Genomic DNA, 47,696 nt, shown 5'->3' with positions numbered 1-47,696 from the left:
AGAAGTGAAACGAAACAGCGTCGATGGTAGTGTGGGGTCTCCCCATGTGAGAGTAGAACATCGCCAGGCTTTAATACTTGTGTTTAGACCTAAGGTCTGAAGACAGAAACTCAATAAAGCAGCCAATCAGACTTTATCGAGTAACAAGACAATGTGGAGCGGTAGTTCAGTTGGTTAGAATACCGGCCTGTCACGCCGGGGGTCGCGGGTTCGAGTCCCGTCCGCTCCGCCACTGATAAGAGTCCCTAGCAGCAATGCTGGGGATTTTTTTGTTGTTCGTTATTAATACGAAAGAAAAGCAGACAGCGGATAAGTTTAATTGAATAGAATGCCAGCCTGTCACGCCGGGGGGCGCGCCTGTTTTTAATAGCAGGGAGTCCCGTCCGCTCCACTGATAGAGTCCCAAAATAAACCTTATTCTAAGTATTGTTTAATGCTGTTGGTTAGGTAAAATGCGGCTAGGTGATGATGTTCCACCTAGCAGTTATGCTAAACCGCTTTTCAAGCTGATGACGTCTGTACATGCAATGAGATAACAAGATAAGTTCTTGTTGTGTCTGTGTACAGCTCATTTGGCTCATCACAGAATCATTGCGTTTTATCCCTTTTGTTAAGAGTGAAGCAATGATGCACACCTCAAAGAACCAATTTTATCCTCACACCGTTTATTGCTTATTATTCAGTATTATAAAGTTAACGCTTTTTAAAGACGCTTAATCAGTGTTTCGCTACGTTATTTACATTAATCACGACTATTATTATGCCTGTTATCTATTTAGTTAGCGCTGAATCTCGTTATTGAATGATGATCGGTGGAAGTGAAGCAAATCATTATTAAATGATTTGTACATCATTGGGAGCATAAATTTTGTCTATCAAATCTCTGGATCATTTACCTCACGTTGTACTACAAACATTACGTTGGACATTGCTAGTTACCCCATTAGCAATTTTAGTCGGCTTGATGAATGCTTTTTTCTTATGGGCTTTGGAAGTTGCGACTCAGACTCGTGTCGATAACCCGCATTTAATTTATGGGCTTCCTATTGCTGGTTTAGGATTAGTATTTTTTTATCGCCAGTGGGGAGGTATTTCCGAGCGTGGTAATAATCTGATTATCGACCAAATTCATCAATCGAATGAGAAAATTCCTTTTCGGATGAGTGTTTTTGTACTCGTTGCGACGGTAGTTACTCATCTATTTGGTGGCTCTGCGGGACGGGAAGGTACGGCGGTGCAAATTGGCGGCGCGGTATCAGCTTGGTTTAGTCGCGTGTTTAAACTGGATGAATCTGATCAACGCTCTATATTGGTTGCAGGAATTGCCGCGGGGTTTGGTTCGGTGTTTGGCACCCCGATTGCGGGAGCTATTTTTGCCGTGGAAGTCCTGTCAGTCGGTAGGATTAAATATCAAGCATTACTACCGGCATTGATTGCTGCGGTTTTAGCGGATGTGGTATGCAGTGCGGTAGGGGCTCATCATACGCACTACAATATCGGCTTTGCCCAGTTCAATAGTTTGTTTGAGCATCCTATATCGATTGATTTTATTTTAACTGGCAAGATATTGATTGCTGGCGTGATATTTGGCTTAGTGGGTTTATTGTTTAGTGAACTAACATCAGGCTTGAAAGCTTGGTTTCTACGTAGGTTACGCAATCCTTATTTAATTGTATTTTGTGGTGGTTTGTTAGTGATTGCTATCGTTAAGTTAATTGGTAACTATGATTATATTGGTATTGGTGTTTATCCTATACGTGAAGGTGGAGTGAGCATCACTTCTGCATTTGAGGCCGGTGGCGCTGAATGGAATAGCTGGATATTAAAATTGATTTTAACGGCAATAACTTTAGCTGCTGGCTTTAAAGGTGGCGAAGTTACTCCCTTATTCTTTATTGGAGCCACACTAGGTAATTTCCTTGCATGGGTAATGGGGGCACCGGTTGAGCTGTTCGCTGCGCTAGGCTTTTTAGCGGTGTTTGCCGCCGCCGCCAATACTCCTCTAGCTTGCATTATTATGGGGGTTGAGTTGTTTGGGGCTGATCATCTGATCTACTTTGCTTTAGTTTGTTTTATTGCTTATTACGCCAGTGGTCATACTGGTATTTATGGTTCACAACGTATTGCGGTGGCTAAACGTATTTCTCCTTATCAACCACCTAAAATAGACCAAACCGTCGCTCAGGCGATGGCGAGTAAAAAGAATAAGCAATAACTGTTAACTATTTTGCTGTTATCACTAGATTGCTAAATTTATATAATCTTGTATGCTAGTTTTCACTTGTCGGAGTGCCATATGGCTGAGACCGTTTATTCGGGATCCGTTGAACCTGATCAGGCTAATACCTGCGAAGGGAACAAGAGAAGACAATTTGTGGTGTCTTATTGTTAACCCTATCTACACACCACTGATCTGTTGATCCCCTCTTGTTGCATCTTTCCGTCAAGCATTATCCCTAATGAATAACACAGGAAAATGCTATGTCGATTCGTAAACAAGCAAGACTGGAAGCAAAACAGTTTATTGATTCACTTTCAGTTCAACCTTACCCCAATTCTAATAAAGTTTATATTCAAGGCTCGAAACCAGATATTCGTGTACCGATGCGCGAAATTACTTTAGCTGACAGCTTGATTGGTGGCACTAAACAAGCACCGATCTATTCAGCAAATCAACCCATCCCTGTTTATGACACCTCAGGTGTCTATACCGATCCAAACTATACGATCAATTTAAAACATGGCTTGCCTAAGCTGCGTGATTCATGGATTGCAGAGCGTGGTGATACTGAAACGCTACCGGTGATGAGTTCAGAGTTTGCCCGTCAGCGCTTAGCCGATGAAACTCTCGATGAGCTGAGATATGGCCAGTTACCTGACATTCGACGAGCTAAAGCGGGTAGACGAGTCACTCAGTTACATTATGCCAAACAAGGCATCATTACTCCTGAGATGGAGTTTATCGCCTTACGTGAAAATATGGGACGGCGAGAGTATCAAGATCAGCAGCTTAATCATCAGCACCCAGGTGAAAACTTTGGTGCCCATTTACCTGCTGAGATTAGCGCTGAATTTGTCCGTCAAGAGGTCGCGGCTGGACGAGCGATCATTCCTTGTAATATCAATCATCCTGAATCTGAACCCATGATCATCGGCCGCAACTTTTTAGTCAAAGTGAACGCGAATATCGGTAATTCTTCAGTGAGCTCTTCTATTGAAGAAGAGGTGGAGAAGTTGGTTTGGGCCACCCGTTGGGGGGCAGATACGGTAATGGATTTATCCACTGGACGTAACATTCATGAAACTCGGGAGTGGATTTTACGTAATAGCCCAGTACCTATAGGCACTGTTCCTATGTATCAAGCGTTAGAAAAGGTTAACGGCGTTGCTGAAAATCTGACCTGGCAGGTGATGCGCGATACCTTGTTAGAGCAAGCGGAGCAGGGCGTTGACTATTTTACCATTCATGCAGGCGTGCTGTTGCGTTATGTACCGATGACCGCAAAACGTGTTACTGGGATTGTCTCCCGTGGCGGCTCTATCATTGCTAAATGGTGCCTTGCCCATCACCAAGAAAATTTCTTATACACCCATTTTCGTGAGATTTGCGAGATTTGTGCTCAATATGATATTTCCTTATCGCTTGGTGACGGTTTACGTCCTGGATCGATTGCTGATGCCAATGATGAGGCGCAGTTTGCCGAACTAAGGACCCTTGGTGAGTTGACTAAAATTGCTTGGGAGTATGATGTTCAGGTGATGATTGAAGGGCCTGGCCATGTACCCATGCATATGATTAAAGCCAATATGGACGAGCAACTTAAGCATTGTCATGAAGCGCCTTTTTATACCTTAGGCCCTTTAACCACGGATATTGCACCGGGTTATGATCATATCACGTCAGGGATTGGTGCAGCGATGATAGGTTGGTTTGGTTGCGCCATGCTGTGCTATGTGACACCCAAAGAGCATTTAGGCTTACCGAATAAAGAAGACGTAAAAACCGGCTTAATTACCTATAAGTTAGCAGCTCATGCGGCGGATTTAGCGAAAGGTCATCCCGGTGCTCAGGTAAGAGATAATGCGTTATCGAAGGCTCGTTTTGAATTTCGTTGGCAAGACCAGTTTAACTTATCACTTGATCCGATCACTGCTAAAGCTTTTCATGACGAAACTTTACCGCAAGAATCTGGCAAAGTTGCTCATTTCTGCTCAATGTGTGGTCCTAAATTTTGCTCGATGAAGATCTCTCAAGAAGTGAGAGAGTACGCTAACGATGCACAGCAAGTGGCGGCGGATCAGGCTATTTCGGTGACTATGCTGGAAAGTCCTTTACAAGGTATGCAGCAAAAATCGCAAGAATTTCGTGCCTCCGGTTCACAGTTGTATCATCCAGCGGTGACAGCGGAGGAGTAAAGCGTGAAACTATTAATCCCTGATCATTGTATTGAGTTAACGGGAGCCGTTCAGCAAGTCTTATTACTTGCTAAGCAGCAAGGTTTTGCGATCGAATCGATTGAGTTGGGTGTTAGTCCAACCCAATCGATGCAGCTGCTTGGCGAGCATCGTTACTCGTTGCAGACGGATCTCTTTCCTTCTTTCTCAGGCTCAGAGCCATCACGGCAAAACTTGGCATCTATTGCCATTGGCTATCAGTCGCGTAAGAGCGATAGTGATATTGATAACCTAGACTCAGCCACCGTGTTGATTGGCGCTTCCTATCAAGGTCAGCAAAGGGATATTTGTCGACACACCGATGGTGAATTAATGTTCCTGTCGGGGGCGATGTTATCTCCAGCCCAGGCTTGGCATCATTTAGCGTGGTTGGTCGCGGCACTATGTTTGGAGTTTGCCCTTGAAGATGCTTTATGCATCGCTAGGGCTGCGCTGAATGTTTCACGTGAAACATGGCCAAAGGATTATGCTTATTTCCCTGCTGTGCAATCTTGCCTGGTCGATGAAACTAGAGCGATCAGCTTTCCCTCACTGGCTAAACAGAGCTTAGGTCTTTATCCGGTGGTGGATAATATCGCTTGGGTAGAATCCTTGCTTAAGCTCGGCATAAACACACTTCAGCTACGGATAAAAAATCCTCAGCAAGTGGATTTAGAACAGCAAATTGTTCGTGCGATTGAATTGGGCCGCCAGTATCAAGCTCAGGTCTTTATTAATGATTATTGGCCATTGGCGCTTAAGCATGGTGCATTTGGTGTTCACTTGGGACAAGAAGATTTACAAACAGCGGATCTTGATGCTTTAGCTAAGGCTAACATCCACTTAGGGTTATCAACCCATGGTTACTTTGAATTACTGACCGCGTTAAAAATCAGGCCGAGTTATATCGCATTAGGGCATATCTTTCCTACCACAACCAAGCAAATGCCTTCACGTCCTCAGGGGTTGGTACGTTTGGCGCTATACCAGCAGTTAGTAGATAGCAGTACCGACTATCGATATTTAGCGCCCGCCTCAGCTCTCGATCAACAACTCACTATAGAACGAGACAGTACCATTAAGGGAGAGTTACCAACGGTAGCGATCGGGGGTATTGATTTAACCAATATTCAATCGGTAGTGGAATGTGGCGTTGCCAGTGTTGCCGTCGTGCGTGCCATTACTGAGGCCGATGATGTACACGCCGCAGTTAAGCATCTCCAAGCTCAACTAGCTAGTAAGCCGCAGGAGCAAAAGCTATCAACTCAGGAGGTGGCCGATGTTAACGGATAAGCAATTTTTACGTTATCAACGTCAGATTTGTTTGCCTGATATTGCTGAGCAAGGGCAAATCACATTGCTCGCAAGCAAGGTGTTGATTATTGGTTGTGGCGGTTTAGGCAATGCGGTAGGCCAATATCTTGCCGCTGCAGGGGTTGGCAAACTGATCCTAGCTGATGACGATACGGTAGAAGTCTCTAACTTATCTCGACAAATCGCTTTTCAAACTCAACAAGTAGGAATGTCGAAAGTCTCGGCTTTACAGCAATCTCTACAGCGCTTAAACCCTGAAGTACGCATCCGTTGCGTCAATCGGCGGATGGATGAGGCGCTATTAAATATAGAAGTACCGATGGCCGATGTTGTTGTCGACTGTAGTGATAATAGTGTCACGCGCTATGCGATAAACCAAGTCTGTCTCCAGCATGGCGCTGTACTTATTTCTGGCTCAGCGATTGGCTGGCAAGGTCAATGTATCGCGTTTAATTTTCGTCAGCCACATACCGCTTGCTATCGTTGTCTAGTGGCTGAGCATAACTCAGCGCGTAATTGCAGTGATAGTGGGGTAATTGGACCGATAGTAGGCATGATAGGTAATCTACAAGCCTTAATGACCTTACAAGTCTTGCTCGATATTGGCTCGGTTAAATATCAACAGCTGCACTATTTTGATGGACACAAGTTAAGTTGGCAGCAATGGCGACTAGCGGCTGATCCTCACTGTCCGGTGTGTCATTCAGCATCTTCAACAGCAACGTCATCTTTTGCTGATCATTTTCACCAAGAGGAGATTACCTAATGACCATCTCTGTGACTATTAATCAACAGCTGCAGCAATTAGCACAACCGATCACCATTGCTGAATTACAACAGCAATTACAGTTACCCAACGTGGGCAGTGTATTTGCGCTTAATGATGGCATTATTCCCCAAGGTTTATGGGAGCAAACCATAGTTAACGACGGTGACACGATTGCCATATTTCAAGCCATCGCAGGAGGTTAATGATGTTAACTATTGCAGGAACTCAGTTTCAATCACGGCTATTAACTGGCACTGGCAAGTTTGCCAATCGCCACACCATGGCAGCAGCGATAGCCGCTAGCCAATCGCAGTTGGTGACGATGGCTTTAAAGCGAGTCGATTTACAGCACCGTGAGGATGACATTCTCGCGCCCTTGATCGCTGCTGGTGTTCAGCTATTGCCCAATACTTCGGGAGCGAAAACCGCCCGTGAAGCGATTTATGCTGCCCATCTTGCTCGAGAGGCGCTGCAAACGAATTGGCTTAAACTGGAAATCCACCCAGACCCGAAATATTTAATGCCCGATCCGATCGAAACTTTACTGGCCGCTGAACAATTAGTGAAAGAGGGATTTATTGTTTTACCTTATTGCCACGCCGACCCTGTGTTATGTAAACGCTTGGAAGAGGTGGGCTGCACGGCGGTCATGCCATTAGGAGCGCCGATAGGCAGTAACCAGGGGTTAAGAACACAAGACTTTCTAAAGATCATCCTTGAACAAGCCAATGTGCCAGTAATTATTGATGCCGGCATTGGTGCCCCTTCTGATGCGATGTTAGCGATGGAAATGGGCGCCGATGCGGTATTAGTCAATACAGCGATTGCGACTGCCGCTGATCCCGTTTTGATGGGGCAGGCTTTTAAGCAAGCGGTCGAAACCGGACGCTTAGCTTATCAAGCAGGATTAGCCGCTCGAGGTCAACAAGCGGTGGCCTCAAGTCCGTTGACCGCTTTTTTGGATTGATACTATGAGTTTTCTAAATCGCTTTGCTGAACTTAATTGGGATGATATTAAGCTGTCCATATATAGCAAGACAACTACAGATGTCGAGCGGGCGTTAGCCAAGCCAATTAGGACATTAACCGATTTTCAGGCTTTGCTGTCACCAGCAGCTGAGCCATACCTTGAGCAGATGGCTCAGCTGTCTTATGCTGCTACTCGCCAACGCTTCGGCCATACGATGGGCTTGTATGTACCGCTGTATCTATCGAACTTGTGTGCCAATAGCTGTAGCTATTGCGGTTTTTCGATGGAAAATCGCATTAAGCGGAAAACTCTTGATGTTGATGAAGTGCAGCAAGAAATAGCCGCCATTAAAGCAATGAACTTTGATAGTGTGTTATTGGTAACTGGTGAGCATGAAACTAAAGTCGGCATGAATTATTTTCGGCAAATGTTACCGTTAATTAAGTCCGCTTTTCATCATGTGGCAATGGAGGTGCAGCCGTTAGCGCAAGCGGAATATGCGGAATTAAAAAGCTTAGGTTTAGATGCGGTGATGGTTTATCAGGAGACGTATCATCCTTCTACTTATGCTCAGCATCATTTACGTGGCAAGAAAACGGATTTTGAATTTAGGTTAGCGACTCCCGATCGCCTTGCCAAAGCTGGGATCGATAAAATCGGTTTAGGGGCTTTAATTGGTCTGGATGATTGGCGTACGGAAAGTTTTTATGTCGCAGCACATCTCGATTATTTAGAGAAGACCTATTGGCAAAGTCGCTATTCTATTTCATTTCCACGTTTACGGCCTTGTGCGGGAGGGGTGCCTCCCAAGTCACTGATGACAGATAAACAGTTGGTGCAGTTAATTTGTGCCTTTCGTTTATTTAATTCGCAGGTTGAGTTATCGCTCTCTACTCGTGAATCGGCTGAATTTCGCGATCATGCTATGTTGCTTGGTATCACCAGTATGTCGGCAGCTTCGAAAACCCAACCGGGAGGGTATGCGGATAATAAACCAGAATTGGAGCAATTTACGATCAGTGATCAGCGAAGCGCGGCAGAGGTGGCGACTATTATTGAAGCTCGTGGACTTGCTGCGGTATGGCAAGACTGGCACTCGGTGTATTCTGGAGGGTATGTTTCACGTGAAACATTAACCAGTAAGAGTTTGTCATCACTTTGACGGATGCTTTGACACTTGAAGCTTAGTTAACTTAAAACTTAGTTAATATGTGTCTTTTAAGCTAAAAGCAATTATCAAACGAAGCTTATTAAGTTGTTGAGATAAAGCACCAAGGTAATGAATAACTTTCTTGGTGCTTTTTTCATTTATTAGATAAGTAAGCCTGTTAACGGATAGCGATGAGTCACAAAGCGATTAAGCGGCTTGATGATATTTACCTAATAGCGCGTGATAAAAATCATCGTCATTTAGCGTACCAACAAGTTGCTGCTTATCGATGAGTAGGATAGGTAGACCGGTTTTGTAACGTATCTCTATCGCATCGCGCATACTGATTTCAGGGCTGGCCATCACTAAAGTGGTCGAGTTTAGTTCCGTGGTTGGCATTCCTGATTGCCAAGTCATCAGCTGTAATGAGGGTGGTTGATGATTAGCGCCAGTTAACTGCCAACCTTGTTCCTTATGTTCTAACCATAAATCACGTTGCGAGCAAACTTGCCAGCGTTGTTGATCTTGACTGAAAGAGGATGCGTCTTTCATTAACGAACGACCTTTCAGTACATTCAATGGATTGGTATGAGCGACGAAATCTTTGACGTATTGATTGGTAGGGGTTAATACAATCTCTTCCGGTGTGCCATGTTGGATCAGCTCTCCTGATTCCATAATCGCGATATGAGTGCCGATTTTTAACGCTTCATCGAGATCGTGGCTGACAAAGACAATGGTTTTATTGAGTTTCTTCTGCAAGCTTAATAGCTCATCTTGTAGCTGACTACGAATTAAAGGATCAAGAGCAGAGAAAGGCTCATCCATTAATAGTATGTCGCTGTCCATGGCAAAGGCTCGGGCGAGTCCAACCCTTTGCTGCATTCCGCCTGAGAGTTCATGTGGGTATTTATCTTCCCACTCTTGTAGATCAACCATTTGTAGCTTTTCTCTGGCTTGCTGGCGACGTTGTTTTTTACCAACGCCCTGCATTTCTAAACCAAAAGCGACGTTATCCAGCACGGTTAACCATGGCATTAAGGCGAACTTTTGAAATACCATCGAGACTTTATGCATTCTCAGTTGACGCAGTGTGGTTTGATTACAATCGGCTAGATTAATTGAATCCTGGCCATCTTGAACTTGTAGTGAACCGCGAGACACCAAATTTAAGCCATTAATAGCGCGTAGCAAGCTTGATTTACCGGAACCGGACAGCCCCATGAGTACGCAAATTTCACCTTGTTCAACATCAAGGCTCACGTTATTCACGCCAACCACAGTGCCGGTTGCAGCATTAATTTCTTGGCGGGACTTGCCTTGATCGAGTAAATCCAATGCAGGTTGGGGATTGTCGCCAAAGACGACATCAAGGTTACGTATCGTGATCGCATTCATTAGCTGTTTTCCTTACGTTGCGGCGTCTTACATAAACGGTCAAGAATGATGGCAACCAATACAATGGCGAGACCGGCTTCAAAGCCTTGGGAAATATTCACCGTATTGAGGGCGCGAATGACGGGTTTACCAAGACCATCGGCACCGACTAAGGCTGCGATGACCACCATTGACAGCGAAAGCATAATACATTGGGTGATACCGGCCATGATACTGGGTAAAGCGGCGGGAAGTTCGACTTTAAACAACAGCTTCATTTTGCTAGCGCCAAAAGCTTTACCTGCTTCAAGCAGCTCTTCTGGAACTCGGGTTACCCCTAAATAGGTCAGACGAATCGGGGCGGCAATGGCAAAAATAATCGTTGAGATCAGCCCCGGCACAATGCCAAGACCGAATAAAACTAGGGTCGGGATCAGGTAGACAAACGTTGGTACGGTTTGCATCAAATCAAGAATCGGTCTCAATAGGGTGTATAGCCAAGCTCGATGAGCAGCCATAATACCAATTGGTACGCCAATTAATACGGAAATCGTTGTTGCGGCAAACACCAAAACAAAGGTTTCCAGCATTTCTTGCCAGTAGCCAAGGTTAAGAATCAGTAGTAATGAAGCAATGATGAAAATGACCAGAGAGAAGCTGCGATGTAGCCACCAAGCCAAAGCGGCCGTGATCAAAATGGGAGCGGCTGGTGGCATGGCTTTAAATAGATCAATTAACAATAAAATACTACTTTCTAATACAAAAGCGATCACATCAAAAAATCGTTCTCCATGAATAGTCAGCCAGTCAACAAACGACTCCATCCATTGTCCGAGAGGAATTTTGTGTTCAGTAATCATAAGCATAGTTCCTTATTCACTTGGCGATGGCGGTGAAGCTATCGCCACGCGAGGGGTAAAAATTAGCGAGATAAATATAGGTTTACAGCGGCAAGAGCTGGTTGGCCGTCAATGGTGGTTACATTGTCGAGCCAGCGGCTTAGCGTTTCAGGATTCGCTTGTAGCCATTGCTGAGCCGCTTGTTCAGGGGATTGATTTTGGTTGAGGATAGCATCCATTAACTCATTCTCACTTTCTAAGCTAAAGACGAGGTTAGTTAAGAAATTACCAACGTTTTCACATTCATTAAGGTAGTTTTGACGCACGTTAGTGTGAACACTAGCTCCACCGTAATTAGGACCAAAGTAATCATCACCACCACTTAAATAAACCATATCAACCATAGTATTCATTGGATGTGGTTCCCAGCCAAGAAAAGCCACCCATTGTTGACGACGTACAGAGCGTTGAATTTGTGAGAGCATGCCCGCTTCGCTCGATTCAACAATCGAAAACTCACCGAGGCCATAGGCGTCATCTTCAATCATAGACAGCAAGGTGCGATTGCCGTCATTGCCAGGCTCTAAGCCAAGGATTCGATTACGGAATTTATCACTGTGTTTGGCGAGATCGGCAAAAGAGGTAATACCTGCATCATAGACATACTGAGGGACGGCTAGGGTATACTTTGCGCCTTCTAGGTTAGCACGTACGGTTTCAACGGTCCCTGCTTCACGGTAACGGGCGATGTCGGCTTCCATGGTTGGCATCCAGTTGCCAAGGAATACGTCAATATCTCCATTAGCCATCGAAGAGTAGGTCACGGGTACGGAGAGTAATTGAGTGCGAGTCTGATAACCGAGTCCTTGCAGGATTTCACTTGCTACGGCGGTGGTGGCGGTAATATCTGTCCAGCCGACATCGGCAAAGCGAACCGTTTGACATTGGTTAGCATAAGCATTGAATGATAATGCAGCGACGGAGAGATAGGTGGTCATTTTAAGCATAATGTTTCCTTGTCATTGAACTATTTTCCTGAGAAGTTGAGCGTTCCATTGGTCGAATGGCTGCTCGGCTACGCTGTTTATTATGCCAACTGTCTGCAATCCACACAGGCGCGGATTCAGCAGGTAACAGCGATTTATTGAGGATCATATCAGCGGCACGTTCGGCAACCATGATTGTCGGAGCATTCAAATTACCGTTCGGTATGGTGGGGAAGATCGAGGAATCGACAACTCTTAGCCCTTGAATACCAAACACTCGGCACTGGTTATCCACTACAGCCATGGCATCGTCAGCTGAGCCCATTTTGCAGCTACAAGAGGGGTGATAGGCACTCTCAACATTTTGTTTAACCCAATTATCAATCGCTTCATCGCTGCTAATTGATAAACCGGGTTGAATCTCTTCACCACGATAGTCATCTAATGCGGGCTGCGCGAGTAACTCACGGGTTAAGCGAATGCAGTCTCGCCAATCTTGAATATCTTGTTGGTGTGATAAATAACGGAACAGAATCGCTGGCTTTTGCTTTGGATCGCTGGAGCGAATCCAAACCCGGCCGCGACTGTGTGGTTTATTGGGACCAACATGCACTTGAAAGCCATGACCATCAAACGCGGTTTGGCCATCGTAACGCATCGCGGCTGGTAAAAAGTGGTATTGAATATTTGGCCATTTGAGTCCGGCGCGTGAGCGAATAAAGCCACAAGATTCAAAATGGTTGGTTGCCCCTAGGCCTTGTTTGGTCAAGATCCACTGGGTGCCGATCATCCCTTTGCTGATTAAACCGAGTTTGCTGTTTAACGTGATCGGTTGTTGGCAGCGATACTGAAAATAAACTTCTAAGTGATCTTGCAGGTTTTCACCCACGCCGGGTAGTTGGTGTTGCACTTTAATGCCAGCACTCTCTAATACATCACGAGGGCCAATCCCCGATAATTGCAGTAATTGTACGGAACCAATTGAGCCAGCGCTGGAAATGACCTCTTGATTAGCAAACGCCACTTGGGTTTGGCCGCCTTTTTCAAATTCGACGCCAATCGCGCGTTTATCTTTGAGTAGTACTTTACGCGTCAGTACGCCTTTAAGCAGGGTTAAGTTAGGTCGAGCTAAAGCACGTTTTAAATAGGCATTGGCGGTTGAAGCGCGCACTCCGTTCTTAACCGTCATGTGCATTGGCCCAAAACCTTCTTGTTGGTAGCCATTGTAATCATCGGTTTTCGGGTAGCCGGCTTGTTCGCCAGCATCGATGAAGGCTTGGTAAAGTGGGTTGAGCGTCATCTCGTTACCGTTGCAGGTCGCCACTGGACCGTCACCGCCTCGATAGGTATCCGCTCCTTGACTCCATGATTCGGCACGTTTGAAGTAGGGTAAACATGAGGCGTAATCCCAGCCTTGTGCACCGTGCTGTTGCCACTCATCAAAGTCGCAAGCATGGCCTCTGACATAAACCATACCGTTGATGGAAGAGCTGCCCCCTAAGACCTTGCCGCGTGGACAATGCAGTTGTCGGCCATCAAGTCCAGGTTCGGCGAGAGATTCAAATTGCCAAGCGTATTTAGCGCTGTTCATCGGATAAGACAGGGCGGTTGGCATTTGAATAAAAATGCTTTTATCACTGCCGCCGGCTTCAAGTAATAACACCGAGTTATCTGGATGTTCACTTAATCGATCCGCTAACACACATCCTGCTGATCCGGCACCGATAATAATATAGTCATAATGCTGTTTCATGATCACTCCTTAAGCATAAGGGCCAACGAAGTCATCGAGTTCGATTAACACGCTTTTGGTTTGGGTATAGTGAGATAAGGTCTCGATACCATTCTCTCTTCCTACGCCCGATAGTTTGTAACCACCGACAGGCATTTGCGCTGGAGAGTCTCCCCATGTATTGATCCAGCAAATACCGGCTTGTAGCTGGTGGATAACACGATGAGCGCGAGAAAGGTTTTGGGTAAACACCCCAGCGGCTAAGCCGTAATCGGTGTTATTAGCCCGTTGAATAACTTCTTGTTCATCCACAAAGCTCAGTACCGCCATTACTGGGCCAAAGATCTCCTGTTGGACAAAGGCCATTTCATCGTCACAATCGATAAACACAGTAGGGGCAACAAAGTAACCCTTAGCGCATGAACCTTCTGTGACCGCTTTTCCACCGGTGAGCAGGGTGGCTCCACTTTGTTTGGCGCTGTCTATCGCTGACAGCACTTTGTCAAAATGTTGTTGAGAGATCAGCGAGCCTACTTGAGTATTTGGATCCATCGGATCGCCAACAACCAGAGCTTCCGTGCGCGCTTTGAGTTGTTCAATAAATGCTGGATAAATGGATTGATGAACAAATACCCGAGTACCGTGAGTACACACTTCGCCTTGGGTATAGAAATTAGCGGTCATCGCCGCAGATACGGCTTGGTCGAGCTTAGCATCATCAAAAATGATCAAGGGGGATTTACCGCCCAGCTCCATGGTCACTGATTTTAACGTTTTCGCGCTATCTGCCATCACCGCTTTACCGGTTCCACTTTCCCCAGTGAAAGACACTTTTGCTATCTCAGGGTGAGCGGTGAGCATTTGTCCTACTCGGGCATCTCCTTGCACTACGTTGAACACGCCATCCGGTAAACCGGCTTGTGTAAAAATTTCGGCCAGTTTGAGTACGCTGAGCGGCGTTTCTTCTGATGGCTTAAAAATCATGGCATTACCTGCTGCTAAAGCAGGCGCGGATTTCCACATCGCAATTTGGATTGGATAGTTCCAGGCGCCAATCCCTGCGCAAATGCCCAGCGGCTCTTTGCGGGTATAAAAGAATTGGCTGTTTGAGAGTGGTTGCTGCTCACCCTGCAGCGTTGGGGCTAGGCCGGCAAAGTACTCGATCACATCGGCGCCCGTGGTGATATCAACGGCAAGTGCTTCTTGAATCGGTTTGCCGGTTTCTTGGACTTCGAGTTTGGCTAACTCATCATTACGCTCACGGAGTATCGCGACCGCTTTTAACAAAATTCGGCTACGCTCGGTCGCGGTCATCGCTGACCAAATCGCAAAACCTCGTTGAGCGGAATCAATCGCCGCTTGCACATCGCTGGTGCTAGCCTGACCTAACACGGCCAGTGGCTCTCCGGTTGCGGGGTTGTAGCTGGTAAAAGTTTCTCCAGATGACGCGTAGCGCGGTGCGCCATCGATATAAAGCGAAGCGATTTCCATATGATAAAGACCTATTGAGTAAGTGCTGCATGTTGAGCGAGTTGTTGTTGTAAGTAATCATTAATTAAGTGCTGTGCTTGGTCGGCATTAATCCCGTTGGGATTAAGCGCACCACGTAGCCAGAAACCATCGATTAGGGCGGCGATACCCTGCGCAACTCGTTGGGCATGAGCTTTGGGAAGTAATGCTTTGAGTTCAATGTGTAAATGAGAAATTAGCCGTTTTTCATTCACCCGTTGTAAACGGTTGAGTTGTGGGTCATGCATCGAATATGACCAGAAGGCTAACCAAGTTTTGACGACGTGACTTTGGGTTTGAAAGCCGGCGAAATTGGCTTGCACGATGGCATTAATTCGCGCTTGATGAGCGTCCTTTTTGAGTTTGCTTAACGCATTCGTCACGGTGAGTGAGTGCTCACGAAGGATCACGCGCATGGTTTCTTCTAATAAACCGTGCTTACCACCAAAATAATGATTAATGATCCCGGTTGATACCCCAGCTTGGCGGCTGATCAAGGCAATGCTAGCAGCGTGTAATCCAACTTGTTCAATCACCGTCATGGTGGCCTGTACGAGTTGTGGCTTTCGTATGTCAGGCATTCCAATCTTAGGCATTAACACTCCCTGTTATCTTTAATTGAACGATTAGTTAACAATAACTCTACTTAAATAATCGTTAGATCTCAAACTATTATTTTGGATTTATATGGCAAGGAGGCAAAGGTTGGTTTTGTTTTTTCTTTTAAATTAATGGGTTATTTTGTTTTCTTGCTTGTTGGATTTTTATTAATAATTAGAGGTGTTTTGTGTTTATATCCATCCTACTTGAAGCTGCACTCCACGTTGTTTGGCGATAGATAAGAGATGAGTTGGGTATAAAAAATCCCTTAACCAAGAGGTTAAGGGATGCAAATGAAAGCTTAGCCGAGAGAATAGAACACGAAGCAAATTGGTGTAACCAGAGTGGTTGGTTTCAGCGTTCAGACTGGTTTACACTCGGATTTATCCGCTTATAGAGTGATTGGCTGAGTGGCTTTTTCTAACCAGAGTTTCACCTCGCCCTCGACCAGTGGGCTAATGTCGCGCCACACCTTCTGGTGGTAGTCATTAAGCCAAGCAATCTCATGCGCGGCTAACAGGCTAAAATCAATCACTCTGGTATCGATTGGGCAACGAGTCAGCGCTTCAAAGCCAAGCATGTTTTTATCCCCTTGGGTTGGGATCTCAACCACTAACTCAAGATTTTCAATCCGAATGCCAAACTCGTCAGCTCGGTAATAACCAGGCTCGTTAGACAGCACCATACCAGGACGTAAAGCGACGGGGTTATGGACTTTGCTGATCCGTTGTGGCCCTTCATGGACACTTAAAAAGTGTCCGACACCATGGCCTGTACCGTGATCGTAATCGTAGCCTTCGGCCCATAAATATTGGCGTGCAAGCGCATCCAGTTGATGGCCGCAAGTCCCTGCTGGAAAGCGAGCTTGAGCTAAGGCGATATGCCCTTTAAGCACGAGCGTAAACTGGTGTTTCATCTCTGCGCTTGGCTGACCAATCGCAATGGTACGCGTGATATCGGTAGTACCGTCGAGATATTGACCGCCTGAATCAACTAAGTACAAACTATTTAAACTAAGCTCACCGGGCTGCGGCTGATTGAGGTGATTATAGTGACACATTGCCGCATTACTGCCAGCGGCAGAAATCGTATCAAAGCTAAGATCGGCCAGTGTTGGGTCTTGAGCGCGGAAAGCGTAAAGTTGGTCGGCTAACTGGGCTTCATTGTAGAGACGACCAGCGGCGACCTCATTGTCTAGCCAAGAGAGAAATTTACTCATCGCCACGCCATCACGGATATGACAGGCTTTCATTCCTGCCACTTCCGTTGGGTTTTTGGCCGCTTTGGGCAGTAAGCATGGATCGCTATCATTGATCAGCTTGGCGCCAGCATTTTGTAATACCAGCGTAAACCACGCATTACTGGTGTTCGGGTCGAGCATCACTGTGCGGCCAGTAAGTTGTTCTAATCTGGATGGTAAGTGGTCCGGATGATGGACACGTACGCTTGAGCCGACGTGTTGATTAAAGCCGCTCGCTAAACGTGCTGGGTCGAAGAAAAAATCAACGCTCGCATCAGCATGAATGATCGCGTGTGAGAGCAAAACCGGCAAGCGAGCCACATCGAGTCCACGAATATTTAATAGCCAGCAAATAGAATCCAGCTCAGTAAGAATTGCGCAGTCGGCTTTTTTAGCCTGCACTAGATTAGCAATGGATTCGCGTTTTGTCTGACAATCTATCCCTACTTGATCCACGGACATCAAGCGCATGGCCGAGGTCACTGGCGCAGGGCGGTCTTGCCATAATAGGTCAATCGGGTTTTCGGTTATTGCCACTAGTGTATATTCACCAGCTAATAGCTGTTGCGCGCTGGTTAACCAGCTTGCTCGATGCATTCTTGGGTCATAACCGATTTTACTGCCTTTAGGGAGCTGTTCGGTGATCCATTGCAAATAAGGCTCTTCAATTAAATGGCGATATTGAAAAATGTCGCCAGGTACTTGCTTAGGTACCTGCACTGTATAGCGGCCATCGGCGAAGATAGCGGCATTATCGTGTGTGATCACGGCGGCACCGGCCGAGCCAGTAAAGCCAGTAACCCACTCTAAGCGTTCGTTTTGAATCGGTACGTATTCACCGAGATACTCATCTTCGTGAGGGACAATCAGGGCATCTAAGCCTTGTTGAATCAGCCAATGGCGCAGTTCAGTAATACGTTGAGCAATGGGGTGTGACATGAGGGTAATCCTTGTTAACGGTCCTTGATAAAGGCTCATGGCGAGTGAAAGCCAGAGATAATATAAGCTACCTCTTTTGCTGTAGGGGTGCAAATCTGTCTGATTTCGCTCATTAGGTAAGCCTTAATTGGTTCGCTTTCTGAACTTATCTCCGCTCGCTATTCAGCACCATAACCGTGTTGGCGAAGATGGGTGGTTTTGCTGTCGATAATTTGTCGTAACCAACTGAGCGCAGGGTCGTCTTCTCGATCACGGTGCCAAAAGAGTGTGTAAGCCATCGGTGGAAATTCTAATGGGATGGGGAGGACCACCAGATTCATCTGCCGAGCAATCATGTAAGTAAAGTGTCGCGGGGCGGTAAACACAAAGTCAGTATAAGTGCATAAGCTAGCAGCACTATTAAAATCGGGTACTGTGATAGCAATGTCTCGTTCTAAGCCGACATCAGCGAGTCGATAGTCGAGTAACCAACGATCGTTGCCATCACAACGCACTTGAACGTGGCGTAAAGAGAGGTAACTATCCAAATTCCATGTACGTTGCAATACGGGATGATCTTGGCGAACGGCACACATCTGGGTATCGCGAAAAACTTCCTGCTCACAAATGTCTTTCGGAGGCAGCATGGTTAGACGTGCATCATTAATATCAATGTCTTTGCCTGTGATCCCTAAATCTAATTCGCCGAGTTGTAATTTTTTGAAGGTTTGATCGCTCCACGCATGAGTACTGATATTCAGTTTCGGTCCCTGACTAAAAATAGCCGGTAAGACGTGGGGCAGAATTAGCGAGTACACACTTTCTACCGCCGCAATGTGAAAGCGATATTCACTCGATTGGGGATCAAACACTTCCGGCTGGTTAATTAACTCTAACTGATTGACCAAAATATCCAATTTAGGTTTAAGAAATAAGGCTTTAGGTGTGGGTTTTAATCCATATGAGTGACGAATAAACAGCGGATCATCAAATTGAATACGCAATTTGGCCAGTGATTTACTGACTGCCGATTGACTAAGACAGAGTCGACTTGCAGTACGGGTCACGCTGAGCTCTTCGATCAATACTTTTAAACAAACCAATAAATTGAGGTCGAGGCGCGCTAAGCTTTCAATCTTCATCTGTTTTTCCATTTTGGAATAATGGTGATGATTATACGCCATTTCTATTCATATCTGTTTACCGTTATGATAGGTACCTCTTAATTTATACCCTTATTGATGTGGAATACTTCCGTGAACGTGACTGCTTTACCGACACCAAGTCGCTTGCAAATGGTGCTACTGACCCTGTTAGTGCTGTTTAGCCCTTTGGCGATTGATATTTATTTACCTGCTTTACCGAAAATTGCCCAAACGTTTCACGTGGAACATGCATTAGCACAAGATACGATCACTTGGTTTTTATTTGCGATGGGCGTCGGACAACTGTTCGCTGGACCCCTCGCAGATAAATATGGACGTCGAACTGTTGCATTAGTTGGAATCAGCATTTATACCTTGAGCGCTTTATTGGCGTGGAGTGCACAAAGTATTGAATGGATGCTGATTGCTCGGTTGTTACAAGGCTTAGGTGCGTGCGCGACATCGGTAGCAGCCTTTGCAACAGTTCGCGATCTTTTTGGCCCAGAACGCAGTGGAAAAATGATCAGCTACTTAAATGGTGCGATCTGTTTTATCCCGGCACTGGCGCCTATTTTGGGCAGTTGGTTAACCCAGCAATTCGGCTGGCGCGCTAATTTTAGTTTTATGGCAGGTTTTGCGATGACGATTGGGTTGCTGATCCTGTTTAGTATGAAAGAAACCAACCCCACGACCGAAAAGCAAGCTTACTTTGCTTGGTCTCGTTACTGGTCAGTATTAAAAACCCCTTCGTTTTTGTTTCATGCGTCGTTATGTATGCTCGCGATGGCTGTGATCCTTGCTTACGTTGTTTCTGCGCCTTTAATACTGATGGATCGTTTAGGCCTGAGTATGAACCAGTTTACTTTTTGGTTTGGAATTAACGCGTTAGTGAATATTATCGCTTGCTTATCGGCTCCGAAAGTGATGGATCGGGTTGGTACGCATCGCACGTTAGTGTTGGGAATTATCGCCCTGCTGGTGGGTGGTAGCGTGATGGTGATGTTAGCTGAGGTTGCCACTGCATTAGCATTTATGTTGCCAATCTTTATTTCATCAATAGGCTTTGCATGGATTCTCGGTGCAGCAGCAGGCAAAGCGTTAGCTCCGTTTGGTGACCGAGCGGGTACCGCAGCCGCTTTATTAGGATTATTCCAAATGAGTGGTTCAGGTTTACTGGTTGGTACACTACAACGTTTAAGTTTTGAACCACAAATCTTGATAGCTTTGCATATGTGGTTGGTGGCTCCAGCACTGATCATTTTGTTTTCAAAAGTTGGTCGTCGTTGGCATCAATGGGCGCTCAATTCTTAATAGTTATCGGGTACGCTAAAAGATAGGCGCTCAGAACATGCCATGTTTGGCCTGAAAATAGACGGGTTAGCTATTTTCTAAAGGGTGGAAGATGTGTATATTGTTCACTCTTACTTTTGAACGATATTTTTGGAATACGATACGATGTCAATGACCACTTATGAAATGGCTCGCATTTGGGAACAGCTGGATGAATCACCGGAAAAAGTGATGTTTGGCAAGTTGCTCAATGAACTGGGTAACCAAAGTAGTGAACGTATTCGTAGTGCAGCTAAGCAAGTACCGGTTCCTGTATTGCGTGACTTGGTTTATCAATTTGAACAGGTCATTGAGGCTCGCAAGGGAGAGCAAGTGGAATTGCTGGCCAAGCAACTTTCTGAGCAAGGCATTTCTGCGCAAGATCTGTTGAACTACCTCAATAAATAAACATCAGCACCGTTTATCATCAATCACCCCAATCGTTCAGGTTGGGGTGATTGCGTTTTAGGGATTGACGTTGCGGTTAATCGGGTTTTGCAACGAGATTAAGGTTTCGGTCGATTGCACTTCATCAATTGCTTGTAGCTTATCGATCAATACATACTGTAGCTCTTCAATCGATTTACACATTAATTTGACAAAAATATTGTAAGCGCCCGTCGTGTAGTAAGCTTCAACCACTTCTTCTAACGCATTCAACTTAGCCAGCGCAGAGTGATAATCACGAGCAGCGTTAAGATTAATGCCAATGAAACAACACACGTCGTAACCGAGTTTTTTGGTATTGACTACTACTTCAGTGCCTTGGATAACCTCGGCCGCTTTCATTTTCTCGATTCGCACATGAATCGTGGCGGGACTGACCGAAAATTGTTTGGCCATCTCAGCGTAAGGGGTGCGTGCGTCATCCATTAAAATTTTTAAAATGGCGCGATCTAAATCATCTAATTTTGTTGAAGCGGTTTGCATATCCATTCCTAAATTCAGCGTTAGGCGATGGGCCATCTGCCGTTGATAGACCCTTTGGGTTGAAGCGGTAGCGCTATGATTATCCGACTTATTGTATGAGCTAAATAGGTTGGCCTACAGCATCAGCTCTGTTGGATATAGCATTATTTACCGTTGCTGCCAACTGTGGTTTGATTCAACGCCTTAAGCGGAACGAGCGGACTTGTGAAAATATCGCGGTTCCGTTGAAAATTCGCTACACTGAGCGCTGTTTTTTCTCTCTGGAGTGACCCTTTGCAGCTACAACTGATATGTGAAGCCCCACAGCGCTCGTCAGAGCTTGAGCAACTGGCGCAGCGCTGGCAACTGACCCATAGTAACGACAGTGTCTTTGCCTTGGTGTTGACCGAGCAGCGTTTAGAGCTACGTAAAACGGATGAGCCAAAGTTGGGCGCGATCTACGTCGATTGGGTAACCGGTGCTGTCGCTCATCGACGCAAATTTGGTGGCGGTAAAGGGCAGTCGATAGCTAAAGCGGTTGGCTTAAATAAAGGTATGGTCCCGACGGTATTAGATGCAACCGCTGGCTTAGGTCGAGATGCGTTCGTTCTCGCTTCATTAGGTTGTCGAGTACAAATGGTCGAGCGTCATCCTGTGGTGGCGGCTTTGCTTGACGATGGGTTAGCCCGCGCCAAACAAGACCATGAAATTGGTCCGTGGGTCAGTCAGCGGGTAACGCTGCTCCATGCATCGAGTCATGCGGCTTTGCAGCATTTAGCTCTCGACAGTCAGTTTGAGCAACCGGATGTGGTGTATCTCGATCCTATGTATCCACATCCAGAACATAAGAAAAAAACCGCACTCGTTAAAAAAGAGATGCGAGTTTTTCAATCTCTGGTTGGCGCTGATCATGATGCTGATGAGCTACTGGCTCCCGCATTGCAATTAGCCAGTCAGCGGGTAGTGGTCAAACGGCCGGATTACGCTCCTTGGTTAGCGGAACAAAAACCGAGTATGGCGATTGAAACCAAAAAAAATCGCTTTGATGTTTATGTACTTGCCGCCATGCAAGCAAATAATCGGTAGATTGGAGAAAAAATCGCCTTGCCTTCGTCAATGGTTCGCGGTATATCTAACTGCGAATTATTAGCATTATTAGTCGGAGTTGTGTTTCTTATGGTAAAGCGCTTATGTAAATTAAATCGTCATGATATTCGTGCTTCACTGGGAGACATTCATCGTTTAGTGGCGCAAACCAATTACGTTTGTGGTTCGTGCGCTCGTAGCTCTGCTGAAAAAGGGGCTTTGTGCAAGCCACAGCCATTACTAAAAACGGTTAAGCAGAGTCAAACCGTAGCGGCGTCGGTATCCGGTCAGGTTGAAAATACGGTTTTAACACCGAATAAAAAAACGCTGAAAAAGCAGAAGAAGTATCAGAAAAAATTAGCCAAAGTATTAAAAAAGCAGCGTAAATTACTCAAAAAACAACATGCCATAAACGCAAAATTTGCTCAGTTGCCGGTTCATCCTGCTAATCCGGTACTTCAGTTGGCTCAAGTTCATTAAATCTTCTATCGGGCAGGTTTCCCGCCGTATTGATTAGCGCAGACTGACTGGTTCGTTCTGCGCTTTTTGCGGTTTATTTGCTGAGAGTGGTCGCATATTGTGTCGCGGCTCGACGTTTCACCCAAGTTTCGTTTACCCATAATGACAGCAAAATAATCGCGCCGCCCACCGATAAGCGCAACAGATCCGCCTCTCGGTTCCAAATCACGATATTCACCACTAATCCTGCTGGTACTAACGCGTTATTCATGATCGCTAATGCCCCCGCATTCACCAGACAAGCGCCCTTGTTCCAAACAAAATAGCCAAGCCCTGAAGCGATAAGACCAAGATAAATTAGGACACTCCATTGCAATGTGTTGGTGGGGAGTTTCTCCGTATTTCCTAAGAGTAAGAAAGCCACGCTCGCTACCACTAACGCGCCGAGATAAAAATAACCAAATACCGTATGTTGTGATAACTGAACGGGCTCTTTTTCCATGACATATTTATAGCCAACTTGGCCCAGTGCAAAACAGAGGTTGGCCCCTTGCACGACTAAAAAGCCACTTAAAAAATGTTCATTGATCCCTGAGAATTGAATAAATGCTGTACCGAGCACGGCAATCGCGGCGGTTAATAAATACCAAGGAGAGAAGCGTCCTTTCAACCCGTCATAAATGAGCGTGACATAAATCGGCGTAAAGATGGTAAACAGCAGCACTTCAGGGACAGAAAGTAACAAAAAGGACTGGTAATAAAAGCAGTACATTAAACCTAACTGAATGCCACCAATCGCCATTAACTTAGCGATCAGAGGCCATGGTACCTGTTTGATTTTTAAGAAAGGTAAAAAAACAAGACTAGCAAGGGCCACTCGCATCCAAACGGAAAACCAAGCATCAACTTGACCGGCAAGATAAACGCCAATCAAGCTGAATGAGAAGGCCCAAAGTAGGGTCACCGCAGATAAGTAAAGCATAAGATGTAATCATGGATAAAACGTGTCTGCAGTGTAGCTGAGTTTTTAAGGCTCGTCAGTCGTTGAGTGGTACTACCAACATGTCCACAGGTGAGCAGTTGATCAGCTGACGAGTGGAGGAAAGGATCTTACTCCAGAAGTCTTGATGATGGCCACACACCACGAGATCAATATTGAACTCGCCAATGGTATCACACAGCTCATTACTCAAATCGCCACTGCCGACTAAGGTGTGCTTAATCGGGTAATTGGCGTAAGTGGCCAATTCTTGTAACTGTTTTTGCGCTGTTTCCATCGAGTGGTGCTGAGTTTCCGCTAAGTTAATATCAATCAATCCCGTATACAGTTCAGCATAATTGACATCGATATGAATAAAAGAGATCTCCGCATTCAGCGGCTTGGCCAGTGCGACGGCTTTATCGATCAAGAGTTTGCTGTCTTCCGACAGATCGACCGCAACCAAAATATGTTGATAACTCATTATGCTCTCTCCTTGCTGATGACATGATTAGGTTAGCACTTTGAGCAAGACATTTTTGCTAAAGTGATCTCATATCTATCGTCACTCGTAATGGTAAAAGCGCAATAAAGCGGGATCATGGTATAGTGATCAGAGTCATAGACCAAACCATTAGGAGTCATCGATGCTTTCACCTGCCATGATTGATCATTTGAATGAGCAAATTAATCTCGAATTTTTTTCATCCAATCTATACTTACAAATGAGTGCTTGGTGTGAAGACAAAGGATTTGAAGGTGCTGCTGAATTTTTACGGGTTCATGCCGTAGAAGAAATGCAGCACATGCAGCGTCTGTTCACTTACGTGAGTGAAACTGGCGCAATGCCAATCCTTGGTGCGATTGCTGCACCGAAACATGATTTTGCCAGCTTAGGGGAAGTGTTTCGTGAAACTTATGAACACGAACAGATGATTACCCAAAAGATCAACAAACTGGCTCATGTTGCGTTTACCGCACAAGATTACTCAACGTTTAACTTCCTTCAGTGGTATGTGGCGGAGCAACATGAAGAAGAGAAGTTGTTTAAAGGGATTTTAGACAAGCTAGAACTGGTCGGCGAAGATGGAAAAGCGTTGTTCTTTATCGATAAAGATCTAGCAGCATTAGCCAAAGCAAGCTCATCGTCGGTAATGGGTGCCCCTGCTGAGTAACCTCAGCAAAAAGAAAAACTGAAGCGCAAGTGGTCGTCTTTTTTTCTGGGCATGCTTACATGAGATGTAGGGAGGAAAGATGATCAGTGGAGATACTATTTTACTTGGGCTCATGATAGTGACGGGCATTAATATCGCTAGATACTTAACCGCGTTACGTTCGCTCATTTATATCATGCGTGAAGCTCATCCATTGTTGTACCAACAAGTGGATGGACGAGGATTCTTTAGCACTCAAGGTAACGTGACCAAGCAAGTACGTTTGTATCATTACCTGAAGAGCAAAGAGTATCACCACCATCATGATCCCGTCTTTACCGGAAAATGTTCCCGAGTAAGAGAGCTCTTTGTATTGTGCTGCGCTTTAGTTATGGTGACCTCATTGGCGGCTTTTGTTCTCTAAGGGGATGGATTGGCAAGCCAGACGTTTATCGTTAGAATAGTCACCCTAGTAAGGATGTGCTGGTCGCACATCCTTTTTTTATTCCCGTGAGAGTAGTGGATGAGTGAACAAGTAGACGTGATTGTCATTGGTGCTGGTGCCGCAGGGTTAATGTGCGCGGCGCAAGCGGCGCAGCGTGGTCGTCAAGTATTAGTGATGGATCACGCCAAAAAACCGGGCCGGAAAATTTTAATTTCCGGTGGCGGGCGATGTAATTTTACCAATTACGATGTCTCGGCAGCGAACTACTTGTGCCGTAATCCACATTTCGTAAAATCAGCGTTATCCCAGTACAGCAACTGGGATTTTATCTCACTGGTCAGTAAACACGGTATTGCGTTTGAAGAGCGTGAACATGGCCAGCTGTTTTGTGTCGATTCAGCGAAAGAGATTGTTAACCTATTACTGACCGAGTGCGATCAGCCAACGCTGAAGCAGCGCTATCAAGTTGATATCCAAACCATTAGTCAAACCGCGGACGGCTTTGTACTGCAAACCTCACAAGGTACTTGGCAGTGTCAATCGCTGGTGATTGCCACTGGAGGATTGTCAATGCCTAAATTAGGGGCAACGCCGTTTGGCTATAAAGTGGCGGAGCAATTTGCGATTCCTGTATTGCCAACCTGTGCGGGTTTGGTGCCATTTACTCTGCATGTTGCCGATAAAGAGGCCTTGGCTGAGCTGTCAGGAATTGCGCTGCCGGTTGAGATCCTCGCCCGCTGTGGCACCAGTTTTAAAGAAGCCTTGCTGTTTACTCATCGCGGCCTATCAGGGCCTGCGGTGCTGCAAATTTCCTCTTATTGGCAGCCAGGCCAAACCCTGAGCATTAACTTATTGCCCAATGTGGATGTGGATCATGCCTTAGCCGAGGCTCGTGAACAGCACCCTAATCAAACGTTAAAAACGACCTTGTCGCGCTTATTGCCTAAGCGTTTGGTTGAAGTGCTGATTGAGCGTGGTTTATTGGTCGATAAACCGATGAAACAGCTAACCCCTACTGTGCTGAAACAAACGGCGCAAGCCTTGCAAGAGTGGCAAATTGTCCCTAACGGAACGGAAGGGTATCGCACGGCGGAAGTGACCTTAGGTGGTGTGGATACCGACTGGCTGTCTTCTAAAACCATGGAATGCAAAACCGTACCCGGTTTGTTTTTTGTCGGTGAAGTGATGGACGTGACGGGCTGGCTCGGTGGGTATAATTTCCAATGGGCTTGGTCGAGCGGCTATGTTGCGGGTCAATGGGTGTAATACCTGACCCGCTGCGCTGGTGGGTTTTATGGCCGTGCTTTTCTTGGCTTAGTGCGGGCTGAGAATTTCATTTGCTGAATCACTAACCCGCTAATAATAAACACTAAACCGATAATGGTGGTGGGATGAATGCGCTCACCGATAATGGTCGCCAATAAAATCAAAGAGATAAATGGCGAGGCAAAAATAAGATTACTGATCCGCGCGGTATTTTGAGTACTTTTCAAAGCGCTCAGCCAGAGCACAAAGGTAATTCCCATCTCAAATAAGCCCACATAGCTCACCGCCAGCCAGCCTTGCCATGAAATAGTTAGCCATGAGGCTCCCTCATAAAGGCTTAAACCCATCGCGCAGGGAATAGCAACCAGAAAGCCGAGCAGTAGGCCAACCACCGGATCCGCTTGGTTCTTGGTATTTAAAATCCAATATCCTGCCCATAATAACGTTGAGCATAAAGCCAGAGTGACGCCAAGTGGGCTTTCAAATTGTAATTCCAGTAAGTTGCCTTGAGTGGCAATCACCAATACGCCAAAATAACTTGCTGCGCAGGCGAGCCAATCTTGCTTGCGGATCGTTTGGCCTAGAAATAGCGCCGCCATTAAGGTGAGTGTAATTGCCCAACTGTAGTTAATCGCTTGTGCTTGAGAGGCGGGCAGTAAAGCGTAGGCTTTAAAGAGCAATAAATAATAGGCGAGCGGATTAATCAAACCGAGCAAGCAATAGTAAAACGGATTGGCGATAAAGGTCGGGACAAGCTGTGCCAGTTTACCTTGTAGGCCACAAATGATGGCTAAGGTACAAGCCGAGACGATGCTTGCCATGGTCAGCATTTGAATTGGGGTCAGCTCGGTTAAGGTGAGTTTGAACGCGGTCGCGACCGTTGACCAAAGTAACACGGCGGATAACGCCAGTCCAAGCGCTCGGCGCTCATTCATGCTTCTACTCCTTGCTAATGGTTAGCGACCTTGATTGGCAGCCCGCACTGTGACACGTCATTGTGTGGCTAGTTTGTGCAAAGTGCTAATCTACGGTGGAAAAACCAGTCAGTAAACTGGACATTTATCCAGTATCACCATACCATTTTTAATTAAAGTGATAATTGATGAAGTGCTTGATATGCAATGGTTCATGGAACATGCGACGACTTGGCTGGCGGCGCTCTCTGCCGCTGGCGTTGCCGCGATTACCACTGGCTGGTGGGTAAAACAGAAAATGCAGTTCTCACTGCAACTATTAGAGCAGCAATTAGCGAGCGAAGCCCGTTGGCATCAACAACAAAAAACGCAGCTAGAGCAGTCGTTACAGCAAGCTCAGCAAGAGTTAGATGAGCTTGATCAGCAGCGTGATAAAGCGGAATTTGAGTTAAAACAAGCGCATGGCAAGATGATGGCGGTGATGGAAAAATTACGCCATTTTGAAGCGATCAAACAAGAGCGTTTGGCTTATGCTGAGCAATTGAACCAGATGCGCGATCTCAAAACTCAATTGGAAGTGCAACTCCATGAGCAGCAAGCCCGACATGAGCAGCAACTCGCAGCCAGTCAAGATAAGCTGCAATTGCTTGAGCGAGCTGAAGAGCGTTTAAAGCAGCAATTTGAGCAACTTGCTAATCAGGTATTTGAACACAAAACTGCAAAAGTTGATGCGCAAAACCAACAGAGTTTAGCTGGGCTGCTTAATCCACTGAAAGAGCAGCTCGAAGGGTTTAAAAAACAGGTCAATGACAGTTTTAACCAAGAAGCGAAAGAGCGGCATACCTTAGTACATGAGCTGCGTAACTTGCAGCAATTGAATGAGCAAATGGCCAAAGAAGCGCTCAACCTCACCCAAGCCTTAAAAGGGGATAATAAACAACAGGGCAATTGGGGCGAAGTGGTGCTTGCTCGGGTATTGGCAGAATCAGGTTTGCGCGAAGGGCATGAATATCACACCCAAGTCAGCCTACAAAATTCCGCTGGGAAACGTTATCAACCCGATGTGATCGTCCATTTACCACACAATAAGCAAGTGGTGATTGATTCAAAAATGGCACTGGTGGCTTACGAGCGCTACTTTAATGCCGAGACCGATAGTGAACGCGATCGTGCTCTGCACGACCATTTATCGGCGCTGCGTAATCACCTGAAAGGCTTGAGTCAAAAAGATTATCACCAGTTGAAAGGGCTACACAGTTTAGATTATGTGCTGATGTTTATTCCGGTCGAGCCGGCCTTTCAGGTGGCGATTCAAGCGGATCCAAGCCTAGTCAAAGATGCCCTTGAGCAAAATATTATTTTAGTCAGCCCAACCACTTTATTAGTAGCGCTACGTACCATTGATAACCTCTGGCGTTATGAACGTCAAAATCAAAATGCGCAAGAGATCGCAGAACGAGCCAGTAAATTGTACGATAAGCTGCGTTTGTTCGTAGAAGATATGCAAGGTTTAGGCGGTGCACTGGATCGCGCTAATCAGAGCTATCAATCGGCTATGAATAAACTGGCGACAGGGCGTGGTAATGCGATACGTCAGGCGGAAAGTTTTAAGCAGCTTGGGGTGGAGATTAAACGTTCGATAGCGAGTGAGTTGGTGGAACAAGCGCAGCGTGAATCGGATCCTGATTTTGCGCCTTTACTAGAAAGACATCCCACTGAGGATAAAGTAAACTAATCGTCCGCAGTTGCAGTTTAGGTGTAAGACTGCCCAAGAGGAATAACAATGACGGATATCAGCGTGCAAACCAATACAACAATAGACAATCAAGAAACCACCCATTTCGGTTTTACTACCGTCGCCAAAGACGAAAAAGTCACCAAAGTGGCGCAAGTATTTCATTCTGTCGCTGCCAAATACGACATCATGAATGACATGATGTCTGGTGGTATTCATCGCTTATGGAAGCGTTTTACGATTGATTGTGCGGGTGCGCGTCCTGGACAGAAAATTCTTGATCTCGGCGGTGGTACGGGGGATTTAACTGCCAAGTTTTCGCGTATTGTCGGTGAAAAAGGACATGTGATCTTAGCGGACATTAATAATTCAATGCTCAATGTGGGCCGTGATAAGCTGCGCGATCGAGGCATTGTCGGTAATGTGCACTATGTGCAAGCTAATGCCGAAGAATTGCCGTTTCCCGATAATTACTTTGACTGCATCACGATCAGTTTTTGTTTGCGTAATGTGACCGATAAAGATCAAGCGCTACGCTCGATGTATCGAGTATTAAAACCGGGTGGTCGTTTACTCGTGCTCGAATTCTCTAAACCTGTCCTTGAACCACTCTCCAAAATATACGATGCCTACTCGTTTCATCTGTTGCCGAAAATGGGCCAGTTGATTGCTAATGACGCAGAAAGTTATCGTTATCTGGCTGAATCGATTCGCATGCATCCTGATCAAGAGACGTTAAAAGGCATGATGGAGAGCGCAGGCTTTGAACAAACCACTTACTATAACCTCACTGGCGGTATTGTCGCTTTACACCGTGGTTACAAATTCTAAGGGGTCTTATGCCGTTTCAATCTTTGATCACTGCGGTGATGGAAACCACGCTCAATACCTTAATTGAGGATGATCCACAACTGCACCGTCGACTTACTCGTTTGAAAGGGCAAGTGATACAGCTGCATATTAAAGAGATCGATCAAACCTTTACTTTTGTATTCAGTCAGCAAATTGATGTGCTTGGTGCTTATGAAGCTCAGCCCGATTGCTACTTGTCGTTATCATTGACTATTTTGCCTGAGTTGCGTGAGCAGGCCAATATCACGCAACTGATTAAACAAGACAAACTGGTGTTACAAGGCGATATTCAGCTAGCACAAAAATTTGCTCAATTATTGACAGATTGTAAGCCCGATCTTGAAGAGTGGTTATCACGTATTACTGGCGATGTGGTCGCTCATACTGTAGTGCAAGGCATTAAGGATGTGCATCAGCAAGTGACCAGCCACTTTGTCAAACAGCAACATTATGTCGCCCAAGTCCTCACCGAAGAGTGGCGTATTGCTCCTCCGCCATTAGAAATCGCTGATTTTTGTGATCAAGTGGATGAAGTAAAAAGTCATGCCGCTCGTTTAGAAGCCAAATTGCATCAGTTACTGGGAAAAGTATGACTCCTGCAGAAGTTAAGCGTTTATATCGCATCATCAAAGTTCAGCTTGAATATGGTTTAGATGAGCTGATCCCACAACACCAATTAAGCAAAGCGCCATTACTGGCACGTAAAATGTTGTTTTGGATTCGTAATCAACATTCCGATAAGCCTCTGGGTGAACGGCTGCGCCTTGCGTTACAAGAACTTGGTCCAGTGTGGATTAAATTTGGTCAGATGATGTCAACTCGACGAGATTTATTCCCACCGCATATCGCTGATCAATTGGCGATGTTGCAAGACAAAGTTGCTCCGTTTGATGGTGCTTTAGCGCAGCAACATATGGAGCAAGCGCTCGGCGGGCCATTAGATACTTGGTTTGATGAGTTTGATATTGAGCCTTTAGCTTCGGCGTCCATTGCCCAAGTGCATACCGCGAAACTCAAATCTAATGGTCGCGACATTGTCTTGAAAGTGATCCGTCCCGATATTCGCCCCGTTATTGATGCGGATCTAAAACTGATGTACCGCTTAGCGCGTATTATTGCCAAAATGACGCCAGAAGCACGTCGTTTAAAACCGGTTGAAGTGGTACGTGAGTATGAAAAAACCTTACTCGATGAACTGGATCTACGACGAGAAGCCGCCAATGCAATCCAACTGCGTCGTAATTTTGAACACAGCGAAGAACTGTACGTACCAGAAATCATCACCGATTTTAGTAATAAAACGGTCATGGTCTCTGAACGCATTTATGGTATTCAAGTGTCAGATTTGGCGGGGTTAAAAGCCAACGGCACCAATATGAAACTGTTGGCTGAGCGTGGAGTGACGGTGTTTTTTACCCAAGTATTTCGCGATAGTTTTTTCCATGCAGATATGCATCCGGGTAACGTATTTGTTAATCCTGAACATCCAGAAAATCCGCAATGGATTGGTTTAGATTGCGGGATTGTCGGCACGTTAAATGCTGAAGATAAGCGTTATTTGGCAGAGAATTTTTTAGCATTTTTTAATCGTGATTACCGTAAAGTGGCGCAGTTGCATGTTGACTCAGGATGGGTGCCCTACGATACCAATATCGATGAGTTTGAAGTCGCGATTCGCATTGTTTGTGAGCCGATTTTTGCTAAGCCTTTGTGTGAAATATCGTTTGGTCACGTGTTATTGAATTTGTTTAATACCGCCAGACGGTTTGAAATGGAAGTGCAGCCCCAACTGGTATTACTGCAAAAAACGTTGTTGTATGTTGAGGGATTAGGTCGTCAGCTTTATCCGCAATTAGATTTGTGGCAAACCGCAAAACCCTTTTTAGAAAAATGGATGCGTAATCAGGTTGGTCCTCAGGCGGTGATTAACGCGGTCAAAGAGAAAGCGCCATTTTGGGCGGAGAAACTCCCAGAATTACCCGAGCTACTCTATGACAGCTTAAAACAGGGGAAAAACCTCAATCTGCGTATGGAGCAGTTTTATCAAGGCTACTGTACATCGAAGCGGCAGCAATCGACCGGGCAGTTTTTATTTGGTGTTGGCGCCACTTTAGTCGTATGCTCTGCTTTATTATTAACCGACTATCCTTCATTAGCGATGGGAGCGGTGATGGCGGGTGCAATTAGCTGGTGGTTAAGCTGGCGAGTGTATCGTCGATAACTTAGATTCACTGAAGAATTCATCATTAACACATAACCCGAGGTAGAGAAAATGGGTGGTATCAGTATTTGGCAACTGCTTATTATTGCGGTGATCGTTGTTTTATTATTTGGCACTAAGAAATTACGTGGCATAGGCAGTGACTTAGGCAGTGCGGTGAAAGGCTTCAAAAAGGCGATGGCTGAAGAAGAAGACCCGACGAAGAAAGATGCCGATTTTGAGCAGAAAAATCTACAGCAACAGAAAACGGAAAGCACGGCGGAAGCCAAAAAAGACCAAGAGAAGGTGTAAGCTGTGTTTGATATCGGTTTTTGGGAGCTGGTATTGATCTCGGTGGTTGCACTGGTTGTGCTGGGCCCAGAGCGTTTACCTCATGCAATACGCAGTGTGGCTAAGTTTGTTGCTACTGCCAAAGGGATGGCAAATAGCGTCAAAGAAGAGTTGGCCCAAGAGCTAAAGGTGCAGGAACTGCAAGAGCAATTACGTAAAGCGGAGCAAATGGGGATGAAAAATCTATCGCCAGAGCTACAAGAATCCGTCGATACGCTAAAAAAAGCAGCACAGGATGTGCAGCGTTCTTACGGTGCTAATGCTGAGAACATTGTCGAGCCAGACTCGGCTTCTGCGCTGAAACCAACAAATCCGACATCAGACTTAGCTGTGACAAAAAAACACCCAGCAAAGCGCCAGAGTAAGCCGAACGGTTCGGCTGTACAAAGGCGGTGATTGAGTTGGCGTGGTATCGCGCCACTACAGCGATAGTCTCTTTCAGTGATGAAACCGCCATCAGCTGATACTGATTACTTGTACTCCATATTAACCGAGGTTGTTATGTCATCCGCTGAACAAACCCAGCCGCTCATCGCCCATTTACTTGAATTACGTGACCGTTTATTACGCAGTATTGCGGCGGTGATCGTCGTTTTTATTGGTTTGATTTATTTTTCAAATACGATTTACGAGTTTGTTTCTCGGCCTCTGGTTGAGCGTTTGCCTGCTGGTGCGACGATGATTGCTACCGATGTCGCTTCGCCATTTTTTACGCCACTGAAACTGACGTTAATTGTCGCTATCTTTTTATCGGTGCCGTATATCTTGTATCAAGTTTGGGCGTTTGTTGCCCCTGGTTTGTACAAACATGAGCGCCGGTTGATTTTTCCACTGTTGGTTTCCAGTTCTTTGCTGTTTTATTGTGGTGTTGCCTTTGCTTACTTTGTCGTGTTTCCTTTAGTGTTTGGTTTTTTTACCGCCATTTCGCTGGGGGGCGTACAATTTGCTACCGATATCGCTAGCTATTTAGACTTTGTGTTGTCACTCTTTTTGGCGTTTGGTATTGCGTTTGAGGTTCCCGTAGCGATTATTTTGCTGTGTTGGACTGGCGCGACGACACCGAAAGCGCTCAGTGAAAAGCGGCCCTATATTGTGGTCGCCGCTTTTGTGATTGGTATGCTACTCACGCCACCGGATATTATTTCTCAAACCCTATTAGCCATACCTATGTGCTTGTTATTTGAAGTTGGGCTGTTTTTTGCGCGCTTTTACGGCCAGAGAGAGCCGCGTGAGGCGCAAGAGTAATCGCGATATCGCGATGGCTTGGTCGTCGTTGGTTATAACTTAAATAAGGCTTTGGCATTGTTAGTGGTGAATTGGTCGACGTACTCGGTGCTTAGGCCGCGTAACTCTGCAATTCGCTCTGCGACTAATCGAGTGTACGCTGGCTCATTACGTTTACCGCGATGCGGCACTGGCGCTAGGTAAGGACAATCGGTTTCTAATACCAGATAGTTCAAATCGAGCGCTGGAATTACTTTATCCATTCCGCCATTTTTAAACGTTGATACTCCGCCTAAACCTAAGTGAAAGCCAAGATCATTGATCGCTTTGGCTTGTTCAACCGTTCCGCCAAAACAATGGAAAACACCGCGTAATTGACCATTTTGCTCTTGCTTGAGTAGGGCTAAGGTTTGATCGATGGAATCACGAGTATGAATGACGACCGGTAAGTTAAGGCTTTTTGCCCAGTTCAGTTGGGTAATGAATGCCATCTCTTGTTCGGCTTGATAGGTTTTGTCCCAGTACAAATCAATGCCGATTTCGCCTACGGCAATAAACTCGCGTTGTGTAAACCAGTATTCTATCTGCTCGAGCGTTTGTTTGACGTCGGCGTTTACATAGCAAGGATGCAGGCCCATCATCGATCGGCATAAATCAGGATAAGCCGCTTCGGTAGCGAGCATAGGAGCGATAGAGTCGAGATCGATATTGGGTAACAAAATGTGCTCAATACCTTGTTCAATCGCACGTTGTATCACTTGGTCGCGATCGTGATCAAATTCACTGGCGTAAACATGGGCATGGGTATCAATCATCGTAATCTCTTTATGGTTAGTGGCTGTTGACGCTTCCGAGCTATCGTCAGCGGGATGATATTCGATAAAGAAGCAGTATACGCGAGTGGGCCACGGAGATCATTTTTCGCCTTTTCTTGGATTGAGCCTAGCGCCAAGTGATTAGAGTGATATGATTTCACGACTACACGTTCCAATCACGACCGCGGGTGGTCCTATCACTGCTGTGCGGTTCGACAACTAAGGAGAGTCGAGTGTCTGTATCAATCCAAGGTCAGTTCCCTGGCCGTCGTTTACGCCGTTTACGCAAACATGATTTTAGTCGTCGCTTAGTCGCAGAGCACAGCGTCTCGGTGAATGACTTGATCTATCCGATGTTTATCTTAATGGGTAAAGATCGTCGTGAAGCGGTAGAGTCGATGCCCGGTGTTGAACGTCTATCTATCGATTTGATGTTAGAAGAAGCGCAATATTTAGCGCAATTAGGAATTCCAGCCATCGCCCTGTTTCCGGTCGTGACTCCAGATGCAAAAAGTCTCGATGCTTCAGAAGCCTATAATCCGGATGGATTAGTGCAGCGTGCGGTCAAATTACTGAAAGCGCATGTCCCTCAAATGGGCGTGATTACCGACGTGGCTTTAGATCCTTTTACCACACATGGCCAAGATGGGATCATTGATGAAAGTGGCTATGTGCTCAACGAAGCAACGACCGAGGTGTTGATTAAGCAGGCGTTGTCCCATGCTCAAGCCGGCGCGGATGTTGTCGCACCATCAGACATGATGGATGGACGAATTGGTAAAATTCGCCAAGCGCTTGAAGAGGCGGGGCATATCCATACTCAGATCATGGCTTATTCGGCGAAATATGCGTCTTGTTACTATGGGCCGTTTCGTGATGCGGTCGGATCGGCAAGTAATCTCAAAGGGGGCAATAAGAAAAACTATCAGATGGATCCGGCCAACAGTGATGAAGCATTGCATGAAGTCGCGATGGATATTAACGAAGGCGCGGATATGGTGATGGTTAAGCCCGGTATGCCCTATCTTGATGTGGTACGCCGAGTGAAAAGTGAGTTGCAAGTGCCCACTTTTGCTTATCAAGTGTCTGGTGAATATGCGATGCATAAAGCGGCGATCTTAAATGGTTGGCTTAAAGAACGTGAAACCGTTATGGAGTCACTATTGTGCTTTAAGCGCGCTGGAGCCGACGGCATTTTGACCTATTTTGCTAAACAAGTCGCCGAATGGTTAGCCGATGATCACGCTCAAGCGGCGAAGCATTTGCGTCAGAAAGCCACCTCAAAATAAAAGCTACCTCACACTCACAATAAAAACTACCCCACAATAAAAGTGGGGTAGATCAACAAATGAGATTTTTTCTCATTTGAGTGTTGACATTAAGATGAGAACGATTATTATTAACCTTGTCTTAGGGGATAAGTCGAGTTCAACAACAGACCTGCTGATTATGTTAGCTTTATCTATTGCTAGCGGATAAGCAGAGGTTATTGGGTAACACAGATTCTTTTTGACACGACATTGCTCACATTGCTTCCAGTGTAATATTTAGCTTTTTGGGGAGTTGATTTTACCATTAGCTTCACCAGCATACGGCTAGGCGACATCTTCGGGTGTCGCTTTTTTTATGCTATGAGTTCGGCAAGTCAATCTGTCACATGAGTAGATTTTACTCAATGACGTCAGCAAGATTGGATGAGACTGTTGTAATTGTAATCAGCTAATTTCGAGCGGGATCTCAGCGTGAGTAAAAGGACAGCAAGTATCTTTTCCACAATGGATGATCGTTAAAGGATCATTGTTGTCTTTGTCGATCTGGATTAAATTCCTTAAATATCAGTAACTTTAATTTTGATTGGCAGTGGTAAAAAGAGAGTGATAGCGGTGTGGATAAAATCTATGAACAGACTTATCCACAGATGAAGGGGAGGCAGAACCGATCTCGGGGTACGCTTAGGCAACGAGTCAGCTTGATCAGCATGGAAACCAAGCAGCAGTCATGGCATCCTAGGCGCTTATTGTTTCTGTTCGGATAGCAAAACTATGGCTCGTATCCCTGATAACCCCCTCATTTTGATCGATGGCTCCTCTTATTTATACCGCGCGTTTCACGCCTACCCAGGCACCATGACCAATGGTGAGATCCCGACCAATGCGGTGTATGGGGTCGTCAATATGTTGCGTGCCATGATGCGTCAATTTGCTTCAGAGCGCATGGCCGTGATTTTCGATGCGAAGGGTAAAACCTTTCGTGATGACATGTACGATCAGTATAAAGCTCATCGCCCTCCGATGCCGGATGATCTAAGGTGTCAAATTGAACCTTTGCATCAGATTATTCGTGCAATGGGTTTACCGCTGATTTCGATTGAAGGTGTGGAAGCGGATGATGTGATCGGTACCTTAGCGGCGCAAGCATCACAAGCGGGAATGCCAGTGCTGATCAGTACCGGCGATAAAGATATGGCGCAATTAGTCAACGATCATGTCACTTTGATTAACACCATGACCAATGTCGTCATGGATCGCGAAGGGGTGATTGAAAAATTTGGTATTCCGCCTGAGTTGATCATCGATTATCTCGCTTTGATGGGCGATAAAGTCGATAACATTCCTGGCGTTCCCGGTGTGGGTGATAAAACCGCGACCGCCTTGTTACAAGGGATTGGTGGCCTTGAGGCGTTATATGCCAATTTAGATAAAATTGCGGAGTTAGGCTTCCGTGGTTCAAAAACCATGGCCAAGAAGCTGGAAGAAAATCGTGACAATGCTTGGTTATCTTATCAGTTAGCCACGATTAAGCTCGATGTTGCATTGGATCACACGCCGCAGTCTTTATTGAAAACCACTCCCGACTGCGACGCCTTAATTGCGCTGTATGGAAAAATGGCGTTTAAATCTTGGTTAACGGAACTCTTAGACGGCGGTAATGGCGTGGTTGAAGCTCGTGAACCTATCACCCAGCGAGAAGTGGCCTCTGGCCAAGCGCACACGGTGATGAGTGAGCACTCAGCGGTAACAATTGATCGCAGTCAGTACCAGACGATCCTTGATGAACAGAGTTTTGCGATATGGTTAGCTAAGCTCAAACAAGCCGAAGTGTTTGCGTTTGATACGGAAACAGACAGTCTCGATTATATGGTCGCTAATTTGGTGGGTCTCTCGTTTGCCGTAGCAGAAGGAGAGGCGGCGTATGTGCCCGTTGGGCATGACTATCTTGATGCGCCTCAGCAGCTGGACCGTGATTGGGTACTGGCGCAGCTAAAACCGCTATTAGAAGATCCTCAATTGGCTAAAGTTGGTCAAAATCTGAAATACGACGCCAGTGTTGTGGCGCGTTATGGGATAACGATGCGTGGCATTGCTCATGATACGATGCTGGCTTCTTATGTCTATAACAGCGTTGGTGGTAAGCAGGATATGGATAGCTTAGCGCTACGCTTTTTACAACATAGCTGCATTTCTTTTGAGCAAGTGGCTGGTAAGGGCAAAAATCAACTGACCTTCAATCAAATCGATCTTGAACAGGCTGCGCCATACGCCGCGGAAGATGCCGATGTGACACTAAGGTTACACCATCGTTTACAAGCTTTGCTTGAAGCGGATGCGCCGCTATTCGCTGTTTATCGTGATATTGAGGTGCCATTAGTGCCGGTGTTATCACGTATGGAGCGCACAGGCGTATTGATTGACGATCAATTACTGGCGATTCAATCTCAAGAAATTGCCCAGCGTTTGGTTGAGCTCGAGCGCAAAGCCTATGAGCTGGCTGATCAAGAATTTAATTTAAGCTCACCAAAGCAATTACAAACGATTTTGTTTGAGCAGATGAAGTTACCTGTGGTGAAAAAAACGCCATCAGGTACTCCATCGACTAACGAAGAAGTGCTACAAGAATTGGCGTTAGATTATCCGTTACCAGCGGTGATCCTTGAATACCGTGGATTGGCTAAATTAAAGTCGACCTACACAGACAAGCTACCAAAGATGATCAACCCAACAACTGGGCGGGTGCACACTTCTTATCATCAAGCGGTAACGGCGACAGGACGTTTGTCTTCAACCGATCCAAACTTACAAAATATTCCGATCCGCAATCAAGAAGGACGCCGTATTCGTCAGGCCTTTATTGCTCCAGCGGGCTGGAAAATCATGGCAGTCGACTACTCACAGATTGAATTACGAATCATGGCTCATTTGTCTGGCGATCCTGCGTTGCTGGACGCTTTCCAGCAAGGCAAGGATATCCATACCGCGACGGCAGCAGAAATCATTGGCGTGAGTATTGATCAGGTAACCAGTGAGCAGCGTCGCCGTGCCAAAGCGGTCAACTTTGGCCTTATTTATGGCATGAGCGCCTTTGGTCTTGCTAAGCAACTCGGTATTCCTCGCTCTGAAGCTCAGCATTATATGGACAAATATTTTGAACGTTATCCGGGTGTGCTGCGTTATATGGAAGAGACGCGCAGTATGGCGGCAGAGCAAGGGTATGTGGAAACGCTCTTTGGTCGTCGTTTGCATTTACCTGAAATTCAATCACGGAATGGCATGCGTCGTAAAGCCGCTGAGCGGGCGGCGATCAATGCACCGATGCAAGGTACTGCCGCTGATATCATTAAAAAAGCGATGCTATTAGTGGATAATTGGATCGAGACAGAGGGGCAAGGACGCGTAAAACTGTTAATGCAAGTACACGATGAACTGGTTTTTGAAGTGCAAGAGTCAGCTTTATCCGAAATTGAAAGTAAAGTACAAGAATTGATGGAATCTGCTGCCCAACTTAACGTGCCGTTAGTGGCTGATGCTGGTCACGGAAACAACTGGGATGAAGCCCATTAACGTCGATTTAGCATAAAATCAATCAATTATTCTAGCCAGCGTCTTATCGCTGGCTTTTTTTTAATCGAAAAAAATTGAGTGATTTTCAAGTGTTTATGTATTTTAATAAAATTTTAATGAAAAAAAACTACAAAAACTATTTTCATTTATGACCAGTTGCTGTAGATTTAATTCCGTAGGGTACAGAGGTAAGATGTTCTATCTTTCAGACCTTTTGTTTCACGTTATTGGATTAGGCTGATTCAGCCGCCCCAGTCGATTATTGACTGGGGCGTTTTTTATTGTGCGCTTCCCATCTTTTTATCTCTCGTATCATCAATCTTCGCGGCTGAAATCTGGTCGATTATTTCGGCTAAGCAGCGCCTCAATATAAAGCTGATTGACGATGGTTTTTGATCAGTATTGTCATTAAACGTCATTCACACTTTCGATTCTTTTTAGCGGAAAATCAAGTCTATAGCATGGTGGTTTTTTTGATTTAATTTATTGATTAATAAATTAAAAATGGCGATATGTTTTGTGGTGTTGAAGCAAGATTGTGGGTGGTAGCGTCTTGTAATTTTTGCGGGATTGAGGAATGCTAGCGCTATAACAATAATGACTTCCTATTTCTCTCCCGTTGCCCCACCAGGATGGTGGGGATTTTTATCGCTTGGATATAAATCAACAAACGAATAATGACTAAGCGACAGGTGGCTCGTCGGTTGATAACGGTTGTTCGGTACGACGCAATACTTCAGGCATAAACCAACTATCGAGTTTACTGCGTAAGGTATCGACCCCTAAGCCGTTTAGCGACGAGTACACATCGACACTGACATCACCACCGAACGATAATGACTCTTCTCTGATCTTGTTGAGTTGGGCTTTACGTGCACCGCTTTTCAATTTATCCGCTTTAGTCAGCAGTACTTGCACCGGAATGGCACATTCAACCGCCCACAAGACCAATTGTTGGTCGAGATCTTTCATTGGATGGCGGATATCCATTAACACCACCAATCCTTTTAGGCTAGAGCGCTGTTGCAGATACTCACCCAGTGATTTTTGCCACTTCTTTTTCATTTCTAGCGGTACTTGTGCAAAGCCATAACCCGGTAAATCAACGATATGGCAACCATCGGTGACTTTAAATAGATTAATTAACTGAGTTCTTCCAGGGGTTTTACTGGTTTTCGCCAAGCTTTTTTGGTTGGTTAAGCGATTGAGAGCGCTTGATTTGCCAGCATTTGAACGTCCGGCAAACGCAATTTCGATACCGTCATCGGCGGGAAGATGGCGAATGTCTGGCGCACTGGTAATAAAATGCGTGTTTTGATAGTGAATTTTTACGCTCAATGTTAACTCCATCTCGACTTTGCGTAGTCGATTGATTGCTTTTATAAAAACTTAGTCGAAGAATCGTACTCGGTACAAGACCGATGATTGTACCATGAGTGCTTGGGTAAGCTGGACAATTATCAACAAGCGGATGGGAAGAAAGTCATCCGCTCGCCTTAAATTACCTTTTAGTTTTTTATATTAATGACTTACCTCGCCAAGGATATTGTCTTCTTCGCTGGGCGATGAGGAGTCATTGTTGATTTTTAGGTTAAGCCTAGCGCATCGCTTATTCGCGGCGGTCGGGTCTTTTTGTCGTGTGATAAATGGATTGATGATCTTTTTACAATAATTGCTCTGTTTTTGAACAAAGAGGCTCCACACTATCGCCAGTTTCTGGTATGTTGCGCATCCCCCAATCAGGAGGCGACAATGCAGACTTGTCCTTTGTGCCACAGCGTTCAAACCCACGCTTACTTTGCCGATAATCATCGCGCTTATAGGGAGTGTTCGGTTTGTCGATTGGTCTTTGTGCCTCCGGTTGATCGATTGAGCGCTGAACGTGAGAAAAGTTTCTACGATTTGCACGACAATAATCCTAACGATCTGGGCTATCGTCGTTTTTTATCGCGTCTTTCTCAGCCAATGCTTGAGAGACTTGCTCCTCAATCGAAGGGATTGGATTTTGGCTGTGGCCCAGGCCCGACGTTGTCGGTCATGCTTGAAGAAGCTGGACACGACGTCGCATTGTATGACTTCTTTTATTATCGACAGCAAGAAGTCCTACAAAGGGACTATGATTTTATGACTGCCAGTGAAGTGATTGAGCATTTACATGATCCTCACCGTATTTGGCAGCAATGGCTGAATTTAGTTAAGCCAGGAGGCTGGATTGGTATCATGACCAAACTAGTGAAAAACGTGGATGCGTTTGCTGGATGGCACTATAAAAATGATCTTACTCATGTGAGTTTTTTTAGTCGTGATACCTTTCAGTTTCTGGCCGAGCGGGATAAGCTCGAACTTGAATTTATCGGAAATGATGTAATTTTACTGAGGAAACCCCAGTAATGTCTCGTACAAAGAAAGCAAAAACCGGCTTTAACGGTGAACTGATTGTTGCTCGTAAACGTAATCGTAGTGAGGCTGATGTAGAAAGCCGTGAGCGCAAAAAATTGAAAAAACGCAAAGGACTGAAAAGTGGTAGTCGCCATTCCGATGGCGGTGAGCAAAGTCAACGTACTGCTGAGCAAGCTCGCGATCCGCGCTTGGGAAGCAAGAAAAAAATTCCATTGATCGTGGAAACGGGTAAAAAAGCCAGTAAGCAGCAGCGCCGTTTAGATGCTGAACAAGAGTTAGCGATGCTGGAAAATGATCCTCAGTTGAACGTTCTGCTAGATAGAATTGATAGTGGTGAAAATCTGGGTGCGGGTTTACAAAAATACGTCGACGAAAAACTCGATCGCATCGAAGTATTGATGAAGCAACTTGGGTTGTTCGATGATGCTGCTGATGAAGACGATGAGCTTGAAGATGATTTTTCTGTCCCACAAGCGACTCAATCTAAGGTACGTAAAGTTCAATCCGATGATGAGTTGTTGGCGCAATTTGAAAATCTAGATGTGGATGGGTACAAACAGTAGGACAATGGTATGAATACGCTTTTGTTGATGATGGTTGGTGGACTGATCATTCTTGGTTTGGCAAGCTATGCCGTTTACTTGTTATTGCAAGTTAAAAAACAAACTCAGTTACAGCAGCAACATCAAACACTGGCAATAGAAAAACGTAACGCCAATATTTTTGATAGTGTGAATACACTCTGTTTGGCCGGTATTCAAGGTCAGTGTGATTTATCGGAAATCGCCATTCGAGTTTACTGCATTATGGATTATGTGCAGGGTGAACAACGGGTAGACTTTGACCGTGACTATCCAGCCACCGCAGAGCTGTACCACATTGTTAAAGATATGCCTCGTGGCGACGCTCGACAAGCGATGCCAAAGCAAGAAAGAATGCGCCATAACCTGACGCGTCAGAAAGCAGAAGTGCGTCTTAATGATGCGATTGTTGTTGAGCTAAAAGCCTTACAACAGCGTATTCGGCCGTTGAATCAACAAATTCCTATTCAATTCGTTTAATCTATTCATCCGGTTTTCAATGAATGCTTTCGATGGTGTACGCTTGTCGCGTTATACCTCGAAAGCCGTTGCGGTGCCAACACGCAGACGATCTCTATTGCCCTTGTTTAACGGGTAATAAGAAGTGATCCGGCTAGCAATTTAGACTATTTTATCGGTAAATCTTCTTTTGCTGCCCGACGCTATGTCTCTGGTGTGGCAAAATAATCAGTCCACGTTCAATAACGGAAGAGTCACTATGTTGTCGCCAGTCGTACCCAGTCAGCAGATTGTTTGGGATCAAACCATTTTAGACAAGTACAACTACTCGGGGCCGCGTTACACTTCCTATCCAACCGCGGTGGAATTTCACGAAGCGTTCACGATTGCCGAATTTGATATGGCTTGTGCGCGTTATCCACAGCGACCGGTATCCCTGTATATCCATATTCCTTTTTGTCACAAGCTTTGCTACTACTGTGGCTGCAACAAAATCATCACTCGCCACTCGCATAAAGCGGATGAGTATTTAGATGTGCTGGAACACGAAATTCGTCAACGCGCACCATTGCTGCTTTCGCGTCCTGTGACTCAATTGCATTTTGGTGGTGGTACACCGACGTTTTTAACCAACGCTCAAATGAGTCGTTTAATGACGTTATTACGGGCTGAGTTTAACTTTCAGCCCGATGCGGAGATCAGCATTGAAGTTGATCCACGTGAGATTGAACTCTCGGTACTCGATCATTTGCGGAGTGAAGGTTTTAATCGCATCAGTATCGGAGTGCAGGATTTTGATAAACAAGTTCAGCAGTACGTTAATCGTGAACAAGATGAACAGTTTATTGTTGATTTAGTAGCGCGCGCCAAGCAGCTTGGATTTCGTTCGACCAATCTAGATTTAATTTATGGTTTACCCAAGCAGACGGTCGCCAGTTTCCACGCCACTTTACAACAAGTGATTGAGATGCGTCCGGGGCGTTTGTCAGTGTTTAACTATGCGCATATGCCTGAGTTGTTTGCCGCACAGCGTAAAATTAAATCTGACTTTCTGCCCTCGATAGAGGAAAAAATGGCCATCTTGCAAGATACCATTAGCACTTTAACGGGAGCGGGGTATCAGTTTATTGGCATGGACCATTTTGCGTTACCCGATGACGAGTTAGCCGTGGCGCAGCGTAACGGTGTTTTACATCGTAACTTCCAAGGTTACACCACGCAGGGCGATTGTGATTTACTGGGATTTGGTGTTTCTGCCATTTCAATGGTCGGCGATGTGTATGCCCAAAATCAAAAAGATCTGAAACGCTATTATCAGCAAGTGGATGAGATGCGTCACGCGCTATGGAAAGGGGTGTCATTAGACAGTGATGATCTGCTACGCCGTGAAGTCATTAAACAACTTATTTGTAATTTCCAATTAGATAAACAGGCAATAGAACAGGATTTTAAGCTGCGTTTTAATGACTATTTCCAGCAAGACCTCGCGTTATTACAAACCTTCATTGATGATCAATTGGTTGAAGTGGACTCGCGTTTTATCCGCGTCACCTTACGTGGCAGATTGCTGATCCGCAATATTTGCATGTGTTTTGACAAGTATTTACGTCAGCGCGCCCGTCAGCAGCAGTTTTCTCGGGTTATCTAATCTCACGTATCATACCTGATATCGTAATCGCTCACGACGATTGGGAAGAGCATCAGAAGAGTATAAAAAGCGGTCCATCGTACAGAGGGACCGCTTTTTCTATTAAGCGGTGGTCAGTAAGGATAAGGCTTTACGACTGACATCGTGCGCCGCTTGTGGGCGATCTTGCTGCTCTAATGCTTGAGCTAAACAGGCGTAATCTTCAATATTCACTCGAAGTGATAAAGCCTGTTCAAGGTGCTGTTGCGCTTGTGCCCACTGTTTCTGGTGGAGCAGAATTTGGCCTAGCGCGCTGTGGGCTTCGGCATTATTTTTATCGCGACGTAGCTTGTCTTGCAGTAAGGCGATAAGTGGCTGTTTATCTTTTAGCGTTAACTTAGGCAGAAAGCGATATAACTCAGTCGTAGGCTGCTTATTTAGCCATTCTTTGAGTAATTTAAACGCCGCTGGGTCGGCTTGACGCTGTAATAACTGCTCAATCATTTCAACCATTAAACGGGTTTCGTTTTTAAGGATTTTGGGTAGCGATTGCCAATAGGTCAGTAATCCTTCGCTACCACCTTGAGTTGCCACAACGCTGAGCATTGCTTGTTGAGCTTGTAAGGTCAGGGCATCGGCCTGTGATGGGGTAAGTAATTGAGCTTTAGTCAATTTTGGAATTAAGGCCAGGAGAGGTTGCCATTGCTCTAAGGCGAGATAAGCTTGTTTTAAGCGCTTTAAAACCAAAATATTATCAGGGTAAGCCTGTGCTAACGGAGTCAGAATATCAACCGCTGCCTGCCATGCTTGGTCGCTCAATAACTGTTTGGCGCGAGTCAATTCAACCGCTAGGGTGGCATTCGGTTGTTTAGCGGCTAACGTCAAATAGTCGTCTCGTTTACGCTGATCGCCTTGTTCATGAGCCGCTTCTGCCGCGGCCAAATAACAGAGTAGCGGCATATCATGATGATTCGCCCAGCGAGTGACTTTTTTCTCGGCCTGTTTCCAATCCCCTTCAAGTAGTTTAATCATACCTTCATCGGTGTAACGGCGGGAGCGGCGTTGTTTACGAATCGTAAACCAGTTCCATGTGCTGCTGCTGGCACGAAGGATTTTTTTTATCAGATATTCAAGAAAAAATAGCCCCGCCAGTAAAGCGACCATCAAAATGATCAGCGTGGTGACGCTCATTTCGATACTGGTATTAGCGATGGAGATCAAAACATAGCCTTGTTGGCCAGCGTATTGGCTACCCACAAATAAGCCTAGGCCGAGGACAACCAGTAAAAACAGTAAACGAATCATTGCTGTCCCTCCGTCATTATTGGTGCCACAGAGCGACGTAACCGTTCACGAATCACATCAGCGAGTGGCTGTTGAGCGGTGAGCTGAGGCGTATCAAGCTGAATGTGTTGTTCAGCCAGTTGCTCAAGGCTATGAGTAAAGGCTTTGACCTGCTGATCGTATCGATTGAAATAATCGTTTGACCATTCTAGGGCCATATTGAGGGAGAGCGTGTAAATCTCTTGTTGCTCGCTGTAGATCGCTTGGATGGCGGTATCTAATTTAGCTTTAAGGTTCTCACGAAGATAAAGATGTTGCTGTGGTGATAACAGCGGTATCGCTTGTCCATCTCTTACGCGAAAGGTAATAAAGTTATCGGCAAAGGCTTGCAAAGAGGTGCGTAGATTGGTTTTCCAATCAGCAATATCCTCTGAAACGGTCGGTTGGGTAGGCTGAGTTTCCTCTGGCAATAGTGCATTGGCGAGCGGTAGTTGGTCGATACGCTGCTGCAGACTCATCAGACGCAGCACTAAGCCATCTCTATCGATGAGCGGCATTGCTTGTAACTGAGCGATATCATGGCGTAGTGCGCGACGCAGTGAAGTTAAACTTGGATCATTGAGCTCCGCAACACGTAAATCAGCTTCTTGGACTAACTGAGTCGCAGTCTCGATATCACGCTCTAAATACAGTTTGCGTCCCGCGAGTTTGACTAAGTAATCCGCTTCTGCCAATAGCCAGTCATTGGGGCGTCGACCTTGAATCTCGGCGAGTGCGAGATGCAAGCTATCGACGCTCTGTTTTTGCTGATTAAGCAACAGTTCAGCTTGAGTCGCTATATCACGAGTAGCGGTAATCGCTTGTTCTTTCGCTTCGCCAAGCTGAGTATTGATGGTGCTGCGAGCTTGATTGAGTTCTGCTCGTAGCGCGCCTATTTGCGCTTGATGGTCGGCACGCTGCTGCTGCATATGTAAAGTGAGGCCGCCACTAAACAACACCGTTAACACAATCGCAATGCTGGCGAGTTTACTGCCACCGCTTACTGGACTACTGACGGAGGTGGTCGTTGGCGGATTGACGGTTTTCGGCGAATTTTCATGGCTTGTTGAGTCTGCCTTACGCTCGGTTTGTTTGGTTTTTGCTTGGTCACTCTTATCGACCGGATCGCCGGATTGAGGTGAAGTTTGCTGCGGTTTTTGTGGAGAGGGGTGGTTATTATCTGTCATGGCTAAATCCTGGGTTAAGGCTAAACAGCCGCCACTAAATCGCGGTTTGCCGCACTTCCTGTTATCACTGTATGCTGAAACCCCAATTCTCGTGCTTGTTCAGCGATACGTTGACTGGGGATCAATAAGCGTAATGCCCTCGTCCAAGCTTGAGCTTTGCGAGGCAGTTGTGAACAAAAAAACGCCAGCTGCTCACCGCTGGTAATGATTAAGGTATCGACGTTGGCTGCTTGCCAACGTGCTAACGCCGTTTCACCGTCAAAAGGCAAGGGGCGTCGCTGATACATTTCACGGTAGTCAACGTTGGCTCCTCGTTGGTGCAGTGTTTGGTAAATTAACTCTCGCCCGCCATTACCACGCCAGATGACCACTCGTTTTCCGGCTACCGATTGTAGCGCTGGCAACGCCAAAAGATGTTCACTATCACTGATCTCGGGGTAGTGTACGAGTTGTTGGCTGGCTTTGCTTAAAACCTGTGCGGTTTTTTGACCAATGGCAACATAAATCGCACTGGTTGGCCACGAGAGTCGCTCCGCTTGGAGCGTGTGTTCAACCCAACTAACCGCATGTTGGCTGGCGA

General features: G+C 45.7%; 43 protein-coding genes, 1 tRNA gene, 1 pseudogene and 2 riboswitches (1 of these 47 only partly in view). Of the genes and pseudogenes, 28 read left to right on the top strand and 17 right to left on the bottom strand.

The window, feature by feature from the left end; translation table 11 throughout:
* The first annotated feature begins 155 nt into the window (after positions 1–155).
* The 8 genes from FKQ60_RS13145 to thiH all read left to right on the top strand — a co-directional run bounded on the left by FKQ60_RS13145 (position 156) and on the right by thiH (position 8,649).
* Positions 156–232 (top strand) — tRNA-Asp (locus FKQ60_RS13145).
* Between the two features lie 220 nt (positions 233–452).
* Positions 453–526, top strand: a riboswitch (Fluoride riboswitch).
* Between the two features lie 342 nt (positions 527–868).
* Positions 869–2,215: a voltage-gated chloride channel family protein gene (locus FKQ60_RS13140; protein WP_158137547.1), complete on the top strand. Its 1,347-nt coding sequence runs from the start codon at positions 869–871 to the stop codon at positions 2,213–2,215.
* A gap of 60 nt (positions 2,216–2,275) precedes the next feature.
* Positions 2,276–2,374, top strand: a riboswitch (TPP riboswitch).
* A 107-nt stretch (positions 2,375–2,481) separates the two neighbouring features.
* Positions 2,482–4,416: a phosphomethylpyrimidine synthase ThiC gene (thiC, locus tag FKQ60_RS13135; RefSeq protein ID WP_154169729.1), complete on the top strand. Its 1,935-nt coding sequence runs from the start codon at positions 2,482–2,484 to the stop codon at positions 4,414–4,416.
* 3 nt (positions 4,417–4,419) lie between these two features.
* Positions 4,420–5,727 carry a thiamine phosphate synthase gene (gene thiE / locus FKQ60_RS13130; protein ID WP_154169731.1) on the top strand — a complete coding sequence of 436 codons (1,308 nt, stop codon included), beginning with the start codon at positions 4,420–4,422 and terminating at the stop codon, positions 5,725–5,727.
* Positions 5,714–6,514, top strand: coding sequence for a HesA/MoeB/ThiF family protein (locus tag FKQ60_RS13125; RefSeq protein ID WP_154169733.1), 801 nt, complete (start codon positions 5,714–5,716; stop codon positions 6,512–6,514). Before thiE ends, FKQ60_RS13125 begins: the two co-directional genes overlap by 14 nt.
* Positions 6,514–6,720 (top strand): sulfur carrier protein ThiS, encoded by a 207-nt coding sequence (gene thiS / locus FKQ60_RS13120; RefSeq protein WP_170906626.1) that lies wholly within the window; start codon positions 6,514–6,516, stop codon positions 6,718–6,720. The genes FKQ60_RS13125 and thiS overlap by 1 nt, the downstream gene beginning before the upstream one ends.
* Before the next feature lie 2 nt (positions 6,721–6,722).
* Positions 6,723–7,484 (top strand): thiazole synthase, encoded by a 762-nt coding sequence (locus FKQ60_RS13115; RefSeq protein ID WP_154170723.1) that lies wholly within the window; start codon positions 6,723–6,725, stop codon positions 7,482–7,484.
* 4 nt (positions 7,485–7,488) lie between these two features.
* Positions 7,489–8,649 carry a 2-iminoacetate synthase ThiH gene (gene thiH, locus FKQ60_RS13110; RefSeq protein WP_154169737.1) on the top strand — a complete coding sequence of 387 codons (1,161 nt, stop codon included), beginning with the start codon at positions 7,489–7,491 and terminating at the stop codon, positions 8,647–8,649.
* 195 nt (positions 8,650–8,844) lie between these two features.
* Here thiH and choV read toward each other — a convergent pair whose 3' ends face one another.
* The 8 genes from choV to FKQ60_RS13070 form a co-directional block, all read right to left on the bottom strand.
* On the bottom strand, positions 8,845–10,035 hold the full coding sequence (gene choV / locus FKQ60_RS13105) for a choline ABC transporter ATP-binding protein (protein ID WP_170906625.1): 1,191 nt from the start codon (positions 10,033–10,035) through the stop codon (positions 8,845–8,847).
* Entirely contained in the window at positions 10,035–10,880 is an 846-nt protein-coding gene (choW, locus tag FKQ60_RS13100) for a choline ABC transporter permease subunit (protein ID WP_040903560.1), read from the bottom strand. The genes choV and choW overlap by 1 nt, the downstream gene beginning before the upstream one ends.
* A gap of 56 nt (positions 10,881–10,936) precedes the next feature.
* Positions 10,937–11,860, bottom strand: coding sequence for a choline ABC transporter substrate-binding protein (locus tag FKQ60_RS13095; protein ID WP_170906624.1), 924 nt, complete (start codon positions 11,858–11,860; stop codon positions 10,937–10,939).
* Complete coding sequence (betA, locus tag FKQ60_RS13090) at positions 11,853–13,592, bottom strand: choline dehydrogenase (RefSeq protein WP_170906623.1); 1,740 nt, start codon at positions 13,590–13,592, stop codon at positions 11,853–11,855. The genes FKQ60_RS13095 and betA overlap by 8 nt, the downstream gene beginning before the upstream one ends.
* A gap of 9 nt (positions 13,593–13,601) precedes the next feature.
* Positions 13,602–15,062, bottom strand: coding sequence for a betaine-aldehyde dehydrogenase (gene betB, locus FKQ60_RS13085; RefSeq protein ID WP_170906622.1), 1,461 nt, complete (start codon positions 15,060–15,062; stop codon positions 13,602–13,604).
* An 11-nt stretch (positions 15,063–15,073) separates the two neighbouring features.
* On the bottom strand, positions 15,074–15,676 hold the full coding sequence (gene betI / locus FKQ60_RS13080; protein WP_040903566.1) for a transcriptional regulator BetI: 603 nt from the start codon (positions 15,674–15,676) through the stop codon (positions 15,074–15,076).
* Between the two features lie 395 nt (positions 15,677–16,071).
* The gene (locus FKQ60_RS13075; protein ID WP_170906621.1) at positions 16,072–17,859 is read right to left on the bottom strand and encodes an aminopeptidase P family protein; all 1,788 of its coding nucleotides are present in this window, start codon (positions 17,857–17,859) and stop codon (positions 16,072–16,074) included.
* 158 nt (positions 17,860–18,017) lie between these two features.
* Entirely contained in the window at positions 18,018–18,980 is a 963-nt protein-coding gene (locus FKQ60_RS13070; protein WP_170906620.1) for a LysR substrate-binding domain-containing protein, read from the bottom strand.
* Positions 18,981–19,133: 153 nt separating this feature from the next.
* Here FKQ60_RS13070 and FKQ60_RS13065 point away from each other — a divergent pair, with 153 nt between their 5' ends.
* Together FKQ60_RS13065 and FKQ60_RS13060 are read left to right on the top strand one after the other, a co-directional pair.
* The gene (locus tag FKQ60_RS13065) at positions 19,134–20,294 is read left to right on the top strand and encodes a multidrug effflux MFS transporter (RefSeq protein ID WP_170906627.1); all 1,161 of its coding nucleotides are present in this window, start codon (positions 19,134–19,136) and stop codon (positions 20,292–20,294) included.
* Positions 20,295–20,438: 144 nt separating this feature from the next.
* Positions 20,439–20,720, top strand: a complete 282-nt coding sequence (locus FKQ60_RS13060; protein WP_004393857.1) for a hypothetical protein — start codon at positions 20,439–20,441, stop codon at positions 20,718–20,720.
* 57 nt (positions 20,721–20,777) lie between these two features.
* Here the strand turns inward: FKQ60_RS13060 and asnC are convergent, their stop codons facing one another.
* Positions 20,778–21,242 carry a transcriptional regulator AsnC gene (gene asnC, locus FKQ60_RS13055; protein WP_004393858.1) on the bottom strand — a complete coding sequence of 155 codons (465 nt, stop codon included), beginning with the start codon at positions 21,240–21,242 and terminating at the stop codon, positions 20,778–20,780.
* Between the two features lie 273 nt (positions 21,243–21,515).
* Here asnC and FKQ60_RS13050 point away from each other — a divergent pair, with 273 nt between their 5' ends.
* Together FKQ60_RS13050 and FKQ60_RS13045 are read left to right on the top strand one after the other, a co-directional pair.
* Positions 21,516–22,307, top strand: coding sequence for a class I SAM-dependent methyltransferase (locus tag FKQ60_RS13050; RefSeq protein WP_170906619.1), 792 nt, complete (start codon positions 21,516–21,518; stop codon positions 22,305–22,307).
* Positions 22,308–22,397: 90 nt separating this feature from the next.
* Positions 22,398–22,787, top strand: coding sequence for a hypothetical protein (locus tag FKQ60_RS13045; protein WP_154169755.1), 390 nt, complete (start codon positions 22,398–22,400; stop codon positions 22,785–22,787).
* A 73-nt stretch (positions 22,788–22,860) separates the two neighbouring features.
* On the opposite strand, the gene FKQ60_RS13040 is transcribed toward FKQ60_RS13045, so the two are convergent.
* Complete coding sequence (locus FKQ60_RS13040; RefSeq protein WP_170906618.1) at positions 22,861–23,748, bottom strand: DMT family transporter; 888 nt, start codon at positions 23,746–23,748, stop codon at positions 22,861–22,863.
* 55 nt (positions 23,749–23,803) lie between these two features.
* Positions 23,804–24,229 (bottom strand): universal stress protein UspA, encoded by a 426-nt coding sequence (gene uspA / locus FKQ60_RS13035; protein WP_004393869.1) that lies wholly within the window; start codon positions 24,227–24,229, stop codon positions 23,804–23,806.
* 163 nt (positions 24,230–24,392) lie between these two features.
* Between uspA and ftnA the strand changes: the two genes are divergently transcribed.
* The 3 genes from ftnA (at position 24,393) to FKQ60_RS13020 (ending at position 26,610) form a co-directional block, all read left to right on the top strand.
* Positions 24,393–24,920: a non-heme ferritin gene (ftnA, locus tag FKQ60_RS13030; protein ID WP_040903570.1), complete on the top strand. Its 528-nt coding sequence runs from the start codon at positions 24,393–24,395 to the stop codon at positions 24,918–24,920.
* Positions 24,921–24,999: 79 nt separating this feature from the next.
* Positions 25,000–25,323: a universal stress protein UspB gene (uspB, locus tag FKQ60_RS13025; protein WP_040903572.1), complete on the top strand. Its 324-nt coding sequence runs from the start codon at positions 25,000–25,002 to the stop codon at positions 25,321–25,323.
* A 99-nt stretch (positions 25,324–25,422) separates the two neighbouring features.
* Positions 25,423–26,610 (top strand): NAD(P)/FAD-dependent oxidoreductase, encoded by a 1,188-nt coding sequence (locus FKQ60_RS13020; RefSeq protein ID WP_170904963.1) that lies wholly within the window; start codon positions 25,423–25,425, stop codon positions 26,608–26,610.
* Positions 26,611–26,636: 26 nt separating this feature from the next.
* On the opposite strand, the gene FKQ60_RS13015 is transcribed toward FKQ60_RS13020, so the two are convergent.
* Positions 26,637–27,545 (bottom strand): DMT family transporter, encoded by a 909-nt coding sequence (locus FKQ60_RS13015; protein ID WP_170904962.1) that lies wholly within the window; start codon positions 27,543–27,545, stop codon positions 26,637–26,639.
* Between the two features lie 181 nt (positions 27,546–27,726).
* On the opposite strand from FKQ60_RS13015, the gene rmuC reads away from it, so the two are divergent.
* The 7 genes and pseudogenes from rmuC (at position 27,727) to tatC (ending at position 33,907) form a co-directional block, all read left to right on the top strand.
* Entirely contained in the window at positions 27,727–29,259 is a 1,533-nt protein-coding gene (gene rmuC, locus FKQ60_RS13010; protein WP_154169762.1) for a DNA recombination protein RmuC, read from the top strand.
* Positions 29,260–29,307: 48 nt separating this feature from the next.
* On the top strand, positions 29,308–30,090 hold the full coding sequence (gene ubiE / locus FKQ60_RS13005) for a bifunctional demethylmenaquinone methyltransferase/2-methoxy-6-polyprenyl-1,4-benzoquinol methylase UbiE (RefSeq protein ID WP_154169764.1): 783 nt from the start codon (positions 29,308–29,310) through the stop codon (positions 30,088–30,090).
* Between the two features lie 8 nt (positions 30,091–30,098).
* Complete coding sequence (locus FKQ60_RS13000) at positions 30,099–30,704, top strand: SCP2 domain-containing protein (protein WP_161425973.1); 606 nt, start codon at positions 30,099–30,101, stop codon at positions 30,702–30,704.
* Complete coding sequence (gene ubiB, locus FKQ60_RS12995) at positions 30,701–32,332, top strand: ubiquinone biosynthesis regulatory protein kinase UbiB (RefSeq protein ID WP_161438654.1); 1,632 nt, start codon at positions 30,701–30,703, stop codon at positions 32,330–32,332. The genes FKQ60_RS13000 and ubiB overlap by 4 nt, the downstream gene beginning before the upstream one ends.
* A gap of 51 nt (positions 32,333–32,383) precedes the next feature.
* Positions 32,384–32,623, top strand: a complete 240-nt coding sequence (gene tatA, locus FKQ60_RS12990; RefSeq protein ID WP_004393899.1) for a Sec-independent protein translocase subunit TatA — start codon at positions 32,384–32,386, stop codon at positions 32,621–32,623.
* 3 nt (positions 32,624–32,626) lie between these two features.
* Positions 32,627–32,908, top strand: a pseudogene (gene tatB / locus FKQ60_RS12985) (Sec-independent protein translocase protein TatB); the annotation flags it as partial.
* Between the two features lie 255 nt (positions 32,909–33,163).
* Positions 33,164–33,907, top strand: coding sequence for a twin-arginine translocase subunit TatC (tatC, locus tag FKQ60_RS12980; RefSeq protein WP_154169772.1), 744 nt, complete (start codon positions 33,164–33,166; stop codon positions 33,905–33,907).
* Positions 33,908–33,939: 32 nt separating this feature from the next.
* Here the strand turns inward: tatC and FKQ60_RS12975 are convergent, their stop codons facing one another.
* The gene (locus tag FKQ60_RS12975) at positions 33,940–34,701 is read right to left on the bottom strand and encodes a TatD family hydrolase (RefSeq protein ID WP_158137525.1); all 762 of its coding nucleotides are present in this window, start codon (positions 34,699–34,701) and stop codon (positions 33,940–33,942) included.
* A gap of 233 nt (positions 34,702–34,934) precedes the next feature.
* On the opposite strand from FKQ60_RS12975, the gene hemB reads away from it, so the two are divergent.
* Together hemB and polA are read left to right on the top strand one after the other, a co-directional pair.
* A complete protein-coding gene (gene hemB, locus FKQ60_RS12970) occupies positions 34,935–35,990 on the top strand; it encodes a porphobilinogen synthase (RefSeq protein WP_154169776.1) in 1,056 nt (351 codons plus the stop codon).
* Between the two features lie 753 nt (positions 35,991–36,743).
* Positions 36,744–39,539 carry a DNA polymerase I gene (gene polA, locus FKQ60_RS12965; RefSeq protein WP_154169778.1) on the top strand — a complete coding sequence of 932 codons (2,796 nt, stop codon included), beginning with the start codon at positions 36,744–36,746 and terminating at the stop codon, positions 39,537–39,539.
* Positions 39,540–40,220: 681 nt separating this feature from the next.
* Here the strand turns inward: polA and yihA are convergent.
* The gene (gene yihA / locus FKQ60_RS12960) at positions 40,221–40,877 is read right to left on the bottom strand and encodes a ribosome biogenesis GTP-binding protein YihA/YsxC (RefSeq protein WP_004393907.1); all 657 of its coding nucleotides are present in this window, start codon (positions 40,875–40,877) and stop codon (positions 40,221–40,223) included.
* Between the two features lie 414 nt (positions 40,878–41,291).
* On the opposite strand from yihA, the gene FKQ60_RS12955 reads away from it, so the two are divergent.
* The 4 genes from FKQ60_RS12955 (at position 41,292) to hemN (ending at position 44,627) form a co-directional block, all read left to right on the top strand.
* Complete coding sequence (locus FKQ60_RS12955; RefSeq protein ID WP_154169780.1) at positions 41,292–41,930, top strand: class I SAM-dependent methyltransferase; 639 nt, start codon at positions 41,292–41,294, stop codon at positions 41,928–41,930.
* Positions 41,930–42,502: a Der GTPase-activating protein YihI gene (gene yihI / locus FKQ60_RS12950; RefSeq protein WP_170904960.1), complete on the top strand. Its 573-nt coding sequence runs from the start codon at positions 41,930–41,932 to the stop codon at positions 42,500–42,502. Before FKQ60_RS12955 ends, yihI begins: the two co-directional genes overlap by 1 nt.
* A 9-nt stretch (positions 42,503–42,511) precedes the next feature.
* Complete coding sequence (locus tag FKQ60_RS12945; protein ID WP_170904959.1) at positions 42,512–43,000, top strand: DUF2489 domain-containing protein; 489 nt, start codon at positions 42,512–42,514, stop codon at positions 42,998–43,000.
* A 238-nt stretch (positions 43,001–43,238) separates the two neighbouring features.
* Complete coding sequence (gene hemN, locus FKQ60_RS12940; protein ID WP_161439324.1) at positions 43,239–44,627, top strand: oxygen-independent coproporphyrinogen III oxidase; 1,389 nt, start codon at positions 43,239–43,241, stop codon at positions 44,625–44,627.
* A 102-nt stretch (positions 44,628–44,729) separates the two neighbouring features.
* Here the strand turns inward: hemN and FKQ60_RS12935 are convergent, their stop codons facing one another.
* The 3 genes in view from FKQ60_RS12935 to FKQ60_RS12925 are tightly spaced (at most 20 nt apart) and all read right to left on the bottom strand, a layout consistent with a single transcriptional unit that may run on beyond the window.
* Entirely contained in the window at positions 44,730–45,911 is a 1,182-nt protein-coding gene (locus tag FKQ60_RS12935) for a heme biosynthesis HemY N-terminal domain-containing protein (protein ID WP_170904958.1), read from the bottom strand.
* Positions 45,908–47,116 carry a uroporphyrinogen-III C-methyltransferase gene (locus FKQ60_RS12930; RefSeq protein WP_170904957.1) on the bottom strand — a complete coding sequence of 403 codons (1,209 nt, stop codon included), beginning with the start codon at positions 47,114–47,116 and terminating at the stop codon, positions 45,908–45,910. Before FKQ60_RS12930 ends, FKQ60_RS12935 begins: the two co-directional genes overlap by 4 nt.
* A 20-nt stretch (positions 47,117–47,136) precedes the next feature.
* On the bottom strand, positions 47,137–47,696 hold the 3' portion of the coding sequence (locus FKQ60_RS12925; RefSeq protein ID WP_158144559.1) for a uroporphyrinogen-III synthase. Its footprint extends 163 nt past the window's final position; 560 of the gene's 723 nt are visible here — the last part of the coding sequence; its start codon lies beyond the right edge, outside the window — the gene reads right to left on this strand; the stop codon is at positions 47,137–47,139.

This window comes from Vibrio sp. A11 (assembly GCF_013048705.1).
GTDB lineage: Bacteria > Pseudomonadota > Gammaproteobacteria > Enterobacterales > Vibrionaceae > Vibrio > Vibrio metschnikovii.
Note: the sequence above shows the minus strand (reverse complement) of the source record. Positions and strands in the feature narration are given on the sequence as shown.

What these genes read in the sequence shown, in the direction of transcription:
- FKQ60_RS12955 (WP_154169780.1), top strand. Translation starts at nt 41,292, where the DNA reads ATGCAGACTTGTCCTTTGTGCCACAGCGTTCAAACCCACGCTTACTTT.
- FKQ60_RS13075 (WP_170906621.1), bottom strand. Translation starts at nt 17,859, where the DNA reads ATGTCACACCCCATTGCTCAACGTATTACTGAACTGCGCCATTGGCTG.
- choV (WP_170906625.1), bottom strand. Translation starts at nt 10,035, where the DNA reads ATGAATGCGATCACGATACGTAACCTTGATGTCGTCTTTGGCGACAAT.
- FKQ60_RS13000 (WP_161425973.1), top strand. Translation starts at nt 30,099, where the DNA reads ATGCCGTTTCAATCTTTGATCACTGCGGTGATGGAAACCACGCTCAAT.
- FKQ60_RS13125 (WP_154169733.1), top strand. Translation starts at nt 5,714, where the DNA reads ATGTTAACGGATAAGCAATTTTTACGTTATCAACGTCAGATTTGTTTG.
- FKQ60_RS13045 (WP_154169755.1), top strand. Translation starts at nt 22,398, where the DNA reads ATGGTAAAGCGCTTATGTAAATTAAATCGTCATGATATTCGTGCTTCA.
- betB (WP_170906622.1), bottom strand. Translation starts at nt 15,062, where the DNA reads ATGGAAATCGCTTCGCTTTATATCGATGGCGCACCGCGCTACGCGTCA.
- FKQ60_RS13115 (WP_154170723.1), top strand. Translation starts at nt 6,723, where the DNA reads ATGTTAACTATTGCAGGAACTCAGTTTCAATCACGGCTATTAACTGGC.
- thiC (WP_154169729.1), top strand. Translation starts at nt 2,482, where the DNA reads ATGTCGATTCGTAAACAAGCAAGACTGGAAGCAAAACAGTTTATTGAT.
- FKQ60_RS13065 (WP_170906627.1), top strand. Translation starts at nt 19,134, where the DNA reads ATGGTGCTACTGACCCTGTTAGTGCTGTTTAGCCCTTTGGCGATTGAT.
- ubiB (WP_161438654.1), top strand. Translation starts at nt 30,701, where the DNA reads ATGACTCCTGCAGAAGTTAAGCGTTTATATCGCATCATCAAAGTTCAG.
- FKQ60_RS13020 (WP_170904963.1), top strand. Translation starts at nt 25,423, where the DNA reads ATGAGTGAACAAGTAGACGTGATTGTCATTGGTGCTGGTGCCGCAGGG.
- FKQ60_RS12975 (WP_158137525.1), bottom strand. Translation starts at nt 34,701, where the DNA reads ATGATTGATACCCATGCCCATGTTTACGCCAGTGAATTTGATCACGAT.
- betI (WP_040903566.1), bottom strand. Translation starts at nt 15,676, where the DNA reads ATGCCTAAGATTGGAATGCCTGACATACGAAAGCCACAACTCGTACAG.
- tatC (WP_154169772.1), top strand. Translation starts at nt 33,164, where the DNA reads ATGTCATCCGCTGAACAAACCCAGCCGCTCATCGCCCATTTACTTGAA.
- tatA (WP_004393899.1), top strand. Translation starts at nt 32,384, where the DNA reads ATGGGTGGTATCAGTATTTGGCAACTGCTTATTATTGCGGTGATCGTT.
- yihI (WP_170904960.1), top strand. Translation starts at nt 41,930, where the DNA reads ATGTCTCGTACAAAGAAAGCAAAAACCGGCTTTAACGGTGAACTGATT.
- ftnA (WP_040903570.1), top strand. Translation starts at nt 24,393, where the DNA reads ATGCTTTCACCTGCCATGATTGATCATTTGAATGAGCAAATTAATCTC.
- FKQ60_RS13015 (WP_170904962.1), bottom strand. Translation starts at nt 27,545, where the DNA reads ATGAATGAGCGCCGAGCGCTTGGACTGGCGTTATCCGCCGTGTTACTT.
- FKQ60_RS13060 (WP_004393857.1), top strand. Translation starts at nt 20,439, where the DNA reads ATGTCAATGACCACTTATGAAATGGCTCGCATTTGGGAACAGCTGGAT.
- FKQ60_RS12945 (WP_170904959.1), top strand. Translation starts at nt 42,512, where the DNA reads ATGAATACGCTTTTGTTGATGATGGTTGGTGGACTGATCATTCTTGGT.
- rmuC (WP_154169762.1), top strand. Translation starts at nt 27,727, where the DNA reads ATGCAATGGTTCATGGAACATGCGACGACTTGGCTGGCGGCGCTCTCT.
- FKQ60_RS12930 (WP_170904957.1), bottom strand. Translation starts at nt 47,116, where the DNA reads ATGACAGATAATAACCACCCCTCTCCACAAAAACCGCAGCAAACTTCA.
- hemN (WP_161439324.1), top strand. Translation starts at nt 43,239, where the DNA reads ATGTTGTCGCCAGTCGTACCCAGTCAGCAGATTGTTTGGGATCAAACC.
- thiS (WP_170906626.1), top strand. Translation starts at nt 6,514, where the DNA reads ATGACCATCTCTGTGACTATTAATCAACAGCTGCAGCAATTAGCACAA.
- FKQ60_RS12935 (WP_170904958.1), bottom strand. Translation starts at nt 45,911, where the DNA reads ATGATTCGTTTACTGTTTTTACTGGTTGTCCTCGGCCTAGGCTTATTT.
- FKQ60_RS13095 (WP_170906624.1), bottom strand. Translation starts at nt 11,860, where the DNA reads ATGCTTAAAATGACCACCTATCTCTCCGTCGCTGCATTATCATTCAAT.
- uspB (WP_040903572.1), top strand. Translation starts at nt 25,000, where the DNA reads ATGATCAGTGGAGATACTATTTTACTTGGGCTCATGATAGTGACGGGC.
- choW (WP_040903560.1), bottom strand. Translation starts at nt 10,880, where the DNA reads ATGCTTATGATTACTGAACACAAAATTCCTCTCGGACAATGGATGGAG.
- FKQ60_RS13070 (WP_170906620.1), bottom strand. Translation starts at nt 18,980, where the DNA reads ATGAAGATTGAAAGCTTAGCGCGCCTCGACCTCAATTTATTGGTTTGT.
- uspA (WP_004393869.1), bottom strand. Translation starts at nt 24,229, where the DNA reads ATGAGTTATCAACATATTTTGGTTGCGGTCGATCTGTCGGAAGACAGC.
- betA (WP_170906623.1), bottom strand. Translation starts at nt 13,592, where the DNA reads ATGAAACAGCATTATGACTATATTATTATCGGTGCCGGATCAGCAGGA.
- ubiE (WP_154169764.1), top strand. Translation starts at nt 29,308, where the DNA reads ATGACGGATATCAGCGTGCAAACCAATACAACAATAGACAATCAAGAA.
- thiH (WP_154169737.1), top strand. Translation starts at nt 7,489, where the DNA reads ATGAGTTTTCTAAATCGCTTTGCTGAACTTAATTGGGATGATATTAAG.
- FKQ60_RS13040 (WP_170906618.1), bottom strand. Translation starts at nt 23,748, where the DNA reads ATGCTTTACTTATCTGCGGTGACCCTACTTTGGGCCTTCTCATTCAGC.
- polA (WP_154169778.1), top strand. Translation starts at nt 36,744, where the DNA reads ATGGCTCGTATCCCTGATAACCCCCTCATTTTGATCGATGGCTCCTCT.
- asnC (WP_004393858.1), bottom strand. Translation starts at nt 21,242, where the DNA reads ATGCAAACCGCTTCAACAAAATTAGATGATTTAGATCGCGCCATTTTA.